The organism is Natronospira proteinivora (assembly GCF_024170465.1).
GTDB classification, from domain to species: domain Bacteria; phylum Pseudomonadota; class Gammaproteobacteria; order Natronospirales; family Natronospiraceae; genus Natronospira; species Natronospira proteinivora.
In genome coordinates, this window is record NZ_JALJYF010000001.1 from 170737 (window position 1) to 228003 (window position 57267).

Sequence of the window (57267 nt, forward strand, 5' to 3'; positions counted from 1 at the left end):
TGGATATCCCGGGGCAGGGCCGGGTGGCATCCTTGTGCCGGGCCGTGGATGATGACGGCATCGTGAAGATGGAGGAATGAGCCGGGTGGATGTCGAACATCGCTATATCGTGGTGGAAGGACCCATCGGGGTCGGCAAGACCAGTTTCGCCCGTCGTCTGGCCGAGGATTGGGGGGCGGAGCTGATGCTGGAGGGGGCCGAGGCCAATCCCTTTCTGGAACGCTTTTACGAAGACCCGCGAGGCGCGGCGCTACCCACGCAATTGTTCTTCCTCTATCAACGTGCCCAGCAAATCCAGCAAATGCGCCAGTCGGATCTGTTTCAGGCCGAGCGTCGTGTATCGGATTTTCTGCTGGAAAAGGACAAGCTGTTCGCTGAACTGAATCTGGATGAAAATGAGTTCCAGCTCTATGAGCAGGCTTATGGCCATCTATCCCTGGATGCCCCCCAGCCGGACCTGGTGGTGTATCTTCAGGCGCCGGTGCCGGTGTTGATGGAACGGATTCGCCGCCGGGGTATTGCTTATGAACAGCAGATCACGGCGGATTACCTGGAACGGCTGGTGGATGCCTACACCCGTTTTTTCCACCATTACGAGCAGGCCCCCCTGCTAATCGTCAATACGGCGGATATCAATCCGGTGGACAGGGAAGCGGATTACAAGTTGCTGCTGGAGCAACTCAGGCAAGTGCGCAGCGGACGCCATTTCTTCAATCCCAGCCCCATCGCCTGAGGGGCACGGTTCAGAGCAGAGAGGTGCCTCGCGCATGTATGGCAATCAGGAAACGGCCCGCAAGCCGGTGAGCTTGAGACGGTTGGCCAAGATGAAGGCCGAGGGTGAGAAGATCGCCTGCCTTACCGTCTACGATGCCACCTTTGCTCGTGTTCAGGATGCTGTCGGCGTGGATCTGGCCCTGGTGGGGGATTCCCTGGGCAATGTCATCCAGGGGCATGGCACTACCGTGCCGGTCACTATGGAGGACATGGTCTATCACACCCGTTGCGCCGCTGCCGGTCTGCAATCGCCATTGTTGGTGGCGGATCTGCCCTTCGCCAGCTGCCCCGGCCCCGAGCAGGCCATTCACAACGCTGCTCGCCTGATGCGGGCAGGGGCGGCCATGGTCAAGCTGGAAACGAGCCGGGCCCAGATCGAGATTGTCACCGCCCTTGCCGGGCAGGGCATACCGGTCTGCGCCCATTTGGGCTTGTTGCCCCAGCTTGTGCATAAACAAGGTTTTCGGGTGCAGGGTCGGGATGAAGCCGCAGCCCGCGAACTCCTTGAGACGGCCCGGGCACTGGTGGAGGCCGGCGCTGACCAGTTATTGCTGGAATGTGTGCCCCGGGAGCTGGCCGCTGACATCACCCAGGCCGCACCCGTGCCCGTGATTGGCATCGGGGCCGGAGCGGGCGTGGATGGCCAGATCCTGGTGCTTCACGACATGCTGGGCATTCCCCCCGGCAAGAAGCCCCGCTTCGTGCACGATTTCATGGCCGATGCCGGGGACATTCCCGCCGCCATTGCTGCCTACGTGGAGGCGGTGAAGTCAGGACGCTATCCGCAGCCGGAACACGGGTTTGACTGATGCACACCGTTGATACCATTGAGGCCCTTCGCCGGCAGATTCAGACCTGGCGGCGCCGTCAGGAGACGGTGGGATTTGTGCCTACCATGGGCAACCTGCATGCGGGGCATCTGGCATTGGTGAGCGATGCTCAGGCCCGCGCTGACCGGGTAGTGGTCAGTATCTTCGTCAATCCCATGCAGTTTGGTCCTGGGGAAGATCTGGACAGCTATCCCCGTACCCTGCGGGACGACCAGGCTCGCCTGTTGGATGCGGGAGTGGATCTGCTGTTTGCCCCGCGGGTGGAGACCGTCTATCCCCGGGGTGAGGCGCATACTTCGGCGGTGATCGTGCCGGACGGGCTCACCGATATCCTCTGCGGCGCCAGCCGACCCGGCCATTTCCGGGGAGTGGCAACGGTGGTGGCCAAGCTGTTCAATATGGTGCAGCCGGATCTGGCGGTATTCGGTGAGAAGGATTTGCAGCAGCTGCGCGTCATTCAGCGAATGGCCGAAGACCTGGATCTGCCCGTCCGGGTCCACGGCTCCCCGACCATGCGGGAAGCCGATGGCCTGGCCACCAGCTCCCGCAATCAGTATCTCAGCGAGGCCGAGCGTCGGCGTGCCCCTATCCTCCACCAGACCCTGCAGCAGGTGGCCGAGATCGTCAGCCGCGATCGCGGGGCCATTGAGACCGCCCTCCATGAAGGCCGTCAGGCCCTGGAGAAGGCCGGGTTTCAGGTGGATTATCTGGAAGTCCGGGATTGGGAGAGCCTGGGCCCGCCGGGTCAGGGACCACTGGTGGTGCTGGGGGCGGCCTGGTTGGGTCAGGCTCGGCTTATTGATAACCTCGGGATTTGAGCCCCAACGGCGCTACAAGGCGCCTGCTTGAGCCTGTCGCCGGGGTGGATTAAAATTGACAGGCTAAACTTCTCCGTTACAGGTAAGACGATTCGCCATGTTTGTGACATTGCTGAAAGCCAAGCTTCACCGGGCCTGCGTAACCCACGCCGAAGTGGATTACGAAGGTTCCTGCGCCATTGACGGACAGCTGCTGGATGCGGCCGGGATCCACGATTACGAGCAGATCGAGATCTACAACGTCACCAACGGCGAACGTTTATCCACCTACGCCATTCGCGGCGAGGAAGGATCCCGGATCATTTCCGTGAACGGTGCGGCGGCCCACAAGGCCAGCCCCGGAGACCGGGTGATTATCTGTGCCTATGGCAGCATGGATGAGGCGGAGGTAGCTCGCCACAAGCCTCGCCTGCTGTACATGGACGAGCATAACCAGGTTAAGAACAGCCGGAATGCGATTCCGGTGCAGGCTGCCTGATTGGCCTGCCCGCCGACAAAACAGCTGACATCGTAACTGCCGGGTTCTCCACCCGGCAGTTTTGTTTACGGGGCAGTGTGCCTGCTCCAGATTGGGGTTGATATGCAGGAAAAATGGGATGCCCTGCGCCGCCATTGGGAAGGCGCCCGTCTGAGTGAGCTTTTTGCCCGTGATCCGGACCGCGCTAAGCGCCATTGCGTGGAAGTGGCCGGGCTGCGAATCGACTGGTCCCGCCAGTTTCTGGATTCCACCACCCAACAGCAGCTTTTAGCCCTGGCCGGGGAATGCGGTTTCGGGGCCCAGCGCCAGGCCCTGTTCCAGGGCGAGGTGGTCAATGCCAGCGAAGGACGTGCCGCTTTGCATATGGCCCTGCGAGGGCCGGCGAATCGGGATTGGCGGGTTGCGGGGTCGTCGGTATCCCTGGCGGTGGAGGCCGAGCTGGCGCATATGGAGGCCTTCGTGGCGGCCGTGCACGCTGGCCAGGTGAAAGGTGCCACGGGGGCCCCGATCCGCGATGTAGTCAATATCGGTATCGGCGGCTCCCATCTGGGCCCTGAAATGCTGGCAACCGCCTTGCCCGCCGCGAAAAAAGCCCCGCGGCTGCATTTTCTGTCCAATGTGGACCCGGCCCAGTCCGAGCGTATTCTCGGCTCGCTGGATCCGGCAGAGACCCTGTTCATTGTGGTGTCCAAGAGCTTTACCAGCCGGGAAACAATGATCAATGCTGGCGAGGCCCGGGGATGGATTGCCCGCGCCCTGGGTGAGACGGCGGTGGTGGATCACTTCGCGGCGGTGTCCACCAATGAGGACAAAGTCCGGGCATTCGGTATTTGTGCCGAACGCCAGTTCCGCTTCTGGGATTGGGTAGGTGGTCGCTACTCCCTGTGGTCCAGCGCCGGTCTGGCGGCCGCGGTCCATCTCGGCATGCCCCGCTTTCATGAGCTGCTGGACGGAGCGGCGGCCATGGACCGGCATTTTGAATCCGCGCCGGATGCCGAGAATGCGCCCCTGATGATGGGCCTGCTGGATCTGCAGTCCATCATGGCCTTCGGCTGGCCGGCCTGGGCGGTGGTGCCCTATGCTGATTCCCTGCGTCTGCTGCCGGACTACTTCCAGCAGCTGGTGATGGAGAGCAATGGCAAGGGCGTAACGCAAACGGGGGGCGCCCTGATCCGGCAAAGCGGCCCCCTGCTGCTGGGTGGGATTGGAACGGATGCCCAGCATGCCTTTTTTCAGTTGCTGCACCAGGGGCCGCTGCCGGTGCCGGTGGATTTTATTGCTGCCGCCCGATCCGGCAGTCAGAATGAATCCGCCACCCGCCGTCACCAAGTGCTGTTGGCCAATTGTCTCGCACAGGCGCAGGCGCTGGCCGAAGGTCGCTCCGAGGCCGCGGTCAGACAGGCGATGGAGCAGGCCGGCCTGGATGCTGCTACCATCAAAAGTCTTGCGCCCCAGAAGCGTTTTCCGGGAAATAGGCCCAGTAATTTATTGCTGATGCGCGAGCTATGCCCCCAATCCCTGGGTGCCTTGATCGCCCTGTATGAGCATCGGGTATTCGTCCAGGCTTGTCTGCTGGGGATTAACCCCTTCGATCAGATGGGGGTGGAGTTGGGCAAACAGTTGGCCAGAGAGATGGAAAAACGGCTTGGAGCGGAGGGCCGAGAAGGATCAGGGGATTCAGCTGTGGCCGAGACCATCACCTGGTTGCAACAGCAATGGAGGGAGCAGACATCGTGAGCCAGGGGCCTGATCTCGCCTATCTTATCGCCGTTGGCCACCGCCGTTATCGCATGGCGGCCCGGGCGGCGGTGGAGAGCTTGTTGGGGCCGGGTGGTTTCGATGGTGATGTGGTGCTCTTCTCGGACCGCCCCATGCGGGTGCCGGAAGGCGTTCGGCTGGTGACAGTGAGCGATCCGGTGATGCTGGCCCAACCCAAACGCCTGAAATTCCAGATTGGCCGTTATGTGGATTTGGCCGGCTATCGGCATGTGATGTTTTTTGATGCCGATTTGGTCAGTCGTGGTCCGGTTCTCGAGCGGGTGGCGGAACCTTTGGCCGAAGGCGCGTTGATCTGCACCGATGACATTGAGCAGACCGTGGATCAAGGCCTGTGCTGCCGTTGCCTGAGCGAGGAAGAGTTAAAAATCCACGGTGGAAGTAGCCTGGGGGTGAATAGCGGCTTTTTCGCGGCCCGGGGTGAGCTGATTCAGGATTATCTCTCCACTTGGGAGGCGCTGGTGGATGCTTGCTCGGACCGGCCGGGTCCGGGCTTTGACCAACCGGGTCTCAATGCCGCCATGTTACGGGCGGAGCTGCCGGTCTGTGTGGTCCGTGGATTGATGTGGTTTCCCCGCCGCGACCCGGACCAGCGGCTTTGTCTGTCCGATGCGCCCCTGGTGCATTTTCATGGGGCTGGTCGCCGCTGGGGGCGCACCTTTCGCATGCGGGCTTTCGCCCGTCAGCTGGCTTGAGGGCGAGCAAAGCGGACTAGGGTCGCAGGGCATAGACGTTTCCCGAGCGGGTGGCGATATAGAGATGTTCGCCACGGGGCAGGGGCGAGGCGGAAATGGCCCCCTCTCCCTGCCAGCGCCAGAGTACAGCGCCATCACTGCGGGCAAGTGCGGTGACACCGCCGTCATGATCGGCAATGATCACCGAGCGACGGGTCAGGCTGGGCCCGGCGGTGATCCATTCCTCACTGACCCGGCGCTGCCAGACACGCAGTCCCAGATCCTCCCGCAGGGCATAGACCCGCCCGCTGCGATCGGCGACATAGACCTGGTCACCGTCAAATGCGGCCGGCGCAGAGACGGGCTCTTCGGTTTCGAATTTCCAGTTCTCTACTCCCACGCTCAGAAACAGGGAATGGGTCTGGCCGTCCATGACTCCCAGATAGCCGAATTGCCCCGCTGCCGCCAGGCCGCCATACACCGCATCACCTACCTGAAATTCCCAACGTTCCTCGCCGGACATCAGATCCAGGCCCGCCACCTTGCCCCGGCTGGTGCCGACAAATACCCGGCTATTGAGCTCGGCCGCAGCTGCATTGATGGAGCCATCCAGCTCCGTGGTCCAGAAGCGGTAGCCATCGGTCGGATCCAGCAGGCTGACCCGTCCACGGCCATCGGCGCTGACCAGTCCCAGATGAGTGGATTGCAGCCCGGCAGCGTAGGCGGCGTCGGATTGATCGCGCCAGCGACGCTCACCGTTGCCCAGTGACACGGCATGAATGCCACCGCCCATGTCGGCGAAATAGACGGTATCGCCGTGGACCACCGGTGCCCCGCGTACGGCCCCATCCCCCTGGTAACGCCAGTTGATGTCCCCGTCCCGGCGATTCAGGGCAATGAGTTCGCCGCCTTCGGTGCCAAAGATAAGCTGATCTGATGTGGTCGCCATGCCGCCGCGAATGGGGGATTCGGCCTGAAAATGCCAGTCGGTATCGGGGCGCTCGACAAAACCTCGCTGGGAGAACTGTCCAATGCGGCTGCTGTCGGCTCGATCGTGAACCGGACCACTGCTGCCGCAGGCCGTGAGCAGGGCCGTGAACAGGAACGCAATTAGGAAACGAATCACCGGGTGCTTCCCCCTTCTTGTCGATGGTCATGCTGGGCGAGTGCCCAGCGCACATGTTCCCGAACCAGGGCGGAAGGGTGATCCCGGCGACGGTTCAGGGCTTGGATGACATTGGGTCGGCTGGGTGCATTGCCCAGTGCGACCGCGATATTGCGAAGCCAGCGTTCATGGCCGATTCGCCGTATGGGGCTGCCGGCCAGACGATCCAGAAAGTCCTGTTCGCTCCAGTCGAACAGGGCCACCAGTTCGGGCGTGTCCAGCTCATGTCGGGGCGAGAAGTCCACCTCCTCGCTGTTTTGGGCAAATTTATTCCAGGGGCAGACCAGTTGGCAATCATCACAGCCATAGATGCGGTTGCCCATGGCCCGGCGATAGCGTTCCGGGATGGGGCCGTCATGCTCGATGGTGAGGTAGGAGATGCACTTTCGGGCATCCAGGCGGTAGGGGCCGGTAATGGCCCCGGTAGGGCAGGCATCGATGCAGCGACGACAGCTGCCGCAGTGATCCTGGCCGGCCTCGTCCACCGGCAGGGGCAGATCCGTGTAAAGCTCCCCCAGAAAGAACCAGGACCCGGCCTGCTGGTGGAGCAGATTGGTGTGTTTGCCCTGCCATCCCAGGCCGGCCTTGGCCGCCAGGGGTTTTTCCATGACCGGGGCGCTGTCCACCAGTGCCCGGTAGCCGAATTCCCCCACTTCCGACTGGATTTTTTCAGCCAGCTTCTGCAGGCGTTTGCGCATCAACTTGTGATAATCCCGGCCCAGGGCATAGCGGGAGACAAAGGCCTTCTCGCCGTCGGCCATGACCGACCAGCTGTCGGCCACCTCGGCCGGGCGGTAGTCCAGTCGTACCGAGATCACTCGCAGGGTTCCGGGCACCAAGTCCTCCGGCCGGCTGCGTTTGTTCCCGTGTCGGGCCATCCATTCCATGGTGCCGTGGCGATCGGAAGCCAGCCACTGCTGCAGGCGGTGTTCCTGTCCCTGCAAGTCGGTGTCCGTGATGCCCACTGCCTGAAAGCCCAGGGCGAGCCCCCAGCCCCGAATGCGTTCGGCCAGGGCCTGATAATCCACCGGATGGTCACTTTGTTGGCTGTGCGCATTCATGGTTGGAATATTGTCTCATTAACCGTTGTTCCTGTGGCGCTTATCGGGCCAGTCAGGCCGGGCAGGGACAAGTACGCTCTGGGCCCGTATAATTTCAGCCATGACTCAAGTACCCGAACAGGCCCTTTATACCGCCGCCCAGGTTCGCGAACTGGACCGTCTGGCCATAGAGGAAGCCGGCATCGGTGGCTATCCCCTGATGTGTCGTGCTGGAGAGGCCGCTTTCCAGCGCCTGCGCTTCTTCTGGCCCGGCGGCAGTGGTCGACTGTTGGTGTTGACTGGGCCCGGCAACAATGGGGGCGATGGTTATGTGATTGCCCGCCTGGCCCTGGAAGCCGGATTGATGGTCAGTCTGATACCGGCCGGCGATCCGGAAAAACTGAAGGGGGATGCCGCCCGGGCTCGCTCCGATTGGCTGGCCGCCGGTGGTGAGGAATTTCGCTTCGAGGGGCGTTTGCCCGAAGACACCGGCTTGATCGTGGACGCCCTGCTGGGCACTGGGCTGACCCGCGCGCCGGAAGGCCTGATTGCCGAGTTGATTGAGCTCGCCAACAGTCATCCGGCCCCGGTATTCGCCGTGGATTGCCCCACGGGGCTGGATGCCGATGGTGGCCAGATTCTGGGAACGGCCATGCAGGCGGCCCACACCTCCACCTTTGTGGGCCGCAAACAGGGTTTGTATACCGGTCAGGCACGGGCTGTCACCGGTCGCATCCATTTCGAACGCCTCGCGGTGCCCGATTCGGTCTATCAGGGCACCACGCCGTCGGCCTTTCTGATTGAGCGCCGCGAAGTGGCGGAGATGTTGCCGCCCCGACAGTCCACCGCTCACAAGGGGCAGCACGGGCATGTGGTGGTGATGGGGGGAGATCACGGCATGGGCGGGGCGGCCTTGCTGGCGGCGGAGTCGGCCTTGCGTGGCGGCGCCGGCCGGGTCAGCCTGCTCACCCGGCCGGGGCATGTGTCGGCCGCCTTGAGTCGTGCGCCGTCTCTGCTGGTGCGAGGTATTCGCCGCCCCGGCCAGGCGCGTCCGCTGCTGGCCGACGCCGATGTCATTGTGCTCGGACCCGGCCTTGGCCAATCCCGCTGGGGACGCGGGCTTTGGCGGCTGGCCCTGGAGAGTGGCCGGGCCCTGGTGCTGGATGCCGATGCCCTCAATTTGAGTGCCGGCCAGACAGATCCGCTGCCGCCTGGTTCAGTGATCACTCCGCACCCCGGCGAAGCCGCCCGTCTGATGGGTTGCAGCATCCCCGAGCTTGAGCGCAATCGCTTTGATAGCGCCACGGCGCTGGCGGGGCGCTGGCGGGCGACGGTGATTCTCAAGGGCGCCGGCAGCCTGGTGGCGGCTCCTGACTGGCCGCTTCGTGTTTGTGATGCCGGCAATGCCGGCATGGCGGTGGCCGGCATGGGGGATGTCCTGGCCGGCTTGGTGGGTGCCCTGCGTGCCCAGGGACTGGAGGCGCGAGAAGCCGCCACGGCCGCGGTCTGGCTGCATGCGGCCGCCGGCGATCTGGCGGCCCGTGAACTGGGCCCCCGTGGGCTTCAGCCCATGGACTTGTTCGCACCCATCATGCGATTGGCCAATCCCCCCGAGGCCCGGCGATGAACTGGAACCTGCCGGATGAATCCGCCAGCCAGTATTTCGGCGCTGCCCTGGCCCGGGCAATGATGGATAGTGATCCCCGCGCCGGCGCGGTGATATGGCTGCAGGGCGATCTGGGGGCCGGGAAGACCTTTCTGGTTCGTGCATTATTGCGAGCTTTGGGCGAAACCGGGCCGGTACGCAGTCCCACCTATACCCTGATGGAACCCTATGAGTTGGCCGGCCGGTGCATCTGGCATATGGATCTGTATCGCCTGGCCGATCCCGAAGAGCTGGAGTTTCTCGGGATTCGCGAACTGGATGAATCGGATCAGTTTCTGCTGGTGGAATGGCCCGAGCGGGGCCGGGATTACTTGCCGGCCCCGGATCTCAAGCTCCAGATGCAGCACCGCGATGCGGGGCGGGCCGTGGCGGCGACGGCCTCCAGTCCACGGGGTCAGCAGTTACTGGACCGTTTGCGGGTCGAGCAAGAGGCGAGTGGAACAGGCGCCCCAGGCTGAAGTATCATGGCAAGAAGTCCTCGTATCTCGCTATATTTTCTGAAAAAACTTGATTTTATCCCCCCCTGTTGTATACATTCACCCTAGAACAGCCCTTTTCCAATGCGACCGGCGCATTGAAACCCCGCCGGCAAGGGAGTGGCCCACAATGCGTTCCGCTCTGACATTCCTTCTCTTGATCCTGGTCCTGTTTGCACCCAACCCGGTGCAGGCAACGGATGTGGAAGGGGTTCGTCTGTGGGATTCGCCGGAACGCACCCGGGTGGTTTTCGATCTCAGCGGCCCGGTGGAGCATCGCCTGTTCAGCCTTTCCGAGCCGGATCGAATTGTTATTGATTTGAGCGATGCCCGCCTGGCCGATGGTTTCCGGCCGGATGGGGATGGGGTGGTGGAAAGTATCCGCAGCGGTACTCGCGAGGAGAATGATCTTCGCGTGGTGCTGGATCTGGCCGAGGAGGCCCGGCCACGCAGTTTCGTGGTGGAGCCCAATGAACAGTATGGGCACCGCCTGGTGGTGGATCTGGATCGGGTTCAGGGGCAGGAACGGGCCCGGGAGGCGGTTCGCCAGTTGCCAAGCGGAGAGGATCGGCCGGTGGTGATCGCCATTGATCCCGGCCATGGCGGCGAAGACCCGGGCGCCATCGGTCCCCAGGGGACCCGGGAGAAGGACGTGGTGATGCAGATCGCCCGCCGCCTGGAGCGCTTGCTGGAGGAAGAGCCGGGCATGGAACCCTTTATGATCCGTACCGGGGATTATTTTGTCTCTCTCCGTGATCGGGTTCAGCGAGCGCGGGATGCCGAGGCGGATCTGTTTGTCTCCATTCATGCCGATGCTTTCAAGGACCCCCGGGCCCGCGGTGCGTCGGTGTACACCCTCTCGGAACAGGGCGCCAGTCACGAAGCTGCCCAATGGTTGGCGGACCGGGAGAACTCGGCGGACTTGATTGGCGGGGTGAAACTTTCGGACAAGGATGACACCGTGGCCTCGGTGCTCATGGATCTCTCCCAGTCGGCTTCCATCAGTGCGAGTCTGGAACTGGGGGACAGAATGGTGCAGCAGATGAGCGGCAATCTGAGAATGCACAAGCGCGAGGTGATGCAGGCTGGCTTTGCCGTGCTCAAGGCGCCGGATATTCCCTCCATCCTGGTGGAGAGCGCTTTCATTTCCAATCCCCAGGAGGAGCAGCTGCTGAATCAACAGGAATACCAGGAGAATGTGGCCCGCTACATGCTGAAAGGGGTTCGGGATTATTTCTGGGAGAACCCAGTGCCGGGTACCCGAATAGCCCAGATGGTTCGTGATGGCGACAGCGCCGAGCGGGAGCATCGCATTAGCCGGGGCGAGACCCTCTCCGCCATCGCACGCAAGTATGATGTCAGCGTACAGAAGATCCGTCAGGCCAATAGCCTTAACGGCGACCAGATTCGTGTTGGTCAGGTCCTCCGGATTCCCACTTCCAGCTAGCTCCCTTGCTCCTGAAATCTGATCAGGCCCTGTCAGGAGATGGCAGGGCCGTTACAATGGCGTTTTCTGGTCACGGTTTCAGGGACATGCCATGAGCGCCACCGAACCCCGCATTAATCCACATCGCCCCATCCGGGCCTTGCCGCCTCAGCTGGTCAATCAGATTGCTGCCGGTGAAGTGGTGGAGCGCCCGGCCTCGGTGGCCAAGGAGTTGCTGGAGAATAGCCTGGATGCCGGCGCCCGGCGGATTACCATCGAAGTAGAGCAGGGCGGGGTGAAGCTGCTGCGGGTTCGGGACGATGGTCGGGGTATTCCGGCCTCGGATTTGCCCCTGGCGGTCAGCAGCCACGCCACCAGCAAACTCCAGGATCAAGCGGATCTGGAACGGGTGGCGACCCTGGGTTTTCGTGGCGAGGCCCTGGCCAGTATTGCCTCGGTGGCGCGGGTGAAGATTCGCTCTCTGGCCGAAGGGGCCGAGCAGGCCCATGAGTTGGCCGGGGATGGGCAGGGCGGCTGGGAAGGCCCACTGCCCACCGCCCACCCGCAGGGCACCACCGTGGAAGTGCGGGAGCTGTTTTTTAATACGCCGGGGCGGCGCAAGTTTCTGCGGACCGAGCGGACCGAGTTTGGTCATCTGGAGACCGTGGTCCGTCGCATTGGGCTCAGTCGCAATGATGTGGAGCTGCGTCTGATTCATAACGGTAAGCCGGTCTTTACCCTCCCGGCCGGTGAGGATCAAGGCGTTCGCGAGCGCCGGGTGGGGGCGCTCTGCGGTCAGCCTTTCCTGGAAGACAGCCTCTATATTGAACACAGTGGTGCGGGGCTCAGCCTTCACGGTTGGGTGGCCCGGCCCAGCTTCTCCCGCAGTCAGCCGGATCTGCAGCATTTCTTTGTCAACGGGCGCATGGTCCGGGATCGTCTGGTGGCCCATGCCATTCGCCAGGCCTATCGGGATGTGCTCTTTGGCCAACGTCATCCAGCCTATGTGCTGCACTTGTCTTTGGATCCGGCCCTGGTGGATGTCAACGCCCATCCCCAGAAGCATGAAGTGCGGTTCCGGGAGCAGCGCCTGGTCCATGATTTTCTCTTTCGAACCCTGCATGAAGCCCTGGCCCAGACGCGTGCCGGCGCGGATCCCGCTGTTTCAGGTGAAGCGGACAGCCGGGCGCCTGATGCCTTGCCCGGTCTGGCGCACTCCCCGGGGCAGTTTCAATCCGAGCCGGTTCCGCGCCAGGGCGGGCTGGGCCTGCCAACGGGCGGTGGTCGTGGTAGCAGTAGCAGCCTGAGCCCCGGGCGAACCGCCTACCCGGAACCGCCGCCCTTTGAGCACAGCCACCGCATTCAGGAGCCGGAAGACGGGGCGGAGGTACCGCCCCTGGGTTTTGCCCTGGCTCAGCTGCACGGGGTGTATATCCTGTCCCAGTCCGCCGAGGGCCTGGTGGTGGTGGACATGCACGCCGCCCATGAGCGTATCGTCTATGAACGCATGAAGCGGGAGTTTGACCAGGGTGCGGTCCAGAGCCAGCCCCTGCTGGTGCCAGTGGAGCTGCCGGTCTCGGAGCGGGAAGCGGATTTGGCGGAGGAAGGCGCGGCGGAGTTTGCCGGCCTGGGTCTGGAAGTAAGTCGGGTGGGGCCGGAAAAGCTCATGATCCGCCAGGTGCCGGTTCATCTTCGCGGCAGCGACCCCATCCAGCTTCTGCGGGATCTGCTTTCGGACCTGTCGGTTCACGGGCGGACCGCTCGTCTGAGGGAAAGTGTAGACGAGGTGCTATCCACCATGGCCTGCCATGGTTCGGTGCGGGCCAATCGCCGTCTGACGGTGGAAGAGATGAATACCTTGCTGCGGGACATGGAGCGGACCGACCGCAGTGGTCAGTGTAATCACGGGCGTCCCACCTGGTTCCGACTCAGCATGGACGAGCTGGACAAGCTTTTCCTGCGGGGGCAGTAAGCTGTGTCCGACGCTTTGCCAGTGGTCTGTCTCATGGGACCAACCGCCAGTGGCAAGACCGATATCGCCGTGGACCTGACGGCGCGCTGGCCCTTTGAGATCATCAGTGTGGATTCGGCCATGGTCTACAAGGGTATGGATATCGGCACCGCCAAGCCGGATGCCGATACCCTGACCCGGGCACCCCACCGCCTGATTGATTTTCTGGATCCGGCCGAACCGTATTCTGCTGCCCGTTTTCGTGACGATGCCATGGCGGCCATTGACGAGATTCATGCCACTGGTCGTATCCCCCTGCTGGTGGGGGGCACCATGCTCTACTACCGGGCCCTGCTCCAGGGCCTGTCCGATTTGCCGGATGCCGATCCCACCATCCGGGCCCGCCTGGAGGCGGAAGCGGAAGTGGAGGGCTGGGAGGCCTTGCACCGGCGTTTGGTAGCAGTGGATCCGGCAGCCGCCCGGCGCATTCATCCCAACGACCCGCAACGGATTCAGCGGGCCTTGGAAGTGCATGCATTGACCGGACGCCCCATGACGGAACTTCAACAGGGGCGGAAGGCTCCAAATCTCCCCTGGCCGGTATGGCGGATCGGATTGATGCCGGCCCAGCGGACTTGGCTGCATGCCCGGATTGCCCGCCGTTTCGAGGCCATGATGGCCGCCGGTCTGGAAGCGGAAGTGGAGGCACTGATGGTCCGGGGGGATTTGCACCTGGGCCTGCCGGCGCTAAGGGCGGTGGGCTATCGACAGGTCTGGGAATACCTGGCGGGGGAATACGATCGCGACGAAGCTCAGCGCCGCGGGATTGTCGCCACTCGCCAGCTGGCCAAGCGCCAGATTACCTGGATGCGCTCGGAGCCGGCCTTGACCGTGATCGAGTGTGATCGGCCCGCTGTGGCGGATCGGGTGCGGCGCACGGTTGCCGAGCACCTGGGTGGGCTGTGATAGACTTTGCTTGTTGCCTGTGGGTGGGACGAGAACAGACAATGTGGATGCATTCGCGCGCCGCACCCGACACCATTACAGTGCTCGAGCCAGCGTACTGGCCGGGCCTTCTGGCCAACACACTATAAAAAGCGCTTGAAGGAGCAGAGAAAATGGCCAAGGGGCAATCGCTTCAGGAACCGTTCCTAAATACACTACGCAAGGAAAAGATTCCCGTCTCCATCTATCTGGTGAATGGGATCAAGCTGCAGGGACAGATCGATTCCTTTGATCAGTTTGTGATTCTCTTGCGGAACAGCATCAACCAGATGGTTTACAAGCATGCCATCTCTACTATTGTGCCTGCTCGCAATGTGCGCATGGGTCCTGATGATCCGACGGAAACCCAGTCGGGTGAATGAGTCGGACAGCGTTCAGCTTGATCATTGCGGGCTTTGGCCAGCCGGGGTGCCGATCATGCGCCTGATACCCGCCCATGTTTGATCGTCCGGAAGCCGGCCATCGGGCTCTGATCGTTCATGTGGATTTGGGCCCCAGTGCGGATACAGATGACCTGTCCGAATTCCGGGAGCTGGCCGCATCGGCGGGGGCCGAGGTACTGGAAACCTTGACTCATTCCCGTTCCCGGCCGGACCCACGTTATTTCGTGGGTGGCGGCAAGGCGGAGGAAATGGCCGAGGCTGTGGCCTTTCACGAGGCAGATCTGGTGCTGGTCAATCACCACCTCTCCCCCAGTCAGGAACGGAATCTGGAAGCCAAGCTCAAGACCCGGGTGCTGGACAGAACCGGTCTGATTCTGGACATCTTCGCCCAGCGGGCCCAGACCCATGAGGGCAAGTTGCAGGTGGAGCTGGCCCAGCTGAATCATCTGTCCACCCGCCTGGTTCGGGGCTGGACCCACCTGGAAAGACAGAAGGGCGGGATCGGCCTGCGCGGCCCGGGTGAGACCCAGCTGGAAATGGACCGGCGCCTGATCGGGCAACGGATCAAACAGGTCTCGCGGCGCCTGGAAAAGGTGCGCAAGCAGCGGGACCAGGGCCGACAGGGCCGACAACGGCGGGAAGTCACTACTGCCTCCCTGGTGGGTTATACCAACGCCGGCAAATCCACTCTGTTCAATAGGCTGACCGAGGCGGAGGTGTATCAGGCGGATCAGCTATTCGCCACCCTGGATCCCACCCTCCGACATTTGCCGGTCCCCGGCGGTTCGGAAACCGTGATTGCCGATACAGTGGGCTTTATTCGGCATCTGCCCCACGATTTGGTGGCCGCCTTCCGCTCCACCTTGCAGGAGACCCGGGATGCCGATCTGCTCTTGCACGTGATCGATGCAGCGGATCCGGAACGCAATGACCGCATTGAGACCGTCAACGAGGTCCTGCGGGAAATTGGTGCTCAAAATGTGCCCCAATTGCTGGTTTACAACAAGATCGACCTGACCGAATTCGAGCCTGGTATTGAACGGGATGATGACGGTGACATCGTATCGGTACGCGTCTCGGCCCTGTCCGGGGCGGGGCTGGATCTATTGCGGTCGGCAGTGGCCGAGCGGCTTGCCGGGCGGGAACTGGCCGGCTGGATCGTGTTGGCGCCGGCCCAGGGCTGGCTGCGGGCGCGGCTCTATGCCCTGGATGCGGTCAAGGACGAACAGACGGGTGAATCTGGAGAGGTCCATCTTTACGTTCGCCTGTCCGATGAGGTCTACCAGCGCCTGGCCCGGGAGGCGGATCTGCCCCGGCCGGAGCCGGAAAAACCTATGCCGTCGGTCGCCCAGCACTGATCGAGATTGGGTCGGTAATTGGGTCAGTGGCGAGGAAAAAGGCCGACTTCGCTTGCCCGCCTATGGGCGCCCTCCGTAGAATAGGCTTTTTGCCCCGGGCATCACGCCCGGGGTCTGTTGTGTTATCCGAGGACTGGCATCAATGGCTTGGAATGAACCGGGTAAGAATCGTGACCCCTGGGGCGGCAGCGGCAATGGCTCCGGCAATAACGGCGGTGACCGTGGCCGGGGCGATCAGGGCCCGCCTGATCTGGACGAGGTCTTTCGCAATCTGAAGGACAAGCTCTTCGGCGGCGGTGGTGGCCGCAGCGGTCGTAGCGGCGGCGGTGGTGCCGGACAGGGGCCTAGCGCGGCCATGGTGGGTATGATTGCCGGCGCCCTGCTGGTGGTCTGGCTGCTGTCGGGCTTTTATACCGTGGATGATGCTGAACGCGGCGTGGTTCTGAGGGTGGGGGGCTATGAGCGCACCGAAGGCCCGGGTCTGCACTGGCGGATTCCCTGGCCGGTGGAATCGGTGGAAAAGGTCAACGTCAATGAGATCCGCCGCTTCAACTACCGCTCCCGGATGCTTACCAAGGACGAGAACATCGTCGATGTGGATGTGAACGTTCAGTACAAGGTGGGTGATTCCGGCCCTCTGAGTGAATTGGCCGCCCGTCTGCTGGAGTCAGCTGATGTGGAAGACGGTGAGGTTCGCGTTGAGGATGTGGAAGAGTTGGAAGAAGTGGAGCCGGAAGCCGTCGATGATGACGAAATCCAGTTCGACTTTGACGATGAAGAGTTGACCGGTAGCGACATGGCCTGTGTCTACCAGTACCCGGATTACGATAACGGCGGCGAAGAAGCCGAGTTGGCCTCCGAGGCCACCGGGCCCCAGGATGTCGCCGAACCGGCGCACAATTATCTGTTCAATGTGGCGCGCCCGGACGAAACCCTCAACGAGGTGACCGAGAGTGCCGTGCGTGAGGTGGTGGGTAACACCGTCATGGGCTGCATCCTGATTGGTGAGGGCCGGACTTTTCTGGAACTGTCCACCCGCTTGTCGGTGCAGGAAACACTGAACCGCTATGGTGCGGGCATCGAGATCACCCAGGTCAACGTGCAGGATGTAAACTTCCCCGAGCCGGTTCAGCCCGCCGTGGAGGATGCCATCAAGGCGCGTGAGGATCGGGAACGCCTGATGTTGGAAGCCGAAGCCTATCGAAATGATGTGGTGCCACGGGCTCGCGGTGCGGCCGCACGCGAAATTGAAGAGGCCCGAGGTTATCGGGCCCGGGTGGTGGATCGTTCCGAGGGTGATGCCTCCCGCTTTACCCAACTGGTGGCCGAGTATGAACTGGCCCCGGAAGTGACCCGGGAACGCCTCTACCTGGAAGCCATGGAGGAAATCCTCGGCCGTACGCCGAAGATCCTCATCGATTCCAGCGAAGGCAGCAACAACCTGTTGTATCTGCCCATGGATAAACTATTGGAAAAACATCGCGTGAACGATAGTGACAACGGCTCCAGCGATAGCGACAGCCGTTCCAGCGAACGGGAGCAACCCAATCTGAGAGACGGCCTGCGTAGCCGGGGAGGTCGCCGATGAACCGTTGGCTGGTACCGATACTGATCGTCCTGGGCCTGCTTGCCATACTGGCCTACAACAGTATTTTCATCGTGGATGAGCGTGAGGCCGTTGTGAAGCTGCGCTTCGGTGAAATGGTTCAGGAAAACTATGAACCGGGGCTGCATTTCAAGCTGCCCTTCGCCGACCGGGTGCTCAAGTTCGAGCGCCGGATCATTACCCTGGATCATCGTCCGGAGCGTTTCCTGACCCAGGAACGCAAGAATGTGCTGGTGGATTTCTTCGTCAAGTGGCGGATCGAAGATGCCGGTGATTTCTACCGGGCCACGCGTGGGGACATGGCTCAGGCCCGGGAGCGGATGCTTGAAATCTCCCGAGCCGGTATTCGTAATGAGTTTGCTCGCCGCCAGGTGGAGGATGTGATTGCTGCCGAGCGCATGGAAATGATGCGCCTGATGGTGGATCGTGGCCGGGATGCGGCTTCCGAACTGGGGGTCAGCATTGTGGACTTCCGCATCAAGCAGATCGAGCTACCCGATGACGTGACCCAGTCGGTATTCGACCGGATGGTCAACGAGCGCCGCCGGGATGCCACACTGCTGCGCGCCCAGGGTGAAGAAGGTGCCGAGCGGATTCGTGCTGACGCCGACCGTCAGCGGGAAGAGATTCTGGCCGATGCCTATCGGCGGGCTGAGGAAATCCGTGGTGACGGTGATGCTCGTGCCACCGAAATTTATGCCACCGCCTATGAGGTGGACCGGGAGTTCTTCTCCTTCTACCGAAGCCTGACTGCCTATCAGCGGGCTCTTGGCCAGGAAGGCAAGGACATCATGGTCCTGGAGCCGGAAGGCGAATTCTTCCGCTACTTCAAGGAAATGATTCCGGAAACCCAATAAGCAACTTGCCGACACCACCCGGGCTGGCCCCGGGTGGTGTGTCCGGCTTTCCCGCGCATCGCCGGGATACGGTTCACACACCCAACCGGGCTCAAGCCTGGGCTAATCCTGGAATCTCGTCATGACCGCCACTGAACGCTGGTTACTGCCTGCCGGTGTCGAGGAAATTCTGCCGCCCCGTGCCTGGCGACTGGATGCCCTTCGGCGTCGCCTGCTGGATCTCTATTGGTCCTGGGGCTACGACCTGATGTTTCCGCCCTTCATCGAGTATCTGGAATCCCTGCTCACCGGCGTGGCTCATGATCTGGACTTGCAGACCTTCAAGGTCATGGATCAGATGAGTGGTCGGCTGATGGGGATCCGGGCTGACATGACCCCCCAGGCGGCCCGGATCGATGCCCATGTGATCAATCGGGATGGGCCCTCCCGCCTCTGCTATCTGGGTACCGTTCTGAGAGCCCGGCCGGAAGGGGTATCCACTTCCCGCAGCCCGCTGCAGGTGGGAGCCGAGCTCTTTGGTCATGAAGGTGAGGCCAGTGATGTGGAAGTGGTGTCTCTGATGCTGGAGACTCTGCGAACAGCGGGTGCCCGCAATCTGACCCTGGACTTGGGGCATGTAGCGGTTTACCGCAGCCTGGCCGCCCAGGCGGGTCTGGATGGCGAAGTGGAGCGGGAACTGTTCGACATTCTGCGTCGTAAGGCCGTCCAGGAGTATCAGCGGGCCTTGGCCGGTCTTGATCTGAGCGAGGCCCATCGGCAGCGGCTAGCCAGCCTGGTTGACCTGCATGGCGGTCCGGAAGTGCTGGATCGGGCCCGGGAAGAACTGGACGGCTCCGGTGCCACTGTGGAGGTGGCCCTGGATCGGCTGAGCAATGTGGCTGATCGCGTTCAGGGACAATACCCCGAACTCCAGCTGCATTTCGATCTCGCTGAGCTGCACAGTTACCACTACGAGAACGGGCTGGTGTTTGGCGCCTTTCATCCTGGTCAGGGCCAGGCCCTGGCCAGGGGCGGGCGGTATGATGGCATCGGCGAGGTCTTTGGCCGGGCACGTCCGGCCACCGGGTTCAGCGCCGACCTCAAGGGTCTGCTGGAATGTGGCGATGACGGGGGCGTGGACCATCGTCAAGGTGGCATTTTTGCACCGGCCGACGACGATCCGGATCTGGCCGAGGCCATTGATCGCCTCCGCGAGTCCGGCGAGCGGGTGGTGCAATCCCTGCCGGGTGCGAAGCAAAGCCCCGAGGAATGCAACTGCGATCGTGTCCTGCAACGTCAAGCCAAGGCCTGGATCGTGACCACCGTCTGAACGGCGCATCGTTGTGACTTTAATTCATGCTGATCAAGAAGCGGGAAGACTGATGGGAAAGAACGTTATCGTGGTGGGAACCCAGTGGGGTGATGAAGGCAAGGGCAAGGTGGTGGATCTCCTCACCGACCGTGTCTCCGTGGTGGCCCGTTTCCAGGGAGGGCACAATGCCGGCCATACCCTGGTGATTGACGGCAAGAAGACCGTCCTTCATCTGATTCCTTCCGGCATCCTGCGGGAGAATGTGACCTGCGTGATCGGCAACGGCGTGGTGTTGCACCCGGAAGCTCTGTTGGAAGAGATCAATACCCTGGAAAATGAAGGTGTTCCCGCCCGGGAGCGGCTGCGCATCAGTCCGGCCTGTGCCCTGATCCTGCCCTCCCATGTGGCCCTGGATCAGGCCCGTGAGCGGGCCCGGGGCGCTCGGGCCATCGGCACCACCGGGCGGGGCATCGGTCCGGCCTATGAGGACAAGGTGGCTCGTCGAGCCTTGCGGGTGTCGGATCTTTTCCATCGTGAACGGTTTGCTGCCAAGCTCGGTGAGGTGCTGGATTATCACAACTTCATCCTCCAGCACTACTATGGTGGCGAGCCGGTGGCCTTTCAGCCGGTCATGGACCAGTATCTGAAAATGGCGGAGATTCTCGAGCCCATGGTCACGGATGTGACTGACTTGCTCAGCGCGGCTCACGTGGCCGGCCAGAACGGGCTATATGAAGGTGCGCAAGGCTCCCTTTTGGATATCGATCTGGGTACTTATCCCTTCGTGACTTCCTCCAATACTACCGCCGGCGGTGCTGCTACGGGTACTGGTCTGGGACCGCGTTATTTCGATTATGTGCTTGGCATCGTCAAGGCCTATACCACTCGAGTGGGTGCCGGCCCCTTTCCCACAGAGCTGTCCGACGAGATGGGCCAGCACTTGGCCAGGCGCGGTCACGAATTCGGTGCTACCACCGGCCGCCCGCGCCGCTGTGGCTGGTTCGATGCCGTCTCCCTTAAGCGATCGGCCATCAACAACAGCATCTCCGGGCTTTGTATCACCAAGCTGGATGTACTCGACGGTCTCGAAAACCTGCGCATCTGCGTGGGCTACAAGACCGAGCACGGGGAACGCTCCACGCCCCCGGTGGGCGCCGAAGGCTTCGACGAATGCGAGCCCATCTATGTAGAAATGCCCGGCTGGCAGGAAAGCACTGTGGGTGTGACTCGCATGGAAGACCTGCCCGAAGCCGCCCGAAACTATCTGGACAAGCTCCAGGAGCTGGTGGGCGTGCCCATCGACATCATCTCCACCGGGCCCGACCGCACCGAAACCATCCTGCTGCGCCATCCCTTTGACTGATTTCCAGGTTAAGCGCGAAAAAAAGGCCGGTCATTTGACCGGCCTTTTTTTCGTTCGCTTAATCCAGGATTGGCTCAGGAAGCCATGTCCTTCAAACGGGTGTTGAGGCGGCTCTTATGGCGAGCAGCCTTGTTTTTGCTGATCATGCCCTTGGTGGACATGCGATCGAGATAGGGCACGGCAGCCTTGTAGGCTTCTTCGGCCTTGGCCTTGTCCCCAGCCTCGATGGCATTGATCACCTTTTTCAGGCCGGAACGCATACGCGAACGCATGCTGGCATTATGCTGGCGGCGCTCTTCGGCCTGACGGGCGCGTTTCTTTGCGGACTTGATGTTAGCCAAGACTAGCTCCTGATTACTTTAACTGACGCTGCAAAAGGCCTCCGCGCCCGGGCGCGAGGGACCATGTCCGGTGACAGCCGGACGGAAAGCCGCGTATGATGCGGAAAAAGCGGCCTCTTGTCAAGATTACCCAATGGGTGATCTTGACAAGAGGCCGCGTGAACAGTGAACAGTTCCCAGTGAACAGGGGCTGGCCGCCGCCAGCGGCCGCTCAAAAATCAAGAATAAGGGTGTTTAACTTGTTGACTGAGAAAGAAAAAGGAAAGCACCTTCCCAAGGAACGGATTAGCGGACAGCTCGGAATCGGGGTGAGGCCCCTGAATTGTTGGGCCCTGCTCGCCTCGTACGGTTTCCGTGGGGTGTTTCACTCTACCCGCGGAGGCTGCGGATGAGTCTGCTGCGCTCCACCGGGCTGGTTGGGAGCATGACGCTCCTCTCCCGTGTACTGGGATTCCTGCGGGATGTGGTCTTCGCCCGGGTATTCGGGGCAGGGCCGGTGATGGACGCCTTCATCGTCGCCTTCAAGATCCCCAATTTCATGCGCCGTCTATTCGCCGAGGGGGGCTTCTCCCAGGCCTTCGTGCCGGTGCTGGGGGAGTACCGGAGTAAGCAGGATCATGCCCAGGTCCAAGCCCTGGTGGATCGGGTGGCCGGTGTGCTGGGCGGGGTGCTGGCCCTGATTACGCTGCTGGGCGTTATCGCCGCCCCCTTGCTGATCTGGGTTTTCGCGCCCGGCTTTGATGGCGACGACGGGCGTCGCGAGCTGGCCGTGGCCATGCTCCGCTGGACCTTTCCCTATCTGCTGTTCATCTCCCTGGTGTCCCTGGCCGCCGGTATTCTCAATACCTACAACCGTTTCGGCGTCCCGGCCTTCACGCCGGTTTTGCTCAACCTGGTCTTGATTGGGGCGGCCATCTGGGGAGCGCCGTATTTTGCCGAGCCGGGAATGGCTTTGGCCGTGGGGGTCTTCGGGGCGGGCCTGGTGCAGTTGCTTTTCCAGATTCCCTTTCTCAAGCAACTGCGCCTGCTGCCGCGTCCCCGCTGGGACCGCCAGCACGAAGGGGTGCGCCGCATCATGCGATTGATGGCCCCGGCGGTGTTCGGTTCCTCGGTGGCCCAGATCAATCTGCTGATCGATACCATCATCGCCTCCTTTTTGATCACTGGGAGCGTGAGCTGGCTGTATTATTCCGACCGCCTGATGGAATTTCCCCTGGGGGTGTTTGGGATTGCCCTGGGAACGGTGATCCTGCCCGGACTCAGTGCCCGTCATGCCGAGCAGGACCATCAGGCCTTTTCCGACACCCTGGACTGGGCCCTGCGGCTGGTATGGCTGGTGGCGGTGCCGGCCGCGGTGGGGCTGCTCTGTCTCGCCGGGCCCATGCTGGCCACCTTGTTCCAATACGGGGCCTTCAGCGACCGGGATGTGGAAATGGCCAGCTACAGTCTGATGGCCTATGCCATGGGGCTGGTTGGGTTTACCCTGGTCAAGGTGCTGGCGCCGGGCTATTTCGCCCGTCAGGACACGGTGACGCCGGTGAAGGCCGGGGTGGTGTCGATGGTCTGCAATATCGCCCTGAACGCCGCCATCGTGATCCCCATGGTGATGACCGGGTTCATCGCCCCCCACATGGGGCTGGCCCTGGCCACCTCAATGGCGGCCTTCATCAACGCCGGCCTGCTGTTTGCCGGTCTCATGCGGCGCGGTATCTACCGTCCCCGGGCCGGCTGGCGGGGCCTGTTTGTGCGGGGGCTGCTGGCGAATCTGGCCATGGCCGGGGTGGTGGTTTGGCTGGCCGGCTCCCTGGATGCCTGGCTGGCGGCCTCGGTGATGACCCGGGTGCTGGATCTGGCGGTGGCCATTGCCGTGGGCGGTGGGGTCTATGCGGTGACCCTTTTGCTGATGGGGCTGCGGCCCCGGCACGTGGCCTGAGCGGCTGATATAATGCCGCGTTTTGCCACCGGGGGCTTGTCACCGTGCGCCTGATCCGCGGACGCCACAACCTGCATCGGACCCTGAAAGGCGGGGCGGTGACCATTGGCAATTTCGATGGGCTTCATCGGGGGCACCAGGCCATGCTGGAACGGGCGCGAAAGGCCGTGAACCAGCGGCTCTTGACGGTGGTGAGCTTCGAGCCCCGGCCCTTGGATTTTTTTCTGGCCGACAAGGCGCCCTTGCGGGTGGCGGGCTTTCGGGACAAATGCGAACGACTGGCCCAAGCTGGCGTGGACCAGTTCGTGGTGCTGCGTTTTGACAGTGCCCTGGCCGCCATGGCGCCGGATCGCTTTGAGCGCGAGATACTGGCCCAGGGCCTGGCACCGGAATACGTCCTCATTGGCGATGATTTTCGCTATGGTCACAAGCGGGCCGGTGATGCGGACTCCCTGGCCCGGGCCGGCGGCCAGTTGGGTTTTCGCCTGGATTGCATGCCCACGGTGGCCGAGCAGGGCCTGAGAATCTCCAGTACGCGGATTCGCGAATGCCTGGAGGCCGGCGATCTCAAGGGGGCCGCGACCTTGCTGGGCTATCCGCCGGCGGTGACCGCGCGGGTCCGGCATGGTCGTCGCCTGGGCCGAAGCCTGGGCTATCCCACGGCCAACCTGGCCGTTCACGAACAGCTGGCGGCCCGTGACGGGGTCTATGTGGTGACCGTTTCGGGGCTGGGTGATCAGGCCCTGCCGGCGATTGCCAGCCTGGGCCGACGGCCCACGGTGGAGGGGCGTCGCCGCCTGCTGGAAGTCCATCTCTTTGATTGGGCCGGGGATCTGTACGGACGGCATTTGCGGGTGAATCTGCTGCATCACCTGCGGGACGAAGAACGCTTCCAGGATCTGGACGCCCTCAGGGTCCAGATGGATGAAGACAGCCGCCAGGCACGCGCCTGGCTGGCCGAGAATTCACGATAAAGGCATCAGGTGACACGGTGACTGACTACAAAGCAACGCTCAATCTGCCCAAGACCGATTTCCCCATGCGGGGTAATCTCGCCAAGCGCGAACCCGAGCGCCTGGCCCAATGGGAATCCGAGGGGCTTTATCACAAGATTCGCGAGCGTTTTAAGGGGCGGCCTAAGTTCATCCTTCCCGATGGGCCGCCCTATGCCAATGGCGATATCCATATCGGCCATGCCGTGAACAAGATCCTCAAGGACATGGTGGTCAAGTCCCGCACCCTGGAAGGCTTTGATGTCCCCTATGTGCCGGGCTGGGATTGCCACGGCCTGCCCATTGAGCTCAAGGTCGAGGCCAAAGTGGGCAAGGTGGGGGACAAGGTGGATGCCAAGGCCTTCCGCCAGGCCTGCCGGGATTATGCCCATGAGCAGATCGACCGCCAGCGCACCGACTTCAAGCGCCTGGGTGTATTGGGTGACTGGGAACGGCCCTATCTGACCATGCACCCCAAGTATGAGGCCGATCAGCTCCGGGCCTTCGGCAAGATGATCGAGCGGGGTCATCTCTACAAGGGCTACAAGCCCGTTCACTGGTGCATGGACTGTCGCTCGGCCATGGCCGAGGCCGAGGTGGAATATCAGGATCACACCTCGCCGGCCGTGGATGTGCGCTTCCCCATCGCCGATAAGGCCGATCTGGCCAAGCGTTTCGGCCTCGCCGCCGACCAGCTGGATGCCCCGGCCTTTCTGCCTATCTGGACCACCACCCCCTGGACCATCCCCGCCAACCGGGCGGTGGCCCTGAGCCCCAATCTGGAATACGGCCTGTATGCCGTTACCGGCCCCCAGGGTCGGGAAATCACCGTGCTGCCCACGGAAATGGTGGACACCGTGCTGGGCCGCTGGGGCTTTTCCGAGCCCGAGCGCCTGGCCGTGGTGGCGGGCCGTGAACTGCTCCGCCTGACCCTGCAACATCCTTACCTGGCCCGGGAAGTCCCGGTGGTACTGGGTGACCATGTCACCACCGAATCCGGTACCGGTGCCGTGCATACCGCCCCCGGCCATGGTCAGGAAGACTATCTCATGGGCCTGGAATATGACCTGCCCATGGATCATCAGGTGAATGAACGCGGGGTCTTCTTTGAAGAAGCCGAGTACATTGGTGGCGAGCATGTCTTCAAGGCCAACCCCAAGCTGGTGGCCTTGCTGGAAGACAAGGGCATGTTGCTGCACCACGAGAAATACGATCACAGCTATCCCCATTGCTGGCGCCACAAGACCCCGGTGATCTTCCGGGGCACGCCCCAGTGGTTTGTGAGCATGGACAATGGCGGCATGCGAGAGGCTGCTCTCAAGGAAATCGGCCATGTGGCCTTCACCCCGGATTGGGGCGAGGCACGCATTCGCTCCATGGTGGAAAACCGTCCGGACTGGTGTATCTCCCGTCAGCGCAGCTGGGGGGTGCCCATTGCGCTCTTCCTGCATCGCAAGACCGGTGAGCTGCATCCCGAAACACCCAGGCTATTGGAAGAAGTGGCCAAGCGGGTGGAAGTGGACAGCATCGATGCCTGGTTCGATCTGGATCCGGCTGAATTGCTGGGCGAGGAGGCGGCCGATTATGAAAAGGTCAGCGACATCCTGGATGTCTGGTTTGACTCTGGCATGGTCCATTTCTGCGTGCTGGGTGAGCACGAGGACTTGAGCTTCCCGGCGGATCTCTTCCTGGAAGGTTCCGACCAGCATCGGGGCTGGTTCCAGTCATCGTTGCTGACCTCGGTGGCCATCAACGATGTGGCCCCCTACAAGGGCGTTTTGACTCACGGCTTCACTGTGGACGAGAAGGGCCGCAAGATGTCCAAGTCCATGGGCAATGTGGTGGCCCCTCAGAAGGTCTTTAATCAAATGGGCGCGGATGTGCTGCGCCTGTGGGTGGCGGCCAGTGATTACCGCGGCGAGATCGCGGTGTCCGATGAGATCCTCAAGCGGGTGGCGGACAGCTATCGCCGCATGCGTAACACCCTGCGTTTCCTGCTGGCGAATATGGCGGGTTTTGACCCGGCCAAGGACGCCGTTGCACCCAGCGAGATGCTGTCCCTGGACCGCTGGGTAGTGGCCCGGGCCGGTGAGCTTCAGGATGAGATCCGCGGGGCCTATGATCGCTATGAGTTTCACCATATCTATCAGCGTGTTCACAACTTCTGCGTGAATGATCTGGGTGGCTTCTACCTGGATGTCATCAAGGATCGCCAGTACACCACCCAGGCCGACAGCCATGCCCGCCGTTCCTGTCAGACGGCGCTCTATCACATTGCCGAGGCTATGGTGCGCTGGTTGGCCCCCATCCTCTCTTTCACCAGTGAGGAAATCTGGGAGCATCTGCCGGGTGAGCGGGACGAAAGCATCTTTCTGGAGACCTGGTATGAATTACCTTCGGTGACCGCCGATGATGTGGACTGGCAGGCGGTGATCACGGTTCGGGAGCAGGTGTCTCGCGTGCTGGAACGCCTGCGCAATGAAGAGGCCATCGGCGCCTCCCTGGACGCCCAAGTGGACCTGTATACAAGCGATGAACTGAAGACCAAACTGGCGGTGCTGGGCGATGAACTGCGTTTTGCCCTGATTACCAGTGAGGCGGCCGTTCACGGCGAGACCGACAAGCCGGCTGAAGCCGAAGCGGCCCAGGAAATGGAGGGTCTGTGGATCCATGCTCGCCGCTGCGATCATGATAAATGCGCCCGCTGCTGGCATCGCCGACCTGATGTGGGCGCAAACCGCGAGCACCCGGAGATCTGCGGCCGCTGTGTGAACAATGTGGACGGCGAGGGTGAGCAACGCCATTATGCTTGAAGCGCCTGAAAAATAAAGGATGAACGGCAAAGGCCATAATGCAGGCCGAAAGGATGCTTACCGAGTTGTTGTGGGAGCGGCATTCCTGCCGCGACAGGCCGTCGAGACTGGAAAGCCTCATCCCACAGCAAATCGGTCAGCGGACTGGTTTGCACTGGTTGATGGCGAATCGACTGACTTCTTGAAAGACTCATTCGGCCGGGAGAGCTGAGATGTTGGGAGTGGACATCAAGAAACCGAAAGGCCCGGGGGCCCTGATCTGGCTGATTCCGGCCGGCGTCATCATTGTCCTGGATCAGATCACCAAGATCTTGATCCAGTGGCATATGGAGCTCTACGAGACCATCAATCTCACCCCCTTCCTCAATTTGCGCTATCTGGTTAATCCCGGGGCGGCTTTCAGCTTTCTGGCCGATGCCGGGGGCTGGCAGCGCTGGGTGCTTTCGGTGTTGGCTGCCGGTGTCAGCTTGGCGATCATCGTCTGGCTCTGGTACATGCCGCGCAAGGGTGAAGGGCGGCTGGCATGTGGCCTGGCCTTTATCCTGGGGGGCGCGGTGGGTAATCTCATCGATCGCATTGCCTATGGTCACGTGGTGGATTTCATTGATGTGTTTTATGGGAGCTGGCATTGGCCGGCCTTCAATGTGGCCGATTCAGCCATCACCATCGGCGCCATCCTGGTGATCATTGATAGTTTCTCTCCTCGCCACAAGGCCTGATTCATCCCCACCTCCGTAGGAGCGGCTTTAGCCGCGACCCAGGCCGCGGTGGAGCCTATCGCGGCTAAAGCCGCTCCTACGGAGTGCCCCGAGTGACCCGGGGCTTTTTACCGTCCCCGCTCCCCTGCGGTACAATGGAGCCCGAATCCAAGCCTACCCCCGAGGCACCCCATGGACATTCTGCTTTCCAATCCCCGCGGATTCTGCGCCGGCGTGGACCGGGCCATCGAGATTGTCGAGCGGGCCCTGGATATCTATGGCGCCCCCATCTATGTCCGCCATGAAGTGGTGCATAACCGCTATGTGGTCAATCGCCTGCGGGATATGGGCGCGGTCTTCGTCGAAGAACTGCATGAAGTGCCTGACGACACCATTGTCATCTTCAGCGCCCACGGCGTTTCCCGGGCGGTAGAAGAAGAGGCGGAACGGCGTGGTCTGAAGGTCTTTGACGCCACCTGCCCCCTGGTAACCAAGGTTCATCTGGAAGTTCACCGCTATGCTCGGGATGGGCGGGATGTGATCCTCATCGGCCATGCCGGGCATCCGGAAGTGGAAGGCACCATGGGGCGTTTCGACACCCAGTGGGGTGGTCGTATCCACCTGGTGGAAGTGCCGGAGGATGTGGACAAGCTGGACGTGAAAAATCCCGACAGCGTGGCCTTTGTTACCCAGACCACTCTGTCCATGGATGATACCGCTCAGGTGATCGAGGCGGTGCGCCAGCGTTTTCCGTCGGTGGCCAGCCCTCGCAAGGAAGATATCTGCTATGCCACCCAGAACCGCCAGGATGCGGTCCGGATCATGGCGGGTGAAGTGGATGTGATGCTGGTGGTGGGCTCGCCCAACAGTTCCAACAGCAACCGCCTGCGGGAAATGGCCGAGCGGGAAGGGGCCCAGGCCTGGCTGGTGGATGGCCCGGACGATCTGGACCGGGGCTGGTTTGATGGCGTGGCCAAGGTGGGAGTTACTGCCGGGGCCTCCGCTCCCGAAGTGCTGGTCCAGCAGGTGGTGGACCGCTTGCGGGACTGGGGCGGTCGCACGGCCCAGGAGCGGGAAGGCCGGGCGGAGACTGTGACCTTTTCCCTGCCCAAGCTCTTGCGAACCCGCCCCTCCCGGCAGGCGTCCTGAACCCCGCGAATCGGGGTCAGCAATCGGCGGAGGGCATTCGTTGCGGATCCCGGGTGGCTCTCGGGCGACCGGTCACATTGACAACCACCGCGCGTGTTGCGGTTTGGGCGCCAGGCGGGCAGACGAGAAAGGTTCCATTGGTGGAACGCCTGCCATCGGTTCTCAGGGTAAAACGCTGCCGGTTGGCCCGCAGGCCTTCGGGGGCTGCATTCATCACCTGCAGGATCTGATCGGCTTCCAGCAGCTCATTGCTGCCATGGTGTTTCTGATGGCGGTAGATGATCCAGCCATATTGCCAGGCATCGGTGTCTTTCAGGCAATGGCGGCCATCCCGGCTGGGACAGAGACTAACCGGCAGCTGTGAGCGCAGGGACTCCTGTCTGGCATATTGAATTGCTCCCACCAGACGATTGCTGGCGGCGGATTGACGATGCTCATCCACCCAGGCGGAGAAGCGGGGCGTCCCTAGACCGAACAGCAGTCCGGCGATGGCCAGAACGATGAGTAATTCCAACAGCGTTAATCCATTCATTCGATATCGCATGGCAACCTCCCTGTTGATGCCATCCGTGGCTGGGAATGAAAAACTAGAAAAGGCGCACCGGCCGGTGCAACAACGGGACAGCAAATGACGGAAAAATCCGACACGATCATTATCGGTGGCGGTATCATTGGCTTGATGACCGCCCGTGAGCTGGCTCGCCGGGGCCGCTCGGTGACTGTTCTGGACCGGGGGCAGCTGGGGGCCCAGGCCTCCGGGGCGGCCGGCGGTATTCTCTGTCCCCTCTATCCTTGGCGGCTTCCCCTGGCTCTGCAGTCCCTGGCGGCCCAGTCCATGCGTGAATTTCCGCAAGTGGTAGCTGAGCTGACGGGCAGCAGTGGCTGTGCCATTGGGCTTCGCCGCACGGGCTTGCTGGTTCTCGATCATGACGAACTGGATTTGGCCCGCCAGTGGGCAGAGCAATGGTCCATCGAATACGAATCGCTGAGTGCCAGGCAGTTGCAGGCCATCGAGCCGGAGCTGGCGGTGGACGGCGAGGGCTTGTGCTTTCCCCGCATGCGCAACGTCTATAGCCGTGATTTGATCCGGGCCCTGGCCGCCGAAGCGCCCAGCCTTGGTATCCATATCCACCCCTCCCTGGCGGTGGAAGACTTACGGTTGGAAGTGGGCGAGGCCGCCGTCAAGACGGCCCAAGGCTGGATGCAGGCCGAGCAGCTGGTGATTGCCGGGGGGGCCTGGAGCGGCTTGCTGCTGGAACGGCTGGGTGCGGTATTACCGCTTCGTCCGGTGCGGGGCCAGGTGATCCAGTTTCCGGCCGGCAGCAGCGCTTTGCGGCATATGGTGCTCAAGGGGCGCAAGTATCTGGTGCCCCGGCCTGGGGGCGAGCTGATTGTGGGCAGTACCCTGGAAGAGGCCGGTTTTGATGCCGAGCCCACCGAAACCGGCCAGCGCGTCTTGCATGAGGCCGCCACGGCCATGGTGCCGGGACTGTCCCAGAAACCCGTCGAGGATCACTGGGCCGGCCTGCGCCCGGCCGCCCCCGATGGCTTGCCCTTTATCGGCGCCTGGCCGGAGCCGGGGCGGGCCGCCATTCATCTCAATACCGGCCATTACCAGAATGGCATCCTATTAGCGCCACTCAGCGGTCGTTTGCTGGCCCAGCAGATGTGCGGTGAAGTGCCGGAGCAGGATCTTGCGCCCTTCCGACCCGGTCGTGAGAGGATTGTCGAGTAACACGCCAAGCGGTCCGCAATCGGCGATTCCGCCAATCCCTGATTGCGGTGGGGCTGGCCGCTTCGTTATAATCCCGCTCTTGTTGCCGGAATAGCTCAGCTGGTAGAGCAGCGCATTCGTAATGCGAAGGTCGGAGGTTCGACTCCTCTTTCCGGCACCAGTTAGTTAAAGGGCTGCCCAATTTGGGTGGCCCTTTTTTGTTGGTGGAGGGCGAATCCTCCGACCTTCCATTGCTTAAATGCGAAGGTCTCCGGTTGCGGGTATCGTCCCTGATACCCGCCCCTCCCGCTGGTCGGGGTCATCCGCCGCTGGCGGCTGACGCCAATGCGTTCCGGACGCATTGGTCGACTCCATCTTTCCGGCACCAGTTAGTTAAAGGGCCGTCCAATCTGGGCGGCCCTTTTTTGTTTTAAAATTTATTATCATTGGGGTTTTGGGAGTTCGGAGAATAGAAAGGGGAATGTGGGAGATGAATTCGGAACGTATATTGCGATTCAAGCACCGTCTGCTGCCTTTCGTGGGGCTGATTTTTCTATTGCTGGGTTTGATGATTTTGCCCTGGCTGACCTCAGCCAAGACCTTGAACTGTGAACGGGGTACCGGCGAGTGTCGCTTCAGTGAAAGCAGTATTTTCAGTGAGCATTCCGTCGTGATTCCGTTGGCGACTGTTCAGGAGGCCGTGGTGGACCGTCGGGCCAGCAGCTCAGACAGTGGTGGCTATGTCTATCGCACCCTGCTGGTGACGGACGAGGACCGTCATCAGTTAACCGTGGGTTCGTCCTCACCCAGAGGCCCTCATGATCGCCTGGCGGCCCAGGTCAATCATTTTCTATCCGATACGAGCGAATCCGAATTATCGGTTCGGCGGACCATGGGATGGTGGGGCTTGTTCTTTTTGGCCTTCCCCCTGGGCGGTCTATTCTTGATGTTCGGGGTCAGGAATATTAGCGAGGCCGAATTGGATGTGGTCAACGGTCAGCTGCATTTGCGAAAGCGCCGCTGGTGGCAGTCGACAGCATTGGGGCGCACACTGGATGTGGAAGAGATTGAAGATGTTGACCTGGAAAATCGTCAGTCCAAGAATGGCCAGACCCGTCGTACGGTTTTGCGCATGCGGGATGGTGAGGTGATTCCCCTGTTCGGCATCGCCACCAATGGCAAGGGGCCTGTGCGGCGCCGGGATCAACTAATTTCCCTGTTGCAACAATCACCTCAGTTCCAGGGTCCAAAACATGGAAGCCATCATCAGGAGAGATGAATGAAGCCTATCAAGCAGTGGTGGATCGGAGTGGTTCTGGTCGCGGCATTTTTCAGTGTGACCATTGCCGGCTGTAGCGATGAATCGGAGGAAAACCGGTCAGGCGGTGAAGCCGACGAGGATGTGTTTCTGCAGCAACCCCATTGGCAGGAATATGTCCGGCAGGCCGATGAGAGTCCCTATGATCCCGAGCGGTCCGAATGGGATCGTGTGGAAGCCCTGGAACAGAGCGAACGACTGGCGCCGGAAGCGCTCTGCACGAATCCGGATACGGCCCTTGAAGCCTGGGCCGAGTCCCGTTATCTGATTGGTCCGGCGCAGGATGCGGATCTTGAAATCAATATGCGCACCCGTGTGCTGCGGGATGGCTCCATGGAGGGGCTGCTGCAACGCTGGGGGTTCAAGGACGACTCGGTAGCGGGGACCGACCATCGGGTACGGTTCACCCGGGCGGATGAATGTTGGCAAATTGAAGAAGTGGTGGCTCGTCATTACTGCCGCCGGGGGGTGTCTGAAGGGTTGATTTGCCGTTGATACCGGATTGGCGATGGTCAGGGCAATATTGGGGGCCTGCTGTGTTGCTGGTCTTCGGCTTGGCCTTGTTTCTCGTGTACACGGGGCACGATTCTGATTCCTGGCCATCACGGGCCAGCTCAGAGACAAGCAACCAGGCGACGGCCATTGCCTGGGAAGATTGCGATGACTTGATGCCGGCCGGAATCCAGGCCCGGTGTGCCTGGTTCGAGCCCGGAGTGCAAGGGGAAAGGGAGCAGGCGATCCGACTGCCCCTGCTGCTGATGCGCCGGGATTCAGTCCCTGAAACAGCCCCCCTGACGATCCATCTGCCTGGAGGCCCGGGTGCGGCGGCTGGGACGGACGAGTATTCGGCTTGGTACTGGGGCGCTTGGTTATTGGAGTTGGGGCTGGAGGATCGCCTTTTGATATTTGATCCCCGTGGTACCGGAATGGCCGAACCACGTCTCCATTGCCCAGGTAACCATCTTGCCATCAGTGCCATGTTGGCCCAGCCACTCTCCGCCACTGCCGAAAGCCGCTTGGCCTTGAAGTCGCTCAGTCAATGCCGGGGGTATTGGCAGGACAGGGGCGTTGCACTGGATGATTTTGCGGCCCGTCATCTGCTGGACGATGTACCAGCAATTATGGACGCCATTGGAGAAGAAAAGGCTCGTCTGCTGGGGCTTTCCCATGGTTCGAGGCTGGCCCTTCGCCTGCTTGAGGATCATCCGGATCGCTTCTCCGCGGCGGTTCTCGATGGGGTATTCCCTCCCCATATCGACCCCTTCCAGACCCAGCCAGAGGTCCATGCTTATTCTCTGAGGAACCTGACCGGTTACTGCCGTTCACAAGAGGGGTGTTCTGATAGGCAGCTGAGGGACGCCCATGAACAGGTCAGGAACCGTCTGGCTGAACAAGCGGTATTGATCCAGGTGCCTCGCCACGATGCGCCGGATCAAGCTTTATGGTTGACTGAAGCCCGTTTTCTGGACCTGGTTTTCGCCGCGCAGGCATTTGATGAGAGTCTGGCGACCCTACCATCCTCAATTGTGCGGGCAGCCGACAAGGACTATCGTTCCTTCGCCCGAATGCTCAGCCAGGTCATCGACCCTGCCCTTGATCCGGACCGCAATGTACCGGTCTATTGGGCTTCTCTATGCAATGAAGGCCATCTGCCGAACCCGGAAGGCATTCATTCCGCCGCACATCGACGAGGACTGGAAGTCAGCTTTCCGGTGGCGGGTCTGCGTGCCCATCCTTGTCTCAATGATTGGGCAGGGCCCTTTACGCGGGAGAATTTTGCCCAGCCAGTGACCGCCGAGCAGCCGGTGCTACTCCTGGCGGGACAATGGGATTCGGTTACGCCCGTGTCATGGACTCGGGAACAAGCGGCGCTGCTGGACAATGCTCATGTTCTGGAAGTGAAGGGTCGTAGCCACGGGGTGGTTTTTGATGTCCGCTGTGCTGGAAAGGCGGTCAAGGACTTTCTGGAAAGTCCGAATGATTTTCGCCTCTCCCAGGATTGTTGAATGAGCCCCGCAGGGGCTCAGGAACAACCGGATTAACGGAGCAGGGGATCGGGGGAGGCGATCTCGACAGCCTCTCCACATTGGAAATCAACGCGGCGGGCATCGGCCAGCGTGTCCCGAATCATCTGCTCATACTCCGGAAATGCATTGCTTTCCTCCCCTTCCAGACGGTGATGCTGGGAGCGGGTGCGGGGAGATTGCTCAATCAGGGCGCAGCAGTCCTTGTAGGGCCGGATGGCGTTATCAAAGGTTCCGATACGGCGGGCGATATCGATGATCTCCTGCTTATCCAGACCCACCAGGGGGCGAAGGATAGGCAGGGTCACCGCACGGGATTTACTCACCATGTTTTCCAGGGTCTGGGAGGCCACCTGCCCCAGACTATCCCCGTTGGCTAGGGCCAGGGCGCCGGTTTCGGCGCACAGGGCTTCGGCCACCCGGGCCATGAAACGGCGGAACATGATCACCCCGTAATCGCTGGGAGCGGCCAGCATGGCCAGGTCGAAGTGGGTGTAGGGCACCAGATAAAGCCTAGAGCGTACGGTGAAATGGCTCAGATGGCGTGCCATTTCCACCACTTTATTCTGTTCCAGGTCGTGTTGCTGCTGATGGGTGGCGGTGAAATGGATGAAATCCTGAGGGCAACCCCGCTTGGCCATCATCCAGGCCGCCACTGGGGAATCGATGCCGCCCGAGAGCATGGTCATCAGACGCCCCCCGCTGCCCACCGGCAGCCCGCCCATGGCCGGACGACGTTCACAGAAGACGTAGATTCCTTCCGGGTAGAGATTGATGTGGAAGCTGCGGTCGGCGTGATTCAGGGAAACCTTTTCCCAATCGGTCTGCTGAATGATCTGTCCGCCCAGTTCCCGTTCCAGTTCGCTGGAACGGATGGCAAAGCGCTTGTCGGCCCGGTTTACTTTCACCCGAAAGGTTTGTCCGGCCTGGTGACTCACCCCGGCCAGGTCCAGCACTTGGGCCTGAATGGCCTCCAGGTGTTCTCTTCGGGGGCCTTCGGGGGTCGCTGTCCAGATGGCGGGCTGAATACGGGCCAGACCGGCCACCTGTTCCAGGGTCTGCAACACCTCGGCCAGTCGTGATTGGCCGTCTTCCGGCACCTCGACAAACAGCCGCTTGTGCCGCCAATGGGCGGACCAGCCCGGGCCGGCAAAGGCCAGGTGCAGATTGATGTTCTCCCGCAGCCGTTTTTTGAAATCCTTGAGATTCCGGCCTTTCAGCGCCAACTCACCATAAGTGAGCAGGATGCGGTTAATGCGGCTGTTTTGGGGGACAACCGGGCTGTCGTCGTGTTGTTGGCTCATGGGTCTGAATGTTCTGAAGATATTGTCGCGAGCGAAATAAGCCGCCCATGATAACATCCCGCCTTGCCTTGATGCCGCTGGAGGTCCGATTGCAGGCTGGTCATACCCCCTATCAATATCCGGATGGTGAGGTGGCGCGTGAGCTTGAGGTGAAACGCAGCCGCTTTATCGCCCTGATCGGACCCGCCGCCAGCCGGGGGGAGGCCATGACCTTCGTCGAGCGCTGCCAGAGCCGTTATCCGGATGCCCGTCATGTCTGCTGGGCCTTCGTGGCCGGCAACCCTGCGGGTGGGGCGGAAATGGGCAGCAATGATGCTGGTGAGCCGGCGGGGACCGCCGGCCGGCCCATGCTCTCTGTGTTGGAGCACAAGGGCCTGGGTGATGTGGTGGCCGTGGTGATTCGTTATTTCGGCGGTATCAAGCTGGGCGCCGGTGGACTGGTGAGGGCCTATTCAGCGGCTGTTCAGCAGGCACTGGATGGTTTGCCATTGGCCTGGCGCGAGCCGATGATCGAACGCCTCCTTAAGTTTGATTTCGAATTCGAAAGTCTGGTACGCCGGCTGGTGCCGGCCTATGGGGGCCATCTCGAGGCCCCGGACTATGCCCAGCAGGTGACCGCTGCATTGCAGATTCGAGAGGTTGACTGGCCCGCCCTGGAGGATGCCCTGCGGGAAGCCAGTCGGGCCCGTATTCAAGCATTCGACACCCAAGATAATGATGGAAAAGACCATGGCAAATGACCCGCAAGCCCAATCCGATGAATTGAAACTGGCCTCGGAGGAATATCGCCTGGTGGTGGCACCGGCCCTGGCGGCCGCGGCGGAGACGGCCGCTGAGCGGGGTGACCCTCAGCTGTTCAATGATATGGCCTCCATGCTGGCTTTGTGCTGGATGGTGGAAGGGTTGGTGGCGGCCTACCAGCGCGAGGTGGATCGGGAGCAATGGGTCTCGGAAGCTCCCGCCATGGATGCGGCCCCCCTGGGGGCTTGTGCCCTGGTCTTTACCGAGTCGGATCTGGAAGCGGATCAGGTCAATGAGTGTATCGGTGCGCTGGCTCAGGCCAGCCGGCTACTCAAGGAAGATGGTGTGGACAAGGCTGGGCGGGAGGCGCTAACCGCCGCTTGGCGGGCCCTGCGGGTCGATGCCTATGAGCAGGCCATTGATCGTTTACAGGGCTGTGCCCGCGCCATGGCAGTGGCGGTGGATGAGTGGGAGCAGCATCGTTAAGGGCTGTCTTCTTCCCTGGGGTAGGTCCGACATTGAATCCAGCGTGTCTCCTGCCAGCTCCGTTCTTCGCAGCGGAATTCACCGCGCTGGGTGCTCAGGCGTCGACGGGGGTCGTGGGCATCCATGTAATCTTGCTGGGGATCAATGATTTCCAGGGCAAACAGCTGGCGTTGCTCGCGCTGGTCCTGTTGGGCCTGGCGGCAGCGGGTATAGGCCGGAGAAGGGTATTCATGGCCCTGCTCTTGGCAGCGGGTATCGTCCCGCTTGGCCTGTTCAATATTGGATTGCCGGTCACGGGTTCGTTGATCACTGACAAAGCCGCTGCAAGCCAGACTGGTCAGGGCTAGGCTGATTATCAGAGTAACAGCGCTTGTGCGGATCATCTGCATGGTCATCACTCTCCGGGATTGCTCTCATTGTCCCTGATTACACCGGCTATCACCAAGTGCTTTGCTGTCGCGAGCGGTAGCAAACTGCTAAAGTTTGACCGGTTCCTGGTCGAATAGGTTCATGGGCCGAAAAGCCAATTGATTGGACAGGATCAATGAGCAACCTGAACCGGGATGTTTTTGGATGCCGAATGTATACCAATAGGGAAGGCTGGTAATGCTGACAGGTCAGTTGATGGTGACCGATAGGGATGTGGATAGCCAAGTTCGGGCGGAGATGATCAAGCGCCTGTTCACCTATTGTTTTCCCTCCCATATTGTCTGTATTCCGGCTGCCGTTCTGATTGCCATTCTGGTATCTGCCGTGGTGTCCTGGAACGTGGCACTGGGTTGGGCTCTGGCCCTGATTATATCCGAGCTGGGTCGCCTGGTGGCCTGCCTGTTTTTCTTTCGTTCTCGTGGTCACGTCAATAATTCGGGTATCTGGTTTGCCATATTCCTGACCGGTGCCTTGGTCTCCGGGGCCATCTGGGGTTCGGCCGGGGTGCTATTGTTTCCTGAAGGCCAGCCGGAATATCAAATCATCATGGCTCTGATTCTCGTGGCCATAGCTGGCATTGGATTGCCCCTGCTGGCACCGGCGTTCTGGTTATATATGGTCATCATGGTGTTGATACTGGCACCGATCTCCCTGATGTTGCTGTTGAACAGTTCCTCCCTCACTCAGATTGCCGCGGTTCTAATCGGTTTGTCGGCACTGGTATTGGTCCTTGCGGCTCGCCGCCTTAATTGGGATCAGACCGAATCCGTCGCGGCCCGGCATTCCTTCGCCTCGGCTGCCGAATCTCTGCGTCAGGAAGTGGATGAACGGCGCCGGATCGAGACCGAGTTGCGGCGCCGGGAGACCACGAACCAGCGCCGTAAGCTGATCCTGATGGAGCTGGCCCGGCATTCAGTGATTGCCGAGGGGGACCTGGCGCAAGCCCTGAGGGAAGTCTCCCAGTCGGTGGCCCGTGGCTTGGGGGTGACCCGTATATCCGTCTGGTTTCTGTCGCAAGAGAATGCGCAATTCGATTGCCGACTGATTCTGGATGGTGATCGGGTGGATAATGCCCCCAATCTGAACCTGGATATCCGGATTGACCGGGCTGATCGCGAGGAATTTGAACGTCTGCGGACACTGGTGGTACCGGATGTGAAGAATCATGCCCATGCCGGACGCTACTGGGATGACTATTTTCGCAGCACAGGGATTCACTCCATTCTTGCTGCCCCCTTTCGCCGGGACGGTCGAGTGCGCGGTTTTTTGATGGCCGAATCCCGGATCCAGCGATTTTGGACCGAAGATGACGATAGCTTTATTAGTTCGGCGGTGGATTTTATTTCTCTGGCCATGGCGGCCTCCGATCGACGAAAGGCTCAGCATCGTCTGCGGGAGATGGCAACCCTGGATGGTTTGACCCGTTTGCCCAATCGCAACGCTTTTCATGAGTTCATCGGTCAATCCATTAAGTCGGCGGCAGAAGAAGGCAACCGTCTGGGACTGCTGTTTGTGGATTTGGACCGTTTCAAGGCCGTCAATGACTCCCTGGGCCACCATGCGGGTGACATTGTGCTGCAGGAAATGTCCCAGCGACTTCTGGACAGCCTGCGGGATGGAGACTGGGTGGCTCGACTGGCCGGTGACGAATTCACCGTCATCGTGCATGACTTGGAAAGCCTGGAGACCCTGCGGGGTATCGCCAACCGAGTTCGCAAATCGCTGATTCAGCCCATGGTGCTGGATAACACCGAGATAACACTGACCTGCAGCATTGGCATTGCGATCTATCCGGATGATGCCGAGGACCCGGAGCGCCTGCTGCAAAGCGCGGATGCGGCCATGTACGAAGCCAAGAAACAAGGCCGCAACCGTTATGCCTTCTTTACGCCGGAGTTGCGTGAACGTGCGGTGCGGAGGCTTTCCCTGGACAATGAGCTGCGCCGGGCAGTGGAGGACAATGAATTCCTACTGCATTACCAGCCCATTGTTCGTCCTGAGACGGGCACGATGGTGGGGGTGGAAGCCTTGGTTCGTTGGCAGCGTTCGGATGGTCGTATGATCTCGCCCGGGGAATTTATTCCTCTGGCCGAGGAGACCGGACTGGTGGTACCCATCGGGGAATGGGTGCTCAATGAAGCCCTGATGCAATTGGGGGAATGGGATCGCGACCATCATGGCGGTCTGACAATGAGTGTGAATTTTTCCATGGTTCAGTGTCGCCATGGTGGCCTGCCGGCCATGGTGGATCGGGCCCTGAACCGAAGCGGCATCGATTCGGCACGCCTGGTGGCCGAGGTGACTGAAAGCGATGTGCTGGTGGGCCAACAGCAGTATCAGGCCGTCTTTGACCGCTTACGGGAGCGCGGCGTCCGGGTGGCCATGGATGATTTCGGCACCGGCAGTTCCTCCCTGGGCCAGCTGAAGCGCCTGCCAGTGGACATTCTCAAGCTGGATCGCTCTTTCGTGCGCGATATCACCAAGTCCAGCCAGGATGAGGCCATTACCCGGGCCGCCATCACCATGGCGGATGCCCTGGGCCTGAACGTGATTGCTGAAGGGGTGGAGGAGGCTACCCAGCGGGATTTGCTGATCGACGCCGGTTGTCGCTTGATGCAGGGCTTTTATTTTAGCCGCCCAAGGCCAGCGGAGGAAATCGAAGGGCTCTTGCGTGAGAAGCGCAATTTACCGGAAAGCTGATCCTCCAGACTGAGAATGTTGGGGGAGGTGAGCTGGCTTGGGCTTCGTTTGAGTTGCCAAGGTAGACAGTTCCGAGCCAGATTGTTCTTCCCGAAATGTCACGAAGCACAAAAAAGCCCCGCCAAACGGCGGGGCTTTTTTGACGTGGTGGACCATTCTTCAGCCCACCGGATCCTCTTTGTATTCAGCTGGCCTTGGCCGCCTGCTTGGCGGTCTTGCCGGCATGGGCCTCCGGTGCCCGTTCCGGATCCAGCTCGTCCACGGCAATAGCCGCGGCCGTGGCCTTGGCGGATTCCCGGATGACCTCGGCTTCCTGTTCGGCGATCACCTTTTCTTCCACGCCCCGCTGGAGATGCTCCTCCAGATTGTTGGGAGTCAGGCGAACACCCAGGCCCTTCTGCAAGCGGGCTTCCAGGGGCTCGGCGGCCAGCATGCGCTCCATGGCGTATTCCACCTTGCCCACCGGATCGGCCGGGTCGTTGCTGATGAATACACCGCGGGTCAGGCGATCCCGAGCTGCGGACGGGGTCAGCAGCAGGGAGGCCACCTCATGGCCCAGCTTGTCAGTGGGCCGGCGATAACTGCTGCCGGTGGGCATCACCACCCACTTCACCAGGCGACCCAGCAAGGGCGAGGGGAAGTTGCGGAAGATCTCGTTGAGTCGATCTTCAATGGTGTGCAGGGAGTCCTGACAGGCCCAGTGCACCAGCGGCAGATCCGAGGCCGGGCGACCCTGATCCTCGAACTGCTTGAGCATGGCCGAGCCCATGTAGAGATGGCTCAGGACATCGCCAAAGCGGGCAGACAGCTTCTCCTTGCGCTTGAGCTCACCACCCAAGAGCAGCAGGGCCACATCCGCAGAGAAGGCAAAGGCCGAGCTCATTCGGGAGAACTGCTTGTAATAGCGGCTGACTTCCCCGGCTTCCGGGCTGCGGATAAACAGGCCCCGGGTCAGGCCGGTGACGAAGGCGCGCACCGCATTGCTGATGGTAAAGCCCACATGGGAGAACAGGGCCCGGTCAAACTTGGCCACGGCCTGTTCCTCATCCTCCATGCCCACGCATTCCATCTCCTTGAGAAGATAGGGATGGCAGCGGATGGCGCCCTGGCCGAAGATCATCAGGCCCCGGGTCAGGATGTTGGCCCCTTCCACCGTGATGCTGATGGGAATGGACTGATAGGTGCGGGCCAGATAGTTGCTCGGCCCCATCATGACACCCTTACCGGCATGAATGTCCATGGCGTCATTGACCACTTGGCGCATGCCTTCGGTGCAGTGATACTTGAGGATGGCCGACAGGACTGAGGGCTTCTCGCCCAGATCCAGGGCGCCGGCGGTCATTCGCCGCATGGCTTCCATGCGGTAGGTATAGCCGCCAATCCGGGTCATGGCTTCTTCTACCCCTTCGAACTTGCCGATGGGGGTCTTGAACTGCTTGCGGACCCGGGCATAAGCACCGGTGGTGCGGCTGGAGATCTTGCCCGCACCGGTACCCAGGGCCGGCAGGGAAATGGCACGGCCCACGGACAGGCAGTTCATCAGCATGCGCCAGCCTTCACCGATGAAGTCCTGACCGCCGATCAGATGCTCCATGGGAACGAAGACATCCTTGCCGCGGGTGGGTCCGTTCTGGAAGGAGGCATTGAGGGGGAAGTGACGCTGGCCAATCTCCACCCCGGGTGTGTCGGTGGGAATCAGGGCCAGGGTAATGCCCAGGCTCTTTTTGTCGCCCAGCAATCCGTCCGGGTCGTAGGCCTTGAAGGCCACACCCAGCAGGGTGGCCACCGGTGCCAGGGTGATGTAGCGCTTGTCCCAGGTAATTCTAAAGCCCAGCACTTCCTTGCCGTTGTGCTCACCTTTACAGACGATGCCGGTATCGGGCAGAGCGCCGGCATCGGAACCCGCGTGGGGACCGGTGAGGGCGAAGCAGGGAATCTCCTCGCCCTTGGCCAGCCGGGGCAGATAATAGTCTTTTTGCTTGTCGGTGCCGTAATGTAGCAACAGCTCACCCGGGCCCAGGGAATTGGGCACCATCACGGTGACCCCGGCGGAGGGGCTGCGGCTGGCCACTTTCATCACCACCGAGGAGTGGGCCAGGGCCGAGAAACCATGCCCCCCGTACTCCTTGGGAATGATCATGCCGAAAAAGCCCTTCTCCCGGATGAAGTCCCAGGTGGCGGCCGGCAGATCGTTTTTCTCGTGAGTGATCTCCCAGTCGTCGAGCATCTTGCAGAGCGCTTCGGTGGGGCCGTCCACAAAGGCCTGCTCCTCGTCGCTCAGCTGGGGAGACGGGTAGCTGAGGAGCTTGTTCCAGTCCGGCTTGCCGGTAAACAGGTCCGCATCCCACCAGGTGTTACCCGCATCCAGGGCAACCCGCTCGGTCTGGGAAATGGGTGGCATGACCGAACGGAACCAGGCCAGCAGCTTGCGGCTGAACAGATTGCGCCGCAGGGGCGTGACGTTCAGGGGAATCGCCACGGCCAAAAATACAATGGTTCCGATCAGGGGGAAGCTGCCGGAAATCAGCCAGTTGACACCCAGAAGACCGGCAAAGGCCAGCGTCCAGACAGGCAGTTTGGAACGGGTGTAGGCCAGAGTCAGTGCCAGAGCGATGGTAACGAGAAACCAAACAAGGCCGGACATGGTTGTCCTCCTGTGAGAAGTGTCGCTGAGAAGTCGTCAAAAGGGCCCCGTCAATAAGGACGCTTGGGCCAAATTCAAACGCTTGTTTCAAGGGCCAGCCAGCATATCATATTCCGCTGGCGTGGGTGACTGCAGGCCGGATTATTCCAGTCGCATGGATAAATCCACGGCCCGGATATGCTTGGTCAGGGCGCCGACCGAAATGTAGTTCACTCCGGTGGCGGCCACTTGAGCCAGGGCCGCTTCAGTCAGCCCGCCGGAGGCCTCCAGCTTGGCACGACCCTGATTCAAGGCCACCGCCTCCGAGAGTTGTTCCAGGCTAAGGTTGTCCAGCAGCAAGCTGTCAGCACCCGCAGCCAGGGCCTGTTCGACTTCGGCCAGGTTTTCCACCTCCACTTCCACCGGAATCCCCGGATGACAGTCTCGGGCGGTGCTGACCGCCGGGGCGATGCCGCCGCAGGCGGCAATGTGATTTTCCTTGATGAGAATGCCATCGAACAGCCCGGTTCGATGGTTTTCACCGCCGCCGCAACGGACCGCATATTTCTGGGCGGTTCGCAGGCCGGGTAGGGTCTTGCGGGTATCGAGAATGGTACAGCCGGTGCCGGCTACGGCCTCCACCAGACGGCGGGTGGCCGTGGCCGTGGACGACAGGGTTTGGAGAAAGTTAAGCGCCGTTCGTTCACCGCTGAGCAAAACCCGGGCCGGTCCGCTCAAGGTGCACAAAACCTGATTGGCTTGCACGGCATCGCCATCGGCCACATTCCAGTGGATCTGGATCCCGGGATCGATGGACTTGAAGACTGCATCCGCCCACGGTTGTCCACAAAACACGGCCGCTTCCCGGGTAATGATGCGTCCCCGGGCCGTGTTGCTTTCCGGGATGAGGGCAGCGGTCAGGTCACCCTGACCCAGGTCTTCATCCAGGGCGGCGGTTACCTGGCGAGTTAGATCGTCGGGGATTTGCATGGGGTATGAGTCCTTGCCCTTGACTACTGTGGTGCGCGAATGGTGAGTACGCCGTCCCGCTGATTCAATTCCAGGGGGGCGAGAAAGTTCATGCCCAGCAGCACCTTGTCCATCTCCATGACCGGATTGATGGTGGCCTGGAGGCCGCGTCGGCGTATGCCACCGATCTCCACCTCATCCAGCACAGTGGCATGGCTGGTAACCCGGCCACCGGCGGTTCGCGTGTCCACGGCTTGGCCGCGGGAAAGGCCGATGGCATCGGCGATATGGGCGGGAATGGCAATGCGCGTGGCACCGGTGTCAACGAAAAAAGTCACCGGATGGCCATTGATGGTGCCATCCACCAGATAATGCCCCTGGCGGTTGCTTTCCAGCCGGATCTCCAGGGCCCCGCCATCCACTGACTGGGCTATCACCTCCCTGTTGGGGTGCTGGCGCTCGTCCAGGCCTTGTTGGAAGGCGAGCGTGAGTACCCCCAGCACGGCCAGGGTGGCGAGCAGGCCCATGAGAAGGCCCAGGCGGTTGCTGACATCATTGGAATTCATAGGGCAATTATACCGATAGTTGGCCCCTGGCAGGGCAAGGAAAGGCGGTTAGAGGGATGGCCAAGCCTGACCATTCGTCGTGGCCCCTTGGAATCAGTCCTGATTCGCGCGACACTATGCGTTTCCCGCACGAACTCTTGGTCCATATCAAGTATTCAAGGAGGCCCTCGTGAGCCACGAATTGATGTCTCTGCCGTATTCCATGGATGCCCTGGAACCGCATATCTCCAAGGAAACCCTGGAATATCACTATGGCAAGCACCACCAGACCTATGTGAATACCCTCAACGGTCTTGTTGAAGGGACCCCGGACGCCGATCTCAGTTTGGAAGCGCTGATCAAGAAGGCCTCCGGCAAGCTGTTCAACCAGGCTGCCCAGGTGTGGAACCACAATTTCTACTGGCAATCCCTGAGCCCCAACGGTGGCGGTGACCCCGAAGGCGAGCTCAAGGCGGCCATTGAGAAGGAATGGGGCTCGGTAGATGCCTTCCGCAAGGAATTCACGGAAAAGACCATTGCCAATTTCGCCTCCGGCTGGGGCTGGCTGGTGAAGAAGAGCGACGGCAGTCTGGCCATCGTGGAAACCGATGATGCCGAAACCCCGCTCACCGATGACAGCGTGACCCCGCTACTCACCTGTGACATTTGGGAGCACGCCTATTACATCGACTACCGGAACGCCCGCCCCAAGTACATGGAAGCGTTCTGGAAGCTGGTGAACTGGGACTTTGCTGCCAAGAACTTCGCCGGCTGATCAGCGCCCTGATCAAGGCGCTGGCTGGCTATTGCCCGGCCAGTGCCTTGTTTTCATTAGCCGCACTAATAGCTCACGCCAAGATTCCATGACCCAAAGCACCGTCAGACGTTATCTCAAGGATCCGGCCAGTTACGATCCCTCCAGCTTTCCCCGGCCCATGCCCGAGAGCCCGGAGCCGCCGGAATCCCCCTGCGTGGGGGTGTGCACCATGGATGATGAAGGCCATTGCATTGGCTGTTTCAGAACCCTGGATGAAATCGCCCAATGGGGAACGTTGAGCCCGGAAGAGCAATGGCGCGTGGTGGAAGAACTGCCGGCACGGGATCCGCAAGCCAACAGCGGAAGCTAGTGCCTGCTTCGGGGGTCCCATGGATCCATTTACAGTTGACCCGGTCAAGCTATCCGTCTTTGCCAATCGCATTGATGCCATTTGCGAGCAGATGGGCGCGGTACTCAGACGGGCTGCCTTCTCGCCCAATATTCGGGATCGACTGGATTTCTCCTGCGCCCTGTTCGATGCTCGTGGTGAGCTCTGCGCGCAAGCGGCCCACATCCCGGTCCATCTCGGCAGCATGGCCCATGCCATGGCGGATGTGGTGGATGCCCGGGGGTGGCAGCCGGGGGATATCCTCGCCCTCAATGATCCCTACCTGGGTGGTACCCATCTGCCGGATGTGACGGTCATCATGCCGGTGTTTCTCGACGGTGAGTTGCTGGGTTTCGTGGCCAACCGGGCCCATCACTCGGATATCGGGGCCGACAGCCCCGGTTCCCTGCCCCTGTCACGGCGATTGGAGGAAGAGGGCGTTGTTATTCCCCCCACCCTGATTGGCCGTGACGATGAGCTGGATGAGACCGTGATGGACGCTCTGACCCAGCGCATGAACACCCCCTCCCTGGTGGCGGGGGATTTTGCCGCCCAGGTGGCCGCCGCCCGCTCCGGCCGTGAGCAGGTGTTAAGCCTGGCCCGGGACAGTGGCCTGTCAAACTGGCGGGCGAATCTGGCGGCGGTCAATGATTATGCGGCGCGGCTGGCCGATTCGGCCCTGGCCCGTTTGCCCGAGGGCAGTGTTAGCTTCACCGACTGGATGGATGACGATGGTTTCGGCCACCGTGATTTGCCCATTCAGGTCCGAATTACGGTGGACAAGGGCGCGGTCCGGGTGGATTTTTCCGGGACTGCGGCCCAGGTGGAAGGCAACATCAATTGCCCCTTGTCGGTGACAGCCGCCGCCGTCCTGTATGTCTTTCGTTGTCTTATGCCGGAAGAAACCCCGGCCTCCGCGGGCGCCTTCCGGGCGATTCAAATTCATGCCGAGCCCGGGTCGCTGTTGAATGCCCGGGCACCGGCGGCAGTGGCGGCCGGTAATGTGGAGACCAGCAGCCGGGTGGTGGATGTGGTCATGGGGGCCCTGGCCAAGGCGGTGCCGGAGCAAATGGCGGCCGCCAGCCAGGGGACCATGAACAATCTGGCCATGGGGGCGACCTCCGGTCGCCGTTGGGACTACTACGAAACTCTGGGTGGCGGCATGGGGGCCCATTGTCATGGTCCGGGCCTGGACGGTGTCCATAGCCACATGACCAACACCCTGAACACGCCGGTGGAAGTGGTGGAAATGAACTGGCCCTTGCGAGTTCTCGCCTACGGCTATCGCCAGGGATCCGGGGGCCATGGACACCATGATGGCGGAGTTGGGCTGGAACGTTGCTACCAATTTCTGGCACCGGCGGAAGTCAGCGTCATCAGCGAGCGGCGGCGCCATGCCCCCTGGGGTTTGGCCGAAGGGGGAGACGGATCGCGGGGACGTAACTTCCTGAATGAGCAGGAATTACCCAGCAAGGCCTGTTTTCGGGTTCAGGCCGGGGACCGGCTGCTGATTCAGACGCCGGGGGGCGGCGCTTGGGGGCCACCCGCGCGTCCATGATAAAATATCCTTTGAATCTCCTGACTATGCTGAGGCTTCCATGTTGAAAGAAAACCGGTTTTTCATACTGCTGCTGATCTGCCTGATGGCCTTGTCGGGCTGCATCGGGGTGGGTGAGGTGGACCCGGATGATGATCGTTCCATTGAGCGAGCGGTACGCGCGGAGATTCGGGATTCTCCGGCACGCGGTTCCGGTTCGGTGAACGTGGATGTGGAAGATGGTGTGGTGACCCTGAGCGGTACTGTTAATGATGCTTCGGGCGTGGGCGATGCTGTTCTGCGAGCCGAGCGTATTCCCGGGGTTGAACGGGTCATTACCGAGATTGAATTTGATGGCAGTGAAGAGCCCATGGAACGCCAGGGTCCGGAGCCGGAAGAACCGGTCCAACGCTGATCCAATTTTACCAACGGTAGAGAGTAATCATGAATATTGAGCAAAAGATCAAAGAGCAGATCGAAAGCAATGATGTTCTGCTTTACATGAAGGGCACGCCGGATTTTCCCCAGTGCGGCTTCTCCGCCCAGACCGCCCAGGTGCTCAAACAGGTGGGTGTTCCTTTCTCCTACTTTAATATCCTTGAGGATCAGGAATTGCGGGAGGAGTTGAAGACTTATTCCAACTGGCCCACTTATCCCCAGCTCTATATCAAGGGCGAGCTGGTCGGCGGCTGCGACATCATCATGCAGATGTATGAATCCGGCGAGTTGGAAAAAGAACTCAAGTCGGTTGCCGGCGAGAGCTGATCAACAATCATCGAAGATTGTCGGGAACTGCATTAAAAAGGGGGCTTGAAGCCCCCTTTTTGTTTCTTCGTAAAGCTCGATCCTCAAGGCTGAAAGCAGTGGGGATGTGGGCTGGCTTCGGCCTCGATTAGCCTGCCAACGTCGAACCTTCGCCGGGGTGAATCAGTCATTGGTTACGGCTGCTTCGTAGACGGCCTGGAAACGATTGACGATGTCACAGAACAGCTCGGCGGTTTGTTCGGCATCGTAGGCGGCGGAATGGGCCGCCTTCTCGTCCCAGCTCATGCCGGCCGCCCTGGCCGCCCGCTGTAGCACCGTCTGGCCGAAGGCCACGCCGCCCAAAGTGGCGGTGTCGAAGCTGGAGAAGGGGTGGAAAGGATTGCGCTTGATGCCGGCCCGTTCCACTGCGGCATTCAGAAATTGCAGATCAAACCAGCTGTTATGCCCCACCAGTATGGCCCGGGTGCAGCCGGTCTCCTTGATCTCCGCCCGAATGGGCTTGAATAGCCGCCCGAGGGCATCGTTTTCCTTCATGGCAGGGCGCAGGGGATGGTCCGGGTCGATGCCGGTGACATCCAGGGCCGCCTGTTCGATGTTGGCCCCTTCAAAGGGCGCCACATGATAGCGGAAGGTTTCCCCCCGGTGGAGACGCCCGTCTTCATCCATGCGGATCAGCACGGCGGCAATCTCCAGCAGGGCATCGGTGGCCGGGTTGAAGCCGCCGGTTTCCACATCCACCACCACAGGCAGAAAGCTGCGAAAGCGATTGGCGATTCTGGGTGGTTCAAATTCCAGATGTTGATGATCCGTCATGCTGATTCCAGTGGGGTGGCAGTCCAGGCCAGGCTCTCGCCGGCACGAAAGGGGACGATGATTTCCTCGCCGAGGGGCAGTTCCGCCGGCACGGGCTTTTCCTTGCGCTCCAGGCGGACCCGTCCCCGGTTGCGGGGCAGGCGGTAGAAGTCCGAACCGTTGTGACTGGCGAAGGCTTCCAGCTGCTCCAGGCAGCCGGCGGCATCAAAGATCTCCGCATACAGCTCCAGTGCCGTATGGGCCGAGTAGATACCCGCGCAACCACAAGCCGATTCCTTGGCGCCCTTGGGATGCGGCGCGCTGTCGGTGCCCAGAAAGAATTGGGGTGAGCCGCTGGTGGCCGCTTCCAGCAAGGCCTGGCGATCCTCTTCCCGCTTGAGCACGGGCAGGCAGAAATGATGAGGGCGCAATCCACCCCGGAACAGGGCGTTGCGGTTTTCCATCAGATGCTGGGGGGTAATGGTGGCCGCCACCCGGTTGGGGGCGGATTCCACGAAGGCCACTGCCTCCCGGGTGGTGATGTGTTCAAACACCACCCGCAGGGGGGCAAAATCCTCCACCACCTGGGTCAGGGTCTCATCAATAAACCGCTTTTCCCGATCGAAGAAGTCCACATCGGGTCGGGTCACTTCCCCGTGAACCAGCAGGGGGATGTCATGGTCGGCCATGGCATCCAGAGCCCCCCGGATATGACGAATATCGGTGACTCCGGCGTCAGAGTTGGTGGTGGCCCCGGCTGGATACAGCTTGAAGGCGTGAATGTCCGGATGGGCCGCCGCCGCGCTCACTGTCTCTTCATCGGTGTTGTCGGTGAGGTACAGGGTCATCAGCGGCTGGAAGTCGCTCCCCGCCGGGCTTGCCGCCAGAACTCGATCCCGGTAGGCCTCGGCCTGGGCCACCGTGGTCACCGGGGGCGTAAGGTTGGGCATGATGATGGCCCGCCGAAAGATCCGCGCGGTTTCGGGGACCACTGCCTTAAGTGCGGCCCCGTCTCGCACATGCAGATGCCAATCGTCCGGGCGGGTGATTTCAAGCTGATCCATGAAGGGTTTCCGCTCAATGCTCGTGAAATCGTAAAGGCATTATTGTATCAGGCCCTTCCAGGCCGCCGCTTTCGGCCGACCATGTGCCCCTAAGGCCGGCCCACCAGCCAATTCAGCCAATCCACGCCAAACCGCACGCCAAAACCGGTGGTATCGCTGGGGATATGGGCCAGACCGCCTTCGCGGCTGCCGGAGGACAGATCCACATGGACCCAGCCGATATCATCGGGAACGAAACGCCCCAGGAAACGGGCCGCATAAAGATGATCGGCTTCCGCCGGGGCCCGGCATTGCAGGACATCGGCCACCTCGGATTTCAGGTCCTGGTCGTAATCACGGGCATAGGGCAGGGGCCAGACCCGTTCCCCGCTGCGCTCCCCCGACTCGATCAGCGGCAGGGTCCAATCCGATCGATTACTCATGGCGCCGCTCATGCGGTGGCCGAGGGCGGCCACGCAGCTGCCGGTCAGAGTGGCGTAGTCCAGAATGGCTCGTGGCTGTTTCCGGCTGGCCAGGGCCAGGGTGTCGGCCAGTACCATGCGGCCTTCGGCATCGGTGTTGATGATCTCGATGGTGGTGCCGTCCACGGCGGTGACCACATCGTTGCATTTGCTGGCCTTGGAGCCGATGTGGTTTTCCGCCAGCGCCAGCCAGCAATCCACCGGGTGGGGGAAGTTCAGCCGGGTCAGGGCCAGCAGGGTGCCCAGGGCCACCGCACTGCCCTGCATATCCCCATGCATGCCCAGCATGCCGCCGGCATTTTTCAGATTGGTGCCGCCGGTATCAAAGCAAATTCCCTTGCCCACCAGGGCCAGGCTGGATCCATCGCTGCCGCTGGGTCGATATTGCAGGTGGAGGATGCCGGCATCGTCATTGGGGCTGGCTTCTACCACCGAGAGAAAGGCGCCGGCTCCCTCCCGTTTCAGTTGTTTCCGGTCCAAAAAGCGGCTTTTCCAACCTTCCCGCTTGGCCAGGGTTTCAGCCAGCTCCCGGTAATGGCCGGGTGTTAGCTGATTCGGTGGCATGTGGGTCAGCCAGCGGGCCAGATTATTCCCCTCTGCCGTGGCTTCCGTCCGGCTGAAATCCGGGGCACCGGTGAAACGATGAAAATGCATGGCTTGAATGATGGGCGGCGGTGGGGCGGGCTTGCCGAGCCGTGGCAGTTGAAAAAGGGCTGCATGCAAGGCCGAAACCAGGGCTTCGGCCAGGGTGTCGGCCGTGGCGTTGTGCTGTTGCCCCAGATTCAGAACCGCGATTCGACTGGGCCGATCAGTCAAAAGCCCCGCGATAGCCTGGCGGGCCAGTGTGAGTGCCTGGAAAGGCGAGGGTGCCGTCTCTGGCCTCAGCAGGGCCACGCGGGCATTGGTGGCCGGGTGATTCAGATAGATCAGCTCGCTGTCTGCCGGATGACGTTCCAGGGCTTGTTCAGCCACCGCGGATAGACTTTCATCCGCCTCGTCCCGGGCTGTTTGAATGCTGTGCGCCGAATCGCCCCCGTCCATGATCCAGATCATGGCATCGAAGTCCGCCAGAATGGCCTCATCAGGCAGGCTTGTATCCTGTTTTATCTCGATTTTCGGAAAGTCCGGCAACGTCACTTTCATGGCTTTGTCCTTGACCTCGGAGTGGCAAGAAACGATCATACACGCTGTTTGAACTCCGGGCCCTTTGCCCATCCCCCTCGCGATCCCGTCAGCGCCCTGTACCGGCATCTGGCGGCTGCCGCTTTCCGGATGGCCTGTTGAGCGGGCCATTGCCCGGAAGATGAAGAAAAAAAGCCTTCTGACAAGGATTTACCATGGCAGATAATGACAAGTTTAATGATGTTGACCCGGAAGAGACTCTTGAGTGGATTGAATCCCTGGAGTCATCCCTGGCCGTGCATGGTCCGGAACGGGCGCATTTCCTGCTGGAACAGCTGATTGACCACGCCCGCCGTTCCGGGGCCTATTTGCCCTATCGGCCCAATACCGCCTATCTCAACACCATTCCCACTTCGCGCGAACCGGGTTATCCCGGTGACCGGGAGTTGGAAAAGCGTATCGAGGCCATGATCCGCTGGAATGCCATGGCCATGGTGGTTCATGCCAACCGCAAGGGCACCGAGCTGGGCGGGCATATCGCCAGTTATGCCTCCTCGGCCATGCTGTATGAAGTGGGCTTCAACCATTTCTGGCGCGCGCCCAGTGATGAGCATCCCGGCGACAAGGTTTACATTCAGGGCCATTCCTCGCCGGGCATCTACGCCCGCAGCTATCTGGAAGGCCGCCTGACCGAAGAACAGCTGCTGCATTTCCGGGAAGACGTGGGCGGCAAGGGCATTACCTCCTATCCCCACCCCTGGCTGATGCCGGATTACTGGCAGTTCCCCACCGTCTCCATGGGCCTGGGCCCCATCATGGGCATCTATCACGCCCGCTACATGCGTTACCTGGAGCATCGGGGCCTGATTGATCCCAAGGATGCCAAGGTCTGGTGTTTCCTGGGTGATGGGGAAATGGACGAGCCCGAATCCCTGGGCGCCATCAGCCTGGCCGCCCGGGAAGGTCTGGATAATCTGATCTTTGTGGTCAACTGCAACCTGCAGCGCCTGGATGGGCCGGTGCGCGGCAACAGCAAGATCATCCAGGAGCTGGAAGCCGATTTCCTGGGTTCCGGCTGGAATGTGATCAAGCTGATCTGGGGCAATCGTTGGGATCCGCTGCTGGAGAAGGATACCCATGGCTTGCTGCGCCGGCGCATGGAAGAGGCCGTGGACGGGGAATACCAGAATTTCAAGGCCAAGGGTGGTGCTTATACCCGGGAGCATTTCTTCGGCAAGTACCCGGAGCTCAAGGAAATGGTCGCCAATATGTCCGACGAGGAGATCTGGCGGCTCAACCGGGGCGGCCACGATTCCCGCAAGGTCTATGCGGCCTATCACCATGCGGTCAATCACAAGGGCCAACCCACCGTTATCCTGGCCAAGACGGTCAAGGGCTTCGGCATGGGCAAGGCCGGCGAGGCCAAGAATATTGCTCACCAGCAGAAGAAGCTGGGTGAGGAAGACCTCAAGTATTACCGGGACCGTCTGAATCTGCCCATCTCCGATGAGCAGATCAATGAAGTGCCGATTTACCGGCCCAAGGAAGACAGTCCCGAGATCAAGTACATGAAGGAACGGCGGGAGAAGCTGGGCGGCTATCTGCCGGCCCGGAAGGACAACTCGCCGAAGCTGGAAATCCCGCCCATTGATATCTTCAAGCAGTATCTCAATGGCACCGACCGGGAAATCTCCACCACCATGGCCTTTGTGCGGATGCTCACCGCACTGACCAAGGACAAGAAGATCGGCAAGTATGTGGTGCCCATCATTCCGGATGAGGCGCGTACTTTCGGTATGGATGGCCTGTTCCGTCAACTGGGGATCTACAGCTCCGTGGGGCAGCTCTATGAGCCCCAGGACTCCGATCAGCTGATGTTCTACAAGGAAATGAAGACCGGCCAGATCCTGCAGGAAGGGATTACCGAGGCCGGGTCCATGTCATCCTGGATTGCGGCGGCCACGGCACCCGCGAACTGGGGTGTGCCCACCATTCCCTTCTACAGCTACTACTCCATGTTCGGCTTCCAGCGCATTGGTGACTTTGCCTGGGCGGCCGGTGACATGCAGGCCCGGGGCTTTCTCATGGGTGGGACCGCCGGGCGGACCACGCTCAATGGCGAAGGCCTGCAGCACCAGGATGGGCATAGCCATATCCTGTGCTCCACCATCCCCAACTGCGTGGCCTATGATCCGGCCTTTGCCTATGAAATGGCCGTGGTGGTCCATGACGGGCTTAAGCGCATGTATGAAGACAAGGAAAGTGTCTTCTACTACATCACCATGATGAATGAGAACTATGCCCACCCGGCCATGCCGGATGGGGCCGAGGAAGGCATCAAGCGAGGCCTGTATCTCTTCCGCCAGGGTGATAAGCGCAAGAAGAAGCGGGTCCAGCTCATGGGTTCCGGCACCATCTTCCGGGAAGTGATTGCCGCGGCCGAATTGCTGGAAGAGGACTTCGGTGTCACTGCCGACATCTGGAGTGCCACCAGCTTCACCGAACTGCGGCGTGACGGCATGGATGTGGATCGCTGGAACCGTCTGCATCCGGATACCAAGAAGCCGCGCCGCAGCTGGGTGGAAAAACAGATGGAAGGCTTTGATGGTCCGGCCGTGGCGGCCACCGATTACATCCGGGCCTTCCCGGACCAGATCCGGCCTTGGATGAACCGCCGTTTTCTGACCCTGGGCACCGATGGCTACGGCCGCAGTGACAGCCGGGAAAACCTGCGGCGCTTCTTTGAAGTCAATCGATACCACGTTGTCGTGACGGCCCTGAAGGCCCTGGCCGATGAAGGGCAGATGGACGGCAAGAAGGTGGCCGAAGCCATCAAGAAATACGGCATCGACCCGGAAGCGCCGAATCCTGTCACGGTGTGACAGGGAGCTACAAGCTGCAAGCCTCAAGCTTCAAGCAGTCTTTCCCGGCTTGCAGCTTGAGGCTTGGGGCTGGACCGGTTCGAAGCCTGTATAACAGAAACTTGAACAATACTTGAAGAAGGCTAACCCATGGCGGATAAGATCGAAGTCAAGGTCCCGGATATCGGTGATTTCGATGAGGTCGAAGTCATTGATGTGCTGGTGGCGGAAGGGGACAGCGTGGAGGCCGAGGATGGCCTGATCACCCTGGAAACCGACAAGGCGGCGATGGATGTGCCCGCGCCCCAGGCCGGTAAAGTGGCCAGTCTCAAGGTGGCTTCCGGTGACAAGGTGTCCGAAGGCACGGTGATCGCTGAGCTGGAAGCGGCGGACGCTGGGGCGGATGCAGAGCCCGCCGCTAAAGACGACGCCCAGGAGGCCTCCGAAACGCCGGCACCTTCCCAGTCTGATGAAGCCGATGACAGCTCCTCGGAAAGTGAGGAAAAGAAAACCCCGGCTGGTGAAAAAAAGGAAGTGGAGATCACCGTTCCCGACATCGGTGACTTCGATGAAGTGGAATTGATCGATGTCCTGGTCTCCGAAGGCGATGAAGTGGAAGAAGAGCAGGGCATCGTCACCCTGGAGACCGACAAGGCCGCCATGGATGTACCCGCGCCTCATGGCGGGACCATCAAGTCGGTGAAGGTGACGTCCGGTGACAAGGTCTCCCAGGGCTCTGTGGTGGCGGTGATGGAAGCACTTATTGGTGGCGAATCCTCTGCCGCTGAGACGCCTGCTGATAAGAAAGACGAAAAAGCCGCTGCTAGCGATAAACAGAGCGACGAAAAGGCCGCGCCAGCGCCAAAAGCGCAATCCTCAGACAAGCCCAAGGCTGAAAGTAAGCCGGACCGAGGCTCCCTGCCCGCGATTGATGAATCCGGTTTTGCCAAGGCCCATGCCAGCCCCTCCGTTCGTAAGTTTGCCCGGGAACTGGGTGCGGATCTCGTCAAGATTCATGGTTCCGGCTACAAGGGCCGGATCACGCATGATGATGTGAAAAAATGGGTGAAGTCCCAGCTTCGCGGTGCCAGCGGTGGTGGCGGTCTGCCCCAGGTGCCGGATATTGATCATTCCCAGTTCGGGGATGTGGAGCGGGTCGCCCTGAGCCGGATCAAGAAGATCTCCGGGCCTCGGCTGCAGGCAAGCTGGGTCAATGCCCCTCATGTTACCCAGCATGATGACGCCGACATCACCAAGATGGACGCCGTGCGCAAGGCATTGAAATCCGATGCCGAAGCCATGGGCATCAAGATGACCCCGCTGGCCTTCATCATGAAGGCCTGTGTTCATGCCCTGCGGGAATTCCCGGATTTCAATAGCTCCCTGGATCCGGATGGCGAGCACTTGGTGATGAAGAAATACTTCCATCTGGGTTTTGCCGCCGATACCCCCAATGGCCTGGTGGTGCCGGTGATTCGGGACGTGGATGAGAAGTCTGTCTTTGATGTGGCCGGTGAGCTGGGTGATCTAGCCAAGAAGGCCCGCGATGGAAAGCTGCAACAAAAGCATATGCAGGGGGCCTGCTTCACCGTCTCCAGTTTGGGAGGCATCGGCGGTACGGCTTTCACACCCATCGTCAATGCCCCGGAAGTAGCCATCCTCGGCGTGTCCAAGGCCGAGATGAAGCCGGTCTGGAATGGCCAGGATTTCGAGCCGCGCCTGACCCTGCCCCTGTCTCTGTCCTATGACCACCGGGTCATCGACGGTGCGGCTGCGGCCCGCTTTACCCGCTATCTGGCGGATGTTTTGGGCGAGTGTCGGAATTTGGTGATGTAGGAGCTTCAAGTCTCAAGCCACAAGCTACAAGCTACAAGCTACAAGCAGTCCTTCCCAGCTTGGAGCTTGTAGCTTGTAGCTGGACCGGTTCGAAGCCCGTACAACAGAAACTTGAACAATACTTGAAGAAGGCTAACCCATGGCGGATAAGATCGAAGTCAAGGTCCCAGACATCGGCGATTTCGACGAAGTCGAGGTCATTGATGTGCTGGTGTCGGAAGGGGATGAGGTGGCGGCCGAAGACGGCCTGGTTACCCTGGAAACCGATAAGGCCGCCATGGATGTGCCCGCTCCCCAGGCCGGAAAAGTGATCAGTCTCAAAGTGGCTTCCGGTGACAAGGTGTCCGAAGGCACAGTGATCGCTGAATTGGAGGCTGCTGAAGCAGCCGCCGAGACTGAATCCGCCGAGAAAGAATCGGATGCTGAGGGGGCAGGGAAGACGGAGAAGCCGTCCGGTGAACAGGAAACTGAGAAGTCGGCACCGGCTGCCGCCAGCTATTCCGGTGACGCGGACAAACATTGTGACCTGCTGGTACTGGGTTCCGGCCCCGGTGGTTATACCGCCGCCTTCCGGGCCGCGGATCTGGGACTCAAGGTGATTCTGGTGGAACGCTACCCCTCTATTGGTGGCGTTTGTCTGAATGTGGGCTGCATTCCTTCCAAGGCCCTGCTGCATGCCGGCAAGGTGATTGATGAAGCCGCATACATGGCCGATCACGGCGTGGATTTCGGCAAGCCCAAGATCGACCGGGACAAGCTCCGGAACTGGAAAAACCAGGTGGTGGGCAAGCTCACCGGTGGCCTGGCCGGACTGGCAAAGAAGCGCAAGGTGGAAGTCGTGACTGGTGCTGGTCGCTTTGCCGATGATCACCATGTGATGGTGGAAAAAGAGGGCAAGGAAACCGCCATTCACTTTGACAAGGCCGTGATTGCGGTGGGCTCCCAACCTGTGAAGCTGCCCTTTATCCCTCATGACGATCCCCGGGTAATGGATTCCACCGATGCCCTGGAGCTGGAAGAACTGCCCAAGAAGATGCTGGTGGTGGGCGGCGGCATCATCGGTCTGGAAATGGCCAATGTCTATTCCTCCCTGGGGGTGGAGATTGATGTGGTGGAGCTGACCGACCAGCTCATGCCCGGTGCCGACAAGGACATCGTCAAGCCGTATCAGAACCATGTGTCCAAACGGTACGGGCGGATCATGACCGGGACCAAAGCCAGCAAGTTCGAGGCCCACAAGAAAGGCATCAAGGTCACCTTTGAAGGCAAGGATGTGCCCGGGCCGACCTATTATGGCCGGGTTCTGGTGGCCGTGGGGCGTGCCCCCAATGGCGGCAAGATCGACGCGGACAAGGCCGGGGTCCAGGTGGATGAGCGCGGCTTCATCGAAGTGGACCACCAGATGCGCAGCAATGTAGATCACATCTTCGCCATTGGCGATGTGGTGGGCCAACCCATGCTGGCCCACAAGGCGACCCATGAGGGCAAGGTGGCTGCGGAAGTGGCCGCAGGCGAGAAATCCTATTTCGATGCCCGCGTGATTCCCTCCGTGGCCTATACCGATCCGGAAGTGGCCTGGGTGGGGTTGACCGAGACCGAGGCCAAGGAGCAGGGCATTGCTTATGAAGTGGGCAGTTTCCCCTGGGCGGCCAGCGGCCGGGCCCTGTCTCTGGGCCGGGACGAGGGACTGACCAAGCTGCTGTTTGATCCCAAGTCCGACCGCATTCTGGGCGGTGCCGCTGTGGGTCCCAATGCGGGTGAGTTGATCGCGGAGATGGCCCTGGCCATCGAGATGGGGGCCGATGCCACGGATATCGGCCTGACAGTCCACCCTCATCCCACCCTGAGCGAGACGGTGGCCTTTAGTGCCGAGGCCTTTGAGGGCACTCTGACCGACCTCTACGTTCCCAAGAAAAAGCGTCGCTAAAAGCAAAAGGCCCCGGACCATGGCGTGGGCCGGGGCCTTGA

Annotated in this window: 50 protein-coding genes and 1 tRNA gene (1 of these 51 only partly in view); 39 read left to right on the top strand and 12 right to left on the bottom strand. The window is 61.0% G+C overall.

The window, feature by feature from the left end; all coding sequences use genetic code 11:
• The 7 genes from folK to J2T60_RS00850 all read left to right on the top strand — a co-directional run.
• On the top strand, positions 1-80 hold the 3' portion of the coding sequence (gene folK / locus J2T60_RS00820) for a 2-amino-4-hydroxy-6-hydroxymethyldihydropteridine diphosphokinase (protein ID WP_253444068.1). It extends 415 nt beyond the left edge of the window; only the last 80 of its 495 coding nucleotides appear in the window; its start codon lies off the left edge, out of view; the stop codon is at positions 78-80.
• Positions 77-733, top strand: a complete 657-nt coding sequence (locus tag J2T60_RS00825; protein WP_253444071.1) for a deoxynucleoside kinase — start codon at positions 77-79, stop codon at positions 731-733. Before folK ends, J2T60_RS00825 begins: the two co-directional genes overlap by 4 nt.
• Before the next feature lie 34 nt (positions 734-767).
• Entirely contained in the window at positions 768-1583 is an 816-nt protein-coding gene (panB, locus tag J2T60_RS00830; protein WP_253444074.1) for a 3-methyl-2-oxobutanoate hydroxymethyltransferase, read from the top strand.
• Positions 1583-2422 (top strand): pantoate--beta-alanine ligase, encoded by an 840-nt coding sequence (panC, locus tag J2T60_RS00835; protein ID WP_253444077.1) that lies wholly within the window; start codon positions 1583-1585, stop codon positions 2420-2422. Before panB ends, panC begins: the two co-directional genes overlap by 1 nt.
• Before the next feature lie 97 nt (positions 2423-2519).
• Complete coding sequence (panD, locus tag J2T60_RS00840) at positions 2520-2900, top strand: aspartate 1-decarboxylase (protein WP_253444080.1); 381 nt, start codon at positions 2520-2522, stop codon at positions 2898-2900.
• A 102-nt stretch (positions 2901-3002) separates the two neighbouring features.
• Entirely contained in the window at positions 3003-4637 is a 1635-nt protein-coding gene (gene pgi / locus J2T60_RS00845; RefSeq protein ID WP_253444083.1) for a glucose-6-phosphate isomerase, read from the top strand.
• Entirely contained in the window at positions 4634-5371 is a 738-nt protein-coding gene (locus J2T60_RS00850; protein ID WP_253444086.1) for a hypothetical protein, read from the top strand. The genes pgi and J2T60_RS00850 overlap by 4 nt, the downstream gene beginning before the upstream one ends.
• 16 nt (positions 5372-5387) lie before the next feature.
• Here J2T60_RS00850 and J2T60_RS00855 read toward each other — a convergent pair whose 3' ends face one another.
• On the bottom strand, positions 5388-6476 hold the full coding sequence (locus tag J2T60_RS00855) for an outer membrane protein assembly factor BamB family protein (protein ID WP_253444089.1): 1089 nt from the start codon (positions 6474-6476) through the stop codon (positions 5388-5390).
• A complete protein-coding gene (gene queG, locus J2T60_RS00860) occupies positions 6473-7576 on the bottom strand; it encodes a tRNA epoxyqueuosine(34) reductase QueG (protein WP_253444093.1) in 1104 nt (367 codons plus the stop codon). The genes J2T60_RS00855 and queG overlap by 4 nt, the downstream gene beginning before the upstream one ends.
• A 100-nt stretch (positions 7577-7676) precedes the next feature.
• Between queG and J2T60_RS00865 the strand changes: the two genes are divergently transcribed.
• From J2T60_RS00865 to J2T60_RS00915, 11 genes are all read left to right on the top strand, one after another.
• Positions 7677-9182: an NAD(P)H-hydrate dehydratase gene (locus J2T60_RS00865; RefSeq protein WP_253444096.1), complete on the top strand. Its 1506-nt coding sequence runs from the start codon at positions 7677-7679 to the stop codon at positions 9180-9182.
• The gene (tsaE, locus tag J2T60_RS00870) at positions 9179-9679 is read left to right on the top strand and encodes a tRNA (adenosine(37)-N6)-threonylcarbamoyltransferase complex ATPase subunit type 1 TsaE (protein ID WP_253444099.1); all 501 of its coding nucleotides are present in this window, start codon (positions 9179-9181) and stop codon (positions 9677-9679) included. Before J2T60_RS00865 ends, tsaE begins: the two co-directional genes overlap by 4 nt.
• A 148-nt stretch (positions 9680-9827) precedes the next feature.
• Positions 9828-11144, top strand: a complete 1317-nt coding sequence (locus tag J2T60_RS00875) for an N-acetylmuramoyl-L-alanine amidase (RefSeq protein WP_253444102.1) — start codon at positions 9828-9830, stop codon at positions 11142-11144.
• A gap of 91 nt (positions 11145-11235) precedes the next feature.
• Positions 11236-13095, top strand: a complete 1860-nt coding sequence (gene mutL / locus J2T60_RS00880; RefSeq protein WP_253444105.1) for a DNA mismatch repair endonuclease MutL — start codon at positions 11236-11238, stop codon at positions 13093-13095.
• Positions 13096-13128: 33 nt separating this feature from the next.
• Positions 13129-14040 carry a tRNA (adenosine(37)-N6)-dimethylallyltransferase MiaA gene (gene miaA, locus J2T60_RS00885; RefSeq protein WP_253447516.1) on the top strand — a complete coding sequence of 304 codons (912 nt, stop codon included), beginning with the start codon at positions 13129-13131 and terminating at the stop codon, positions 14038-14040.
• Positions 14041-14192: 152 nt separating this feature from the next.
• A complete protein-coding gene (hfq, locus tag J2T60_RS00890) occupies positions 14193-14441 on the top strand; it encodes an RNA chaperone Hfq (protein ID WP_253444108.1) in 249 nt (82 codons plus the stop codon).
• Between the two features lie 74 nt (positions 14442-14515).
• A complete protein-coding gene (gene hflX / locus J2T60_RS00895; RefSeq protein WP_253444111.1) occupies positions 14516-15820 on the top strand; it encodes a ribosome rescue GTPase HflX in 1305 nt (434 codons plus the stop codon).
• A gap of 142 nt (positions 15821-15962) precedes the next feature.
• Positions 15963-17408 (top strand): FtsH protease activity modulator HflK, encoded by a 1446-nt coding sequence (gene hflK, locus J2T60_RS00900; protein ID WP_253444113.1) that lies wholly within the window; start codon positions 15963-15965, stop codon positions 17406-17408.
• Positions 17405-18283: a protease modulator HflC gene (gene hflC / locus J2T60_RS00905; RefSeq protein WP_253444115.1), complete on the top strand. Its 879-nt coding sequence runs from the start codon at positions 17405-17407 to the stop codon at positions 18281-18283. The genes hflK and hflC overlap by 4 nt, the downstream gene beginning before the upstream one ends.
• Positions 18284-18404: 121 nt before the next feature.
• Positions 18405-19592, top strand: a complete 1188-nt coding sequence (locus tag J2T60_RS00910) for an ATP phosphoribosyltransferase regulatory subunit (RefSeq protein ID WP_253444117.1) — start codon at positions 18405-18407, stop codon at positions 19590-19592.
• Positions 19593-19644: 52 nt separating this feature from the next.
• A complete protein-coding gene (locus J2T60_RS00915) occupies positions 19645-20937 on the top strand; it encodes an adenylosuccinate synthase (RefSeq protein WP_253444119.1) in 1293 nt (430 codons plus the stop codon).
• 74 nt (positions 20938-21011) lie between these two features.
• Here J2T60_RS00915 and rpsT read toward each other — a convergent pair whose 3' ends face one another.
• Positions 21012-21278 (bottom strand): 30S ribosomal protein S20, encoded by a 267-nt coding sequence (gene rpsT / locus J2T60_RS00920; RefSeq protein WP_253444121.1) that lies wholly within the window; start codon positions 21276-21278, stop codon positions 21012-21014.
• 388 nt (positions 21279-21666) lie between these two features.
• Here rpsT and murJ point away from each other — a divergent pair, with 388 nt between their 5' ends.
• The 5 genes from murJ to ispH all read left to right on the top strand — a co-directional run bounded on the left by murJ (position 21667) and on the right by ispH (position 28863).
• Positions 21667-23211: a murein biosynthesis integral membrane protein MurJ gene (murJ, locus tag J2T60_RS00925; protein ID WP_253444123.1), complete on the top strand. Its 1545-nt coding sequence runs from the start codon at positions 21667-21669 to the stop codon at positions 23209-23211.
• Between the two features lie 44 nt (positions 23212-23255).
• A complete protein-coding gene (locus J2T60_RS00930) occupies positions 23256-24185 on the top strand; it encodes a bifunctional riboflavin kinase/FAD synthetase (protein ID WP_253444125.1) in 930 nt (309 codons plus the stop codon).
• A gap of 17 nt (positions 24186-24202) precedes the next feature.
• On the top strand, positions 24203-27016 hold the full coding sequence (gene ileS / locus J2T60_RS00935) for an isoleucine--tRNA ligase (protein ID WP_253444127.1): 2814 nt from the start codon (positions 24203-24205) through the stop codon (positions 27014-27016).
• A 212-nt stretch (positions 27017-27228) separates the two neighbouring features.
• Positions 27229-27735 (top strand): signal peptidase II, encoded by a 507-nt coding sequence (gene lspA / locus J2T60_RS00940; protein WP_253444130.1) that lies wholly within the window; start codon positions 27229-27231, stop codon positions 27733-27735.
• A 171-nt stretch (positions 27736-27906) separates the two neighbouring features.
• A complete protein-coding gene (gene ispH, locus J2T60_RS00945; RefSeq protein ID WP_253444134.1) occupies positions 27907-28863 on the top strand; it encodes a 4-hydroxy-3-methylbut-2-enyl diphosphate reductase in 957 nt (318 codons plus the stop codon).
• Positions 28864-28879: 16 nt separating this feature from the next.
• Here the strand turns inward: ispH and J2T60_RS00950 are convergent, their stop codons facing one another.
• Positions 28880-29407: a GspH/FimT family protein gene (locus J2T60_RS00950; RefSeq protein ID WP_253444137.1), complete on the bottom strand. Its 528-nt coding sequence runs from the start codon at positions 29405-29407 to the stop codon at positions 28880-28882.
• Between the two features lie 84 nt (positions 29408-29491).
• Here J2T60_RS00950 and thiO point away from each other — a divergent pair, with 84 nt between their 5' ends.
• The 5 genes from thiO (at position 29492) to J2T60_RS00975 (ending at position 33901) form a co-directional block, all read left to right on the top strand.
• Positions 29492-30598 carry a glycine oxidase ThiO gene (gene thiO, locus J2T60_RS00955; protein ID WP_253444140.1) on the top strand — a complete coding sequence of 369 codons (1107 nt, stop codon included), beginning with the start codon at positions 29492-29494 and terminating at the stop codon, positions 30596-30598.
• An 84-nt stretch (positions 30599-30682) separates the two neighbouring features.
• Positions 30683-30758, top strand: a tRNA-Thr gene (locus J2T60_RS00960).
• Between the two features lie 309 nt (positions 30759-31067).
• On the top strand, positions 31068-31856 hold the full coding sequence (locus J2T60_RS00965) for a hypothetical protein (protein WP_253444143.1): 789 nt from the start codon (positions 31068-31070) through the stop codon (positions 31854-31856).
• Positions 31857-32390, top strand: a complete 534-nt coding sequence (locus J2T60_RS00970; protein ID WP_253444146.1) for a hypothetical protein — start codon at positions 31857-31859, stop codon at positions 32388-32390. It begins immediately after the preceding gene.
• A 173-nt stretch (positions 32391-32563) separates the two neighbouring features.
• A complete protein-coding gene (locus J2T60_RS00975; RefSeq protein WP_253444150.1) occupies positions 32564-33901 on the top strand; it encodes an alpha/beta fold hydrolase in 1338 nt (445 codons plus the stop codon).
• A 32-nt stretch (positions 33902-33933) separates the two neighbouring features.
• Here J2T60_RS00975 and thiI read toward each other — a convergent pair whose 3' ends face one another.
• Positions 33934-35223: a tRNA uracil 4-sulfurtransferase ThiI gene (thiI, locus tag J2T60_RS00980; RefSeq protein WP_253444153.1), complete on the bottom strand. Its 1290-nt coding sequence runs from the start codon at positions 35221-35223 to the stop codon at positions 33934-33936.
• 47 nt (positions 35224-35270) lie between these two features.
• Here thiI and J2T60_RS00985 point away from each other — a divergent pair, with 47 nt between their 5' ends.
• Positions 35271-35963, top strand: coding sequence for an IMPACT family protein (locus J2T60_RS00985; RefSeq protein WP_253444156.1), 693 nt, complete (start codon positions 35271-35273; stop codon positions 35961-35963).
• Positions 35953-36450 carry a hypothetical protein gene (locus J2T60_RS00990; protein ID WP_253444160.1) on the top strand — a complete coding sequence of 166 codons (498 nt, stop codon included), beginning with the start codon at positions 35953-35955 and terminating at the stop codon, positions 36448-36450. Before J2T60_RS00985 ends, J2T60_RS00990 begins: the two co-directional genes overlap by 11 nt.
• On the opposite strand, the gene J2T60_RS00995 is transcribed toward J2T60_RS00990, so the two are convergent.
• Positions 36447-36839: a hypothetical protein gene (locus J2T60_RS00995; protein WP_253444163.1), complete on the bottom strand. Its 393-nt coding sequence runs from the start codon at positions 36837-36839 to the stop codon at positions 36447-36449. The two genes, J2T60_RS00990 and J2T60_RS00995, sit on opposite strands and share 4 nt — an antisense overlap.
• 217 nt (positions 36840-37056) lie before the next feature.
• Here J2T60_RS00995 and J2T60_RS01000 point away from each other — a divergent pair, with 217 nt between their 5' ends.
• Positions 37057-39579 carry a putative bifunctional diguanylate cyclase/phosphodiesterase gene (locus J2T60_RS01000; RefSeq protein ID WP_253444166.1) on the top strand — a complete coding sequence of 841 codons (2523 nt, stop codon included), beginning with the start codon at positions 37057-37059 and terminating at the stop codon, positions 39577-39579.
• Positions 39580-39763: 184 nt separating this feature from the next.
• Here J2T60_RS01000 and J2T60_RS01005 read toward each other — a convergent pair whose 3' ends face one another.
• From J2T60_RS01005 to J2T60_RS01015, 3 genes are all read right to left on the bottom strand, one after another.
• Complete coding sequence (locus J2T60_RS01005) at positions 39764-42223, bottom strand: acyl-CoA dehydrogenase (protein ID WP_253444168.1); 2460 nt, start codon at positions 42221-42223, stop codon at positions 39764-39766.
• A gap of 141 nt (positions 42224-42364) precedes the next feature.
• On the bottom strand, positions 42365-43192 hold the full coding sequence (gene nadC, locus J2T60_RS01010) for a carboxylating nicotinate-nucleotide diphosphorylase (RefSeq protein WP_253444171.1): 828 nt from the start codon (positions 43190-43192) through the stop codon (positions 42365-42367).
• Between the two features lie 23 nt (positions 43193-43215).
• A complete protein-coding gene (locus tag J2T60_RS01015) occupies positions 43216-43737 on the bottom strand; it encodes a retropepsin-like aspartic protease family protein (protein ID WP_253444174.1) in 522 nt (173 codons plus the stop codon).
• 184 nt (positions 43738-43921) lie between these two features.
• Between J2T60_RS01015 and J2T60_RS01020 the strand changes: the two genes are divergently transcribed.
• The 5 genes from J2T60_RS01020 to grxD all read left to right on the top strand — a co-directional run bounded on the left by J2T60_RS01020 (position 43922) and on the right by grxD (position 47163).
• Positions 43922-44491, top strand: a complete 570-nt coding sequence (locus J2T60_RS01020) for a superoxide dismutase (RefSeq protein WP_301288333.1) — start codon at positions 43922-43924, stop codon at positions 44489-44491.
• A gap of 88 nt (positions 44492-44579) precedes the next feature.
• Positions 44580-44843, top strand: coding sequence for a DUF1289 domain-containing protein (locus tag J2T60_RS01025; protein WP_253444179.1), 264 nt, complete (start codon positions 44580-44582; stop codon positions 44841-44843).
• A 19-nt stretch (positions 44844-44862) separates the two neighbouring features.
• Complete coding sequence (locus tag J2T60_RS01030) at positions 44863-46419, top strand: hydantoinase B/oxoprolinase family protein (protein ID WP_253444182.1); 1557 nt, start codon at positions 44863-44865, stop codon at positions 46417-46419.
• Between the two features lie 40 nt (positions 46420-46459).
• On the top strand, positions 46460-46813 hold the full coding sequence (locus J2T60_RS01035) for a BON domain-containing protein (protein ID WP_253444185.1): 354 nt from the start codon (positions 46460-46462) through the stop codon (positions 46811-46813).
• Positions 46814-46842: 29 nt separating this feature from the next.
• Positions 46843-47163: a Grx4 family monothiol glutaredoxin gene (gene grxD / locus J2T60_RS01040; protein ID WP_253444188.1), complete on the top strand. Its 321-nt coding sequence runs from the start codon at positions 46843-46845 to the stop codon at positions 47161-47163.
• A gap of 162 nt (positions 47164-47325) precedes the next feature.
• Here the strand turns inward: grxD and rnt are convergent, their stop codons facing one another.
• The 3 genes from rnt to J2T60_RS01055 all read right to left on the bottom strand — a co-directional run bounded on the left by rnt (position 47326) and on the right by J2T60_RS01055 (position 50623).
• Positions 47326-47976: a ribonuclease T gene (gene rnt / locus J2T60_RS01045; RefSeq protein WP_253444191.1), complete on the bottom strand. Its 651-nt coding sequence runs from the start codon at positions 47974-47976 to the stop codon at positions 47326-47328.
• Positions 47973-49019: a dihydroorotase gene (gene pyrC / locus J2T60_RS01050; protein WP_253444194.1), complete on the bottom strand. Its 1047-nt coding sequence runs from the start codon at positions 49017-49019 to the stop codon at positions 47973-47975. Before pyrC ends, rnt begins: the two co-directional genes overlap by 4 nt.
• Positions 49020-49108: 89 nt before the next feature.
• Positions 49109-50623, bottom strand: a complete 1515-nt coding sequence (locus J2T60_RS01055; protein ID WP_253444197.1) for a M17 family metallopeptidase — start codon at positions 50621-50623, stop codon at positions 49109-49111.
• A gap of 194 nt (positions 50624-50817) precedes the next feature.
• Here J2T60_RS01055 and aceE point away from each other — a divergent pair, with 194 nt between their 5' ends.
• The 3 genes from aceE to lpdA all read left to right on the top strand — a co-directional run bounded on the left by aceE (position 50818) and on the right by lpdA (position 57226).
• Entirely contained in the window at positions 50818-53484 is a 2667-nt protein-coding gene (gene aceE / locus J2T60_RS01060) for a pyruvate dehydrogenase (acetyl-transferring), homodimeric type (RefSeq protein WP_253444200.1), read from the top strand.
• Between the two features lie 129 nt (positions 53485-53613).
• Positions 53614-55299 carry a dihydrolipoyllysine-residue acetyltransferase gene (aceF, locus tag J2T60_RS01065; RefSeq protein ID WP_253444203.1) on the top strand — a complete coding sequence of 562 codons (1686 nt, stop codon included), beginning with the start codon at positions 53614-53616 and terminating at the stop codon, positions 55297-55299.
• A 139-nt stretch (positions 55300-55438) separates the two neighbouring features.
• A complete protein-coding gene (gene lpdA / locus J2T60_RS01070) occupies positions 55439-57226 on the top strand; it encodes a dihydrolipoyl dehydrogenase (RefSeq protein ID WP_253444206.1) in 1788 nt (595 codons plus the stop codon).
• The last annotated feature ends 41 nt before the right edge of the window (positions 57227-57267 follow it).

Bases quoted from the DNA above. Each gene is read 5' to 3' on its own strand.
- J2T60_RS00825 (WP_253444071.1), top strand. From the start codon at position 77: ATGAGCCGGGTGGATGTCGAACATCGCTATATCGTGGTGGAAGGACCC.
- panB (WP_253444074.1), top strand. From the start codon at position 768: ATGTATGGCAATCAGGAAACGGCCCGCAAGCCGGTGAGCTTGAGACGG.
- panC (WP_253444077.1), top strand. From the start codon at position 1,583: ATGCACACCGTTGATACCATTGAGGCCCTTCGCCGGCAGATTCAGACC.
- panD (WP_253444080.1), top strand. From the start codon at position 2,520: ATGTTTGTGACATTGCTGAAAGCCAAGCTTCACCGGGCCTGCGTAACC.
- pgi (WP_253444083.1), top strand. From the start codon at position 3,003: ATGCAGGAAAAATGGGATGCCCTGCGCCGCCATTGGGAAGGCGCCCGT.
- queG (WP_253444093.1), bottom strand. From the start codon at position 7,576: ATGAATGCGCACAGCCAACAAAGTGACCATCCGGTGGATTATCAGGCC.
- J2T60_RS00865 (WP_253444096.1), top strand. From the start codon at position 7,677: ATGACTCAAGTACCCGAACAGGCCCTTTATACCGCCGCCCAGGTTCGC.
- tsaE (WP_253444099.1), top strand. From the start codon at position 9,179: ATGAACTGGAACCTGCCGGATGAATCCGCCAGCCAGTATTTCGGCGCT.
- J2T60_RS00875 (WP_253444102.1), top strand. From the start codon at position 9,828: ATGCGTTCCGCTCTGACATTCCTTCTCTTGATCCTGGTCCTGTTTGCA.
- mutL (WP_253444105.1), top strand. From the start codon at position 11,236: ATGAGCGCCACCGAACCCCGCATTAATCCACATCGCCCCATCCGGGCC.
- miaA (WP_253447516.1), top strand. From the start codon at position 13,129: ATGGGACCAACCGCCAGTGGCAAGACCGATATCGCCGTGGACCTGACG.
- hfq (WP_253444108.1), top strand. From the start codon at position 14,193: ATGGCCAAGGGGCAATCGCTTCAGGAACCGTTCCTAAATACACTACGC.
- hflX (WP_253444111.1), top strand. From the start codon at position 14,516: ATGTTTGATCGTCCGGAAGCCGGCCATCGGGCTCTGATCGTTCATGTG.
- hflK (WP_253444113.1), top strand. From the start codon at position 15,963: ATGGCTTGGAATGAACCGGGTAAGAATCGTGACCCCTGGGGCGGCAGC.
- hflC (WP_253444115.1), top strand. From the start codon at position 17,405: ATGAACCGTTGGCTGGTACCGATACTGATCGTCCTGGGCCTGCTTGCC.
- J2T60_RS00910 (WP_253444117.1), top strand. From the start codon at position 18,405: ATGACCGCCACTGAACGCTGGTTACTGCCTGCCGGTGTCGAGGAAATT.
- J2T60_RS00915 (WP_253444119.1), top strand. From the start codon at position 19,645: ATGGGAAAGAACGTTATCGTGGTGGGAACCCAGTGGGGTGATGAAGGC.
- murJ (WP_253444123.1), top strand. From the start codon at position 21,667: ATGAGTCTGCTGCGCTCCACCGGGCTGGTTGGGAGCATGACGCTCCTC.
- lspA (WP_253444130.1), top strand. From the start codon at position 27,229: ATGTTGGGAGTGGACATCAAGAAACCGAAAGGCCCGGGGGCCCTGATC.
- ispH (WP_253444134.1), top strand. From the start codon at position 27,907: ATGGACATTCTGCTTTCCAATCCCCGCGGATTCTGCGCCGGCGTGGAC.
- J2T60_RS00950 (WP_253444137.1), bottom strand. From the start codon at position 29,407: ATGCGATATCGAATGAATGGATTAACGCTGTTGGAATTACTCATCGTT.
- thiO (WP_253444140.1), top strand. From the start codon at position 29,492: ATGACGGAAAAATCCGACACGATCATTATCGGTGGCGGTATCATTGGC.
- J2T60_RS00965 (WP_253444143.1), top strand. From the start codon at position 31,068: ATGAATTCGGAACGTATATTGCGATTCAAGCACCGTCTGCTGCCTTTC.
- J2T60_RS00970 (WP_253444146.1), top strand. From the start codon at position 31,857: ATGAAGCCTATCAAGCAGTGGTGGATCGGAGTGGTTCTGGTCGCGGCA.
- J2T60_RS00975 (WP_253444150.1), top strand. From the start codon at position 32,564: ATGCCGGCCGGAATCCAGGCCCGGTGTGCCTGGTTCGAGCCCGGAGTG.
- thiI (WP_253444153.1), bottom strand. From the start codon at position 35,223: ATGAGCCAACAACACGACGACAGCCCGGTTGTCCCCCAAAACAGCCGC.
- J2T60_RS00985 (WP_253444156.1), top strand. From the start codon at position 35,271: ATGATAACATCCCGCCTTGCCTTGATGCCGCTGGAGGTCCGATTGCAG.
- J2T60_RS00990 (WP_253444160.1), top strand. From the start codon at position 35,953: ATGGCAAATGACCCGCAAGCCCAATCCGATGAATTGAAACTGGCCTCG.
- J2T60_RS00995 (WP_253444163.1), bottom strand. From the start codon at position 36,839: ATGCAGATGATCCGCACAAGCGCTGTTACTCTGATAATCAGCCTAGCC.
- J2T60_RS01000 (WP_253444166.1), top strand. From the start codon at position 37,057: ATGCTGACAGGTCAGTTGATGGTGACCGATAGGGATGTGGATAGCCAA.
- J2T60_RS01005 (WP_253444168.1), bottom strand. From the start codon at position 42,223: ATGTCCGGCCTTGTTTGGTTTCTCGTTACCATCGCTCTGGCACTGACT.
- nadC (WP_253444171.1), bottom strand. From the start codon at position 43,192: ATGCAAATCCCCGACGATCTAACTCGCCAGGTAACCGCCGCCCTGGAT.
- J2T60_RS01015 (WP_253444174.1), bottom strand. From the start codon at position 43,737: ATGAATTCCAATGATGTCAGCAACCGCCTGGGCCTTCTCATGGGCCTG.
- J2T60_RS01020 (WP_301288333.1), top strand. From the start codon at position 43,922: ATGTCTCTGCCGTATTCCATGGATGCCCTGGAACCGCATATCTCCAAG.
- J2T60_RS01025 (WP_253444179.1), top strand. From the start codon at position 44,580: ATGACCCAAAGCACCGTCAGACGTTATCTCAAGGATCCGGCCAGTTAC.
- J2T60_RS01030 (WP_253444182.1), top strand. From the start codon at position 44,863: ATGGATCCATTTACAGTTGACCCGGTCAAGCTATCCGTCTTTGCCAAT.
- J2T60_RS01035 (WP_253444185.1), top strand. From the start codon at position 46,460: ATGTTGAAAGAAAACCGGTTTTTCATACTGCTGCTGATCTGCCTGATG.
- grxD (WP_253444188.1), top strand. From the start codon at position 46,843: ATGAATATTGAGCAAAAGATCAAAGAGCAGATCGAAAGCAATGATGTT.
- rnt (WP_253444191.1), bottom strand. From the start codon at position 47,976: ATGACGGATCATCAACATCTGGAATTTGAACCACCCAGAATCGCCAAT.
- pyrC (WP_253444194.1), bottom strand. From the start codon at position 49,019: ATGGATCAGCTTGAAATCACCCGCCCGGACGATTGGCATCTGCATGTG.
- J2T60_RS01055 (WP_253444197.1), bottom strand. From the start codon at position 50,623: ATGAAAGTGACGTTGCCGGACTTTCCGAAAATCGAGATAAAACAGGAT.
- aceE (WP_253444200.1), top strand. From the start codon at position 50,818: ATGGCAGATAATGACAAGTTTAATGATGTTGACCCGGAAGAGACTCTT.
- aceF (WP_253444203.1), top strand. From the start codon at position 53,614: ATGGCGGATAAGATCGAAGTCAAGGTCCCGGATATCGGTGATTTCGAT.
- lpdA (WP_253444206.1), top strand. From the start codon at position 55,439: ATGGCGGATAAGATCGAAGTCAAGGTCCCAGACATCGGCGATTTCGAC.